44 protein-coding genes, 5 tRNA genes and 1 pseudogene (2 of these 50 cut by a window edge) are annotated in these 57,671 nt (G+C 66.8%); 23 read left to right on the top strand and 27 right to left on the bottom strand.

Going from position 1 to position 57,671, the window contains the following annotated elements; translation table 11 throughout:
• The 3 genes in view from guaB to AVT10_RS02445 are tightly spaced (at most 37 nt apart) and all read right to left on the bottom strand, a layout consistent with a single transcriptional unit that may run on beyond the window.
• Positions 1–1,352 carry the 5' portion of an IMP dehydrogenase gene (gene guaB / locus AVT10_RS02455; RefSeq protein WP_066687836.1) on the bottom strand. It extends 106 nt beyond the left edge of the window, so only the first 1,352 of its 1,458 coding nucleotides appear in the window; the start codon lies at positions 1,350–1,352; its stop codon lies off the left edge, out of view.
• Positions 1,353–1,370: 18 nt separating this feature from the next.
• A complete protein-coding gene (locus AVT10_RS02450; RefSeq protein ID WP_066687834.1) occupies positions 1,371–2,792 on the bottom strand; it encodes a M28 family peptidase in 1,422 nt (473 codons plus the stop codon).
• A gap of 37 nt (positions 2,793–2,829) precedes the next feature.
• Positions 2,830–3,630, bottom strand: coding sequence for an HpcH/HpaI aldolase/citrate lyase family protein (locus tag AVT10_RS02445; RefSeq protein ID WP_066687832.1), 801 nt, complete (start codon positions 3,628–3,630; stop codon positions 2,830–2,832).
• A 51-nt stretch (positions 3,631–3,681) separates the two neighbouring features.
• Between AVT10_RS02445 and AVT10_RS02440 the strand changes: the two genes are divergently transcribed.
• Genes AVT10_RS02440 through AVT10_RS02430 form a run of 3 tightly spaced genes read left to right on the top strand, consistent with a single transcriptional unit; the run spans position 3,682 to position 6,989 of the window.
• Positions 3,682–4,665 carry an SPFH domain-containing protein gene (locus tag AVT10_RS02440; protein ID WP_066687831.1) on the top strand — a complete coding sequence of 328 codons (984 nt, stop codon included), beginning with the start codon at positions 3,682–3,684 and terminating at the stop codon, positions 4,663–4,665.
• Complete coding sequence (locus tag AVT10_RS02435; RefSeq protein WP_066687829.1) at positions 4,662–5,096, top strand: NfeD family protein; 435 nt, start codon at positions 4,662–4,664, stop codon at positions 5,094–5,096. The genes AVT10_RS02440 and AVT10_RS02435 overlap by 4 nt, the downstream gene beginning before the upstream one ends.
• 57 nt (positions 5,097–5,153) lie before the next feature.
• On the top strand, positions 5,154–6,989 hold the full coding sequence (locus tag AVT10_RS02430) for a DUF885 domain-containing protein (RefSeq protein ID WP_066687823.1): 1,836 nt from the start codon (positions 5,154–5,156) through the stop codon (positions 6,987–6,989).
• Between the two features lie 101 nt (positions 6,990–7,090).
• Here the strand turns inward: AVT10_RS02430 and AVT10_RS02425 are convergent, their stop codons facing one another.
• Positions 7,091–8,197 (bottom strand): mechanosensitive ion channel family protein, encoded by a 1,107-nt coding sequence (locus tag AVT10_RS02425; RefSeq protein WP_232307838.1) that lies wholly within the window; start codon positions 8,195–8,197, stop codon positions 7,091–7,093.
• Between the two features lie 98 nt (positions 8,198–8,295).
• Between AVT10_RS02425 and gyrA the strand changes: the two genes are divergently transcribed.
• A complete protein-coding gene (gyrA, locus tag AVT10_RS02420; RefSeq protein WP_066687821.1) occupies positions 8,296–11,079 on the top strand; it encodes a DNA gyrase subunit A in 2,784 nt (927 codons plus the stop codon).
• On the top strand, positions 11,076–11,423 hold the full coding sequence (locus tag AVT10_RS02415; protein ID WP_066687819.1) for a DUF952 domain-containing protein: 348 nt from the start codon (positions 11,076–11,078) through the stop codon (positions 11,421–11,423). The genes gyrA and AVT10_RS02415 overlap by 4 nt, the downstream gene beginning before the upstream one ends.
• Positions 11,424–11,563: 140 nt before the next feature.
• Here the strand turns inward: AVT10_RS02415 and AVT10_RS02410 are convergent, their stop codons facing one another.
• Positions 11,564–11,995: a DUF488 domain-containing protein gene (locus tag AVT10_RS02410; RefSeq protein WP_157092663.1), complete on the bottom strand. Its 432-nt coding sequence runs from the start codon at positions 11,993–11,995 to the stop codon at positions 11,564–11,566.
• Between the two features lie 95 nt (positions 11,996–12,090).
• Between AVT10_RS02410 and trmFO the strand changes: the two genes are divergently transcribed.
• On the top strand, positions 12,091–13,410 hold the full coding sequence (gene trmFO / locus AVT10_RS02405; RefSeq protein WP_066687815.1) for a methylenetetrahydrofolate--tRNA-(uracil(54)-C(5))-methyltransferase (FADH(2)-oxidizing) TrmFO: 1,320 nt from the start codon (positions 12,091–12,093) through the stop codon (positions 13,408–13,410).
• On the opposite strand, the gene AVT10_RS02400 is transcribed toward trmFO, so the two are convergent.
• The 4 genes from AVT10_RS02400 to AVT10_RS02385 are packed head-to-tail and all read right to left on the bottom strand — an operon-like array spanning position 13,407 to position 17,759.
• On the bottom strand, positions 13,407–13,658 hold the full coding sequence (locus tag AVT10_RS02400) for a DUF3325 family protein (protein WP_066687812.1): 252 nt from the start codon (positions 13,656–13,658) through the stop codon (positions 13,407–13,409). The two genes, trmFO and AVT10_RS02400, sit on opposite strands and share 4 nt — an antisense overlap.
• Positions 13,655–15,238 carry a PepSY-associated TM helix domain-containing protein gene (locus AVT10_RS02395; RefSeq protein ID WP_066687810.1) on the bottom strand — a complete coding sequence of 528 codons (1,584 nt, stop codon included), beginning with the start codon at positions 15,236–15,238 and terminating at the stop codon, positions 13,655–13,657. Before AVT10_RS02395 ends, AVT10_RS02400 begins: the two co-directional genes overlap by 4 nt.
• Entirely contained in the window at positions 15,235–15,549 is a 315-nt protein-coding gene (locus AVT10_RS02390) for a hypothetical protein (RefSeq protein WP_066687809.1), read from the bottom strand. The genes AVT10_RS02395 and AVT10_RS02390 overlap by 4 nt, the downstream gene beginning before the upstream one ends.
• On the bottom strand, positions 15,546–17,759 hold the full coding sequence (locus AVT10_RS02385) for a TonB-dependent siderophore receptor (RefSeq protein WP_232307837.1): 2,214 nt from the start codon (positions 17,757–17,759) through the stop codon (positions 15,546–15,548). The genes AVT10_RS02390 and AVT10_RS02385 overlap by 4 nt, the downstream gene beginning before the upstream one ends.
• A gap of 125 nt (positions 17,760–17,884) precedes the next feature.
• On the opposite strand from AVT10_RS02385, the gene AVT10_RS02380 reads away from it, so the two are divergent.
• Entirely contained in the window at positions 17,885–18,511 is a 627-nt protein-coding gene (locus AVT10_RS02380) for a DUF4198 domain-containing protein (RefSeq protein ID WP_232307836.1), read from the top strand.
• Between the two features lie 39 nt (positions 18,512–18,550).
• On the opposite strand, the gene AVT10_RS02375 is transcribed toward AVT10_RS02380, so the two are convergent.
• Both AVT10_RS02375 and AVT10_RS02370 read right to left on the bottom strand, forming a co-directional pair.
• The gene (locus AVT10_RS02375; protein ID WP_066687807.1) at positions 18,551–20,509 is read right to left on the bottom strand and encodes a sialate O-acetylesterase; all 1,959 of its coding nucleotides are present in this window, start codon (positions 20,507–20,509) and stop codon (positions 18,551–18,553) included.
• A gap of 87 nt (positions 20,510–20,596) precedes the next feature.
• Entirely contained in the window at positions 20,597–21,346 is a 750-nt protein-coding gene (locus tag AVT10_RS02370) for a FadR/GntR family transcriptional regulator (protein ID WP_066688122.1), read from the bottom strand.
• A 314-nt stretch (positions 21,347–21,660) separates the two neighbouring features.
• On the opposite strand from AVT10_RS02370, the gene AVT10_RS02365 reads away from it, so the two are divergent.
• The 3 genes from AVT10_RS02365 to AVT10_RS02355 are packed head-to-tail and all read left to right on the top strand — an operon-like array spanning position 21,661 to position 26,274.
• Positions 21,661–23,223 carry a glycoside hydrolase family 43 protein gene (locus AVT10_RS02365; protein WP_126012755.1) on the top strand — a complete coding sequence of 521 codons (1,563 nt, stop codon included), beginning with the start codon at positions 21,661–21,663 and terminating at the stop codon, positions 23,221–23,223.
• Positions 23,224–23,258: 35 nt separating this feature from the next.
• Positions 23,259–24,608, top strand: coding sequence for a glycoside hydrolase family 27 protein (locus tag AVT10_RS02360; RefSeq protein ID WP_066688117.1), 1,350 nt, complete (start codon positions 23,259–23,261; stop codon positions 24,606–24,608).
• 25 nt (positions 24,609–24,633) lie between these two features.
• The gene (locus AVT10_RS02355; RefSeq protein WP_066687806.1) at positions 24,634–26,274 is read left to right on the top strand and encodes a glycoside hydrolase family 43 protein; all 1,641 of its coding nucleotides are present in this window, start codon (positions 24,634–24,636) and stop codon (positions 26,272–26,274) included.
• 49 nt (positions 26,275–26,323) lie between these two features.
• Here the strand turns inward: AVT10_RS02355 and AVT10_RS02350 are convergent.
• Positions 26,324–26,400, bottom strand: a tRNA-Arg gene (locus AVT10_RS02350).
• A 136-nt stretch (positions 26,401–26,536) separates the two neighbouring features.
• Positions 26,537–26,613, bottom strand: a tRNA-Arg gene (locus AVT10_RS02345).
• Positions 26,614–26,696: 83 nt separating this feature from the next.
• On the opposite strand from AVT10_RS02345, the gene AVT10_RS02340 reads away from it, so the two are divergent.
• Entirely contained in the window at positions 26,697–27,191 is a 495-nt protein-coding gene (locus AVT10_RS02340) for a hypothetical protein (RefSeq protein ID WP_066687804.1), read from the top strand.
• Here AVT10_RS02340 and AVT10_RS02335 read toward each other — a convergent pair.
• The 3 genes and pseudogenes from AVT10_RS02335 to hemB all read right to left on the bottom strand — a co-directional run bounded on the left by AVT10_RS02335 (position 27,192) and on the right by hemB (position 30,898).
• Positions 27,192–29,340: pseudogene (locus AVT10_RS02335) on the bottom strand (spermidine synthase).
• Between the two features lie 44 nt (positions 29,341–29,384).
• A complete protein-coding gene (locus AVT10_RS02330) occupies positions 29,385–29,915 on the bottom strand; it encodes a GNAT family N-acetyltransferase (RefSeq protein ID WP_066687802.1) in 531 nt (176 codons plus the stop codon).
• Entirely contained in the window at positions 29,912–30,898 is a 987-nt protein-coding gene (gene hemB, locus AVT10_RS02325; protein WP_066687795.1) for a porphobilinogen synthase, read from the bottom strand. Before hemB ends, AVT10_RS02330 begins: the two co-directional genes overlap by 4 nt.
• A gap of 83 nt (positions 30,899–30,981) precedes the next feature.
• Between hemB and AVT10_RS02320 the strand changes: the two genes are divergently transcribed.
• On the top strand, positions 30,982–31,866 hold the full coding sequence (locus tag AVT10_RS02320) for a diacylglycerol/lipid kinase family protein (RefSeq protein WP_066687794.1): 885 nt from the start codon (positions 30,982–30,984) through the stop codon (positions 31,864–31,866).
• Positions 31,867–32,089: 223 nt separating this feature from the next.
• Here AVT10_RS02320 and AVT10_RS02315 read toward each other — a convergent pair whose 3' ends face one another.
• Genes AVT10_RS02315 through AVT10_RS02300 form a run of 4 tightly spaced genes read right to left on the bottom strand, consistent with a single transcriptional unit; the run spans position 32,090 to position 37,650 of the window.
• The gene (locus AVT10_RS02315) at positions 32,090–34,765 is read right to left on the bottom strand and encodes a valine--tRNA ligase (RefSeq protein WP_066687780.1); all 2,676 of its coding nucleotides are present in this window, start codon (positions 34,763–34,765) and stop codon (positions 32,090–32,092) included.
• 60 nt (positions 34,766–34,825) lie between these two features.
• On the bottom strand, positions 34,826–35,368 hold the full coding sequence (locus tag AVT10_RS02310; protein ID WP_084401227.1) for a DUF2497 domain-containing protein: 543 nt from the start codon (positions 35,366–35,368) through the stop codon (positions 34,826–34,828).
• A gap of 31 nt (positions 35,369–35,399) precedes the next feature.
• Positions 35,400–36,971 (bottom strand): TolC family outer membrane protein, encoded by a 1,572-nt coding sequence (locus AVT10_RS02305; RefSeq protein WP_066687777.1) that lies wholly within the window; start codon positions 36,969–36,971, stop codon positions 35,400–35,402.
• Positions 36,972–36,978: 7 nt separating this feature from the next.
• Positions 36,979–37,650, bottom strand: a complete 672-nt coding sequence (locus AVT10_RS02300; protein ID WP_066687774.1) for a protein-L-isoaspartate O-methyltransferase family protein — start codon at positions 37,648–37,650, stop codon at positions 36,979–36,981.
• Positions 37,651–37,819: 169 nt separating this feature from the next.
• Between AVT10_RS02300 and AVT10_RS02295 the strand changes: the two genes are divergently transcribed.
• Positions 37,820–37,893 (top strand) — tRNA-Cys (locus AVT10_RS02295).
• Between the two features lie 85 nt (positions 37,894–37,978).
• Here the strand turns inward: AVT10_RS02295 and AVT10_RS02290 are convergent.
• From AVT10_RS02290 to AVT10_RS02280, 4 genes are all read right to left on the bottom strand, one after another.
• Positions 37,979–39,574, bottom strand: coding sequence for an isocitrate lyase (locus AVT10_RS02290; RefSeq protein ID WP_066687766.1), 1,596 nt, complete (start codon positions 39,572–39,574; stop codon positions 37,979–37,981).
• Positions 39,575–39,685: 111 nt separating this feature from the next.
• The gene (locus AVT10_RS18470; protein WP_164523815.1) at positions 39,686–39,841 is read right to left on the bottom strand and encodes a hypothetical protein; all 156 of its coding nucleotides are present in this window, start codon (positions 39,839–39,841) and stop codon (positions 39,686–39,688) included.
• Positions 39,842–39,999: 158 nt separating this feature from the next.
• Positions 40,000–41,190: a zinc-dependent alcohol dehydrogenase gene (locus tag AVT10_RS02285; protein ID WP_066687763.1), complete on the bottom strand. Its 1,191-nt coding sequence runs from the start codon at positions 41,188–41,190 to the stop codon at positions 40,000–40,002.
• A 10-nt stretch (positions 41,191–41,200) separates the two neighbouring features.
• Positions 41,201–41,773, bottom strand: coding sequence for an SRPBCC family protein (locus AVT10_RS02280; protein WP_066687760.1), 573 nt, complete (start codon positions 41,771–41,773; stop codon positions 41,201–41,203).
• Between the two features lie 190 nt (positions 41,774–41,963).
• On the opposite strand from AVT10_RS02280, the gene cysS reads away from it, so the two are divergent.
• The 3 genes from cysS (at position 41,964) to AVT10_RS02265 (ending at position 45,483) form a co-directional block, all read left to right on the top strand.
• Positions 41,964–43,403 carry a cysteine--tRNA ligase gene (cysS, locus tag AVT10_RS02275; RefSeq protein ID WP_066688113.1) on the top strand — a complete coding sequence of 480 codons (1,440 nt, stop codon included), beginning with the start codon at positions 41,964–41,966 and terminating at the stop codon, positions 43,401–43,403.
• 167 nt (positions 43,404–43,570) lie between these two features.
• A complete protein-coding gene (locus AVT10_RS02270) occupies positions 43,571–44,011 on the top strand; it encodes a TM2 domain-containing protein (RefSeq protein WP_066687759.1) in 441 nt (146 codons plus the stop codon).
• 98 nt (positions 44,012–44,109) lie between these two features.
• On the top strand, positions 44,110–45,483 hold the full coding sequence (locus AVT10_RS02265; RefSeq protein WP_066688108.1) for a class II 3-deoxy-7-phosphoheptulonate synthase: 1,374 nt from the start codon (positions 44,110–44,112) through the stop codon (positions 45,481–45,483).
• A 166-nt stretch (positions 45,484–45,649) separates the two neighbouring features.
• On the opposite strand, the gene AVT10_RS02260 is transcribed toward AVT10_RS02265, so the two are convergent.
• Together AVT10_RS02260 and mutL are read right to left on the bottom strand one after the other, a co-directional pair.
• Entirely contained in the window at positions 45,650–47,827 is a 2,178-nt protein-coding gene (locus tag AVT10_RS02260) for a xanthine dehydrogenase family protein molybdopterin-binding subunit (protein WP_066687757.1), read from the bottom strand.
• Positions 47,828–47,838: 11 nt separating this feature from the next.
• Positions 47,839–49,614 (bottom strand): DNA mismatch repair endonuclease MutL, encoded by a 1,776-nt coding sequence (gene mutL, locus AVT10_RS02255; RefSeq protein WP_066687748.1) that lies wholly within the window; start codon positions 49,612–49,614, stop codon positions 47,839–47,841.
• Between the two features lie 140 nt (positions 49,615–49,754).
• On the opposite strand from mutL, the gene AVT10_RS02250 reads away from it, so the two are divergent.
• The 7 genes from AVT10_RS02250 to AVT10_RS02220 all read left to right on the top strand — a co-directional run bounded on the left by AVT10_RS02250 (position 49,755) and on the right by AVT10_RS02220 (position 55,653).
• Positions 49,755–50,795 (top strand): rod shape-determining protein, encoded by a 1,041-nt coding sequence (locus AVT10_RS02250; RefSeq protein WP_055756338.1) that lies wholly within the window; start codon positions 49,755–49,757, stop codon positions 50,793–50,795.
• Between the two features lie 17 nt (positions 50,796–50,812).
• Positions 50,813–51,712 carry a rod shape-determining protein MreC gene (gene mreC / locus AVT10_RS02245; protein ID WP_066687745.1) on the top strand — a complete coding sequence of 300 codons (900 nt, stop codon included), beginning with the start codon at positions 50,813–50,815 and terminating at the stop codon, positions 51,710–51,712.
• Positions 51,709–52,209: a rod shape-determining protein MreD gene (mreD, locus tag AVT10_RS02240; protein WP_066687742.1), complete on the top strand. Its 501-nt coding sequence runs from the start codon at positions 51,709–51,711 to the stop codon at positions 52,207–52,209. Before mreC ends, mreD begins: the two co-directional genes overlap by 4 nt.
• Entirely contained in the window at positions 52,206–54,242 is a 2,037-nt protein-coding gene (gene mrdA / locus AVT10_RS02235) for a penicillin-binding protein 2 (RefSeq protein ID WP_066687740.1), read from the top strand. Before mreD ends, mrdA begins: the two co-directional genes overlap by 4 nt.
• Positions 54,239–55,375 (top strand): rod shape-determining protein RodA, encoded by a 1,137-nt coding sequence (gene rodA, locus AVT10_RS02230; RefSeq protein WP_066687738.1) that lies wholly within the window; start codon positions 54,239–54,241, stop codon positions 55,373–55,375. The genes mrdA and rodA overlap by 4 nt, the downstream gene beginning before the upstream one ends.
• Before the next feature lie 112 nt (positions 55,376–55,487).
• Positions 55,488–55,563: transfer RNA gene (locus AVT10_RS02225), tRNA-Lys, on the top strand.
• A 14-nt stretch (positions 55,564–55,577) separates the two neighbouring features.
• Positions 55,578–55,653: transfer RNA gene (locus tag AVT10_RS02220), tRNA-Lys, on the top strand.
• A gap of 355 nt (positions 55,654–56,008) precedes the next feature.
• On the opposite strand, the gene AVT10_RS02215 is transcribed toward AVT10_RS02220, so the two are convergent.
• Positions 56,009–57,671, bottom strand: partial view of an autotransporter domain-containing protein gene (locus AVT10_RS02215; RefSeq protein ID WP_084401261.1) — the 3' portion only. 1,682 nt of this gene lie beyond the right edge of the window; 1,663 of the gene's 3,345 nt are visible here — the last part of the coding sequence; its start codon lies off the right edge, out of view; it ends in the stop codon at positions 56,009–56,011.

Raw genomic sequence — 57,671 nt, 5'->3', positions numbered from 1 at the left:
AATTCGGTGATGGTGTGCGATCCGGTATAGCCCATCGCTGCCTTCACGCCGCCGACCAGCTGGTGGATGACGTCCTTGGCCGGGCCCTTGAACGCGACCTGCCCCTCGATCCCTTCGGGCACGAGCTTCAGCTGGTCCTTGATATCCTGCTGGAAATAGCGGTCGGCCGACCCCTTGGCCATGGCACCCACCGAACCCATGCCGCGATAGCTCTTGTAGGCGCGGCCTTGGTACAGGAAGGTTTCGCCGGGCGCTTCCTCGGTGCCGGCCAGCAGCGATCCGATCATCACCGCCGATGCGCCGGCGGCGAGCGCCTTGGCGACATCGCCCGAGGTCCGGATGCCGCCATCGGCGATGACCGGGACGCCGGTGCCGGCTGCCGCCTTGGCCGCGTCCATCACCGCCGTCAGCTGCGGCACGCCGACGCCGGCGACGACGCGGGTGGTGCAGATCGAGCCCGGGCCGATGCCGACCTTGATACCATCAGCCCCGGCATCGATCAGCGCGCGGGTGGCTTCGCCGGTTGCGACGTTGCCGGCGATGACCTGGACGTGCGGGGCGATCGCCTTCACCCGCTTCACCGCTTCCGCGACCTGGCGGTTATGGCCGTGGGCGGTGTCGATGACGATCAGGTCGCATTCGGCCTCGATCAGCGCTTCGGTCCGTTCATAGCCCTTGTCGCCGACCGTGGTGGCGGCGGCGACACACAGGCGCCCCGCGCCGTCCTTGGTCGCGTTGGGATAGGTGACGGCCTTTTCGATATCCTTGACGGTGATCAGGCCGACGCAGTGGTAATTGTCGTCCACCACCAGCAGCTTCTCGATGCGGCGCTGGTGCAGCTGGCGACGCGCCTCCTCCTGCGCAACGCCGATGCGAACGGTGGCAAGATTGTCCTTCGTCATCAGCTCGGCAACGGGCTGGTTCGGGTTCTCGGCGAAACGGACGTCGCGGTTGGTGAGGATGCCGACCAGCTTGCCCGAGGCGTCGACGACCGGAATGCCGCTGATCCGGTGGCGTTCCATCAGCGCGCGGGCGGCCGACAGCGGGGCGTCGGCGGTGATGGTGATCGGGTTGACGACCATGCCGCTTTCGAAACGCTTGACCGCACGGACCGCCGCGCATTGTTCCTCGATGGTCAGGTTGCGGTGGAGCACGCCGATGCCGCCCAACTGTGCCATGACGATCGCCATGTCGGCTTCGGTCACGGTGTCCATCGCCGACGACAGGAACGGGATGTTGAGCGCCAGATTACGGGCGACGCGGGTGCGCGGGTCGGCCTGGCTGGGCAGCACGTCCGATTCCTGCGGAACCAGCAGCACGTCGTCGAAGGTCAGGCCGAGGGTGATATCCATGGGGAGCGTCGTCTCGTATCAGTTGGCGGGGTAGCGGGCGGGATCGGCAAGCGCACGGGCGAGCGCCACGTGCAGGTCGGCATCCTCGGCGGCACCCGACAGGTCGATGTGCGCGAGGTCGTCATTGGGTTTGTGATACGGGCCGTCGAGATAGGCGAACAGCCGCTTCATGTCGCTGACCGAACCGGTGGCCATCACCGCAGGGATGCCGCGCTTACCGAACGCCCAGCCATCCTGGCGCTGCACCATGATGTTCGCTTCGGTATCGGTATCGACCTTGCGGCCGATCGCGCGGGCGGTGGCGTCGACGATGGCGTCGATCTTCGGATGGTTGCCCCGCCCGACCATCGCCACCGGCATGCCGGTCGGCACGATCGCGGCGGTGTCGATATTGAGGTTCGCGACGATCTTCAGCGGGGTTTCGGCGACCGCAGCGGCATAGGCATCGGCACCGATCAGCCCTTTTTCCTCGGCGGTGGTCGCGACGAAGTAGATGCTGCGATTGGACGGCGGCCCCTTGGCGAGGACCTTGGCGACCTCGATCAGGATCGCGGTGCCGCTGGCATTGTCCGCCGCGCCGTTGCAGATGCGGTCGGGTGCGCCTTCGGGACGGCAGATGCCGATATGATCCCAGTGCGCCGATAGCAGCACCGCTTCGTTCGGCGTCGCGGTGCCCGGGATCATGCCGACGATGTTGGCGGTGGTGTAGCGGTTGCGGACGGTGACCGCCGATAGGGCGACGGTGCCGTCCAGCGCAACGGCGTGAAAATCCTTGGCGGCGCCCGCCTTCGTCAGCGTGGCGGCCTGCGGGCCGAGCAGCGCGGCCGACTGCGCTTCCGAAAGATAGGCGACGAGCATCGGTTCGACGCTGCCGTCGCGGACGGTGGCATGGCCGAACGCCTCGCGCAGTTCCGCTTCCTTGAGCGTCGCGGGCGCCACGAAGATCGCGGCGGCGGCACCGGCACGGGCGAGCGCCTCCAGCTTCGCGCTACGCCCCGGCCCCAGCGTCATCACGACGACCTTGTCGCGAACCGGTCCCGCCGCAAGCGCCGCACCGTCCAGCCCACCGGCATAGACCATGCCGACCCCGGCAATGCGCGTGTCGGGCATCTTGCCCGTGGCCACTAGGCCGGGCAGCGGAGTCGTCCGACCGTCGCGCGTGACCGATCCGCTGCTCGATACCGAGCGGACGTTGGTCAGCGACACTTCCTGCCGCCAGCGGCCGTCAGGCGCACCCGGCTTCAGGCCGGCATCGGCAAATGCCTGCAACACATAGGCTTCCGCACGATCGCCACCGGCCGTCCCGGGTTCCCGTCCTTCGTATGTATCGCTGGCAAGGACCGCGACATGGTCGCGCAGCATCTGCGGCGTGATCGACTGGGCAAGGACCGGCGTGCTGCACAGCAGGGCGGCGAGTCCGAGGATCGGGCGGAGCGTCATGCGCCCCACTATCGACCCGAACCGTTACGGGCAAGCGTCAAGGCGCGCGTTGCAGCGTCCGGCGTGCCATTTCGACGTGCATGTCCTCGATCATGCGATCCTGGAACCGCTCCGCCCCGCCCCGCGCGGCAGCGACCAGCGCCGTCGCCTCTTCGATTTCGGCGGCGCTGGGTGAAAAGGCCGTGTTCGCCACCGCGATCTGGTCGGGATGGATCAGCGACTTTCCGTCAAAGCCCATCAGGCGCCCATCGGCACATTCCTGCGCCAGTCCGGCGGCATCCTTCAGTGCGTTGAAGACGCCGTCGATCGCCCAGCCGCCTGCCGCCCGCGCGGCGATGACGACGGTCTGCAATGCATGCGACAACGACCCCCGCCCGGCACCCGGCGGCAGGCGCAGCGATGCGGCGAGGTCGTTGGTGCCGACCATCAGGCCGACCACGCCGGGCGTCGCCGCGATCTGCGGTGCCGCCAGCACCCCGGCGGGCGTCTCGATCATCGCCAGCACCGGATGACCGGCGAGTTGCGCAAGGTCGGCGGGCGATTCCACCTTCGGCACCACCACCAGCGCCACATTGGCCAACCGGATCGCGGCAAGATCCTCTGCGAAATAGGGCGTGCCGGGCGCATTGATCCTGACCCCGGCGCAACGACCATGCAGCAATTCGAGCGAGACCGGCAGCGCCTCGCGCGCGCCTGCCTTGTCCGCGTCGCGTACCGCGTCCTCGAGGTCGAGGACGATCAGGTCGGCGGGCAGGCCCGCCGCCTTGGCGATCATGCTGGGTCGGACCGCGGGCACGAACAAAACGCTCCGCGGTGCTAGGGTTATCGCTGGTTCCATCGGTCGGTCATGCTAGACAGCAAGGGACAAAACACAAGCTGGGGACGACCGATGCTCTTGGGCCTGATCGCCGCTATCGTTCTGATGGTCGTATTGTACCTGTTCGCGAGCGTGAAGATCGTCACGCAAGGGCATCAATATACGATCGAGCATTTCGGCCGCTTCACCGCCGTCGCGAAGCCGGGGTTCAACTTCTACCCCGCCTTTTTCTATCGGGTCGGCCGCAAGGTGAACATGATGGAGCAGGTGATCGATATACCGGGTCAGGAAATCATTACCCGCGACAATGCCATGGTATCGACCGATGGCGTCGTGTTCTTCCAGGTGCTGGACCCGGCCAAGGCAGCCTATGAAGTGTCCGACCTGTACGTCGCGCTCCAGCAGATCACGACGACCAATTTGCGCACCGTGATGGGGTCAATGGACCTCGACGAAACCCTGTCGAAGCGTGACGAGATCAACGCGCGACTGCTGGGCGTGGTCGACCATGCGACGAACCCGTGGGGCGTGAAGATCACCCGAGTCGAGATCAAGGACATCCGCCCGCCGGCCGATATCGTCAATGCGATGGGTCGCCAGATGAAGGCGGAGCGCGAGAAGCGGGCCAATATCCTGGAGGCGGAAGGGGCGCGTGCGTCCGAGATCCTGCGCGCCGAAGGCCAGAAGCAGGCCCGCATCCTCGAAGCCGAAGGGCGGCGCGAATCCGCCTTCCGCGATTCCGAAGCCCGCGAGCGCGCGGCGGAGGCCGAGGCCAAGGCGACGCAGGTGGTCAGCGACGCGATCGAGGCGGGCGGCACGCAGGCGATCAATTATTTCATCGCGCAGAAATATGTCGAGGCGGTCGGCAAGTTCGCCACCAGCCCCAATGCCAAGACCATCCTGTTCCCGGTCGAGGCGACCCAGCTGATCGGTACGCTGGGCGGCATCGGCCAGCTCGCCAAGGAAGCGCTGGGCGATGGCAAGGCCCCTGCCCCCGCGCCTGCCCAGCCGGTGCGCGAGCGGCCCGCCGGACCGTTCGAGCCACCGGTGCGATGATCAACAGCGGCTATGCATGGTTGCTGCTGGCGGTCGCGCTGGGCGTGGCCGAACTGGCGGTGCCGGGCGTCTTCCTGGTTTTCATCGCGATCGCCGCCGGGATCACCGGATTGTTGGCGCTGCTGTTCCCGGCGCTGACGGTGAGTGCGGAGCTGGCGGTGTTCGGGGCGTGGAGCGTCATCACGGTGCTGATCGGGCGGCGCTGGTATGCCGACTATCCGGTCGACAGCGACGATCCGTTGCTGAACGATCGAGGCGCACGGCTGATCGGCCAGTCGGTGACGGTGGTCGAGGCGATTGTCGGCGGCAGCGGGCGGGTGCGCGTCGGCGACAGCGAGTGGATCGCACGCGGCCCCGACCTGCCGGCCGGGGCGCGCGTCCGGATCGTCGGCGTCAGCGGCGCGGTGGTTCAGGTCGTGGCGGCCGATTGACGCCGCGCGTTCGCGCGACAAGTATCGCCGCGAACGATCTTGCCCGAAGGAACTGCCATGGACCTCACCCGCCGCGACTGGATCGCCGGTGCTGCCGCATCGACGCTCGCCGCCGCCCTGCCTGCCCGTGCGCAGCAGACTGTGACCAAGGCCATTGCGAGCCCCGCCGACCGCGCGGCCGAAGCCACGCTGTCGCAGATCGCCGAAAGCTGGCTGCAGGATTCACCCGAAAGCGCGACCGGGCTGGGCATCGATACCGGCCCGCGCGCCGCGCTGAAATCCCGGCTGGGCGACCGGTCGGCGGCGGGGCAGCGGCGCCTGGCGGAGCATCTGCAAGCGCATGTCGCAACGCTCAAGGCCATCGATACCGACGCGCTGTCGCCCACGACCCGTACCGATGTCGATGTCGTGCGAACCGCGTTCGAAACCGCGCTGGACGGCTTTGCCCTCCCTTACGGCGATGTCGCCGTCGGCGGGTGGCGCAACACGCCCTATGTCGTCATCCAGAATGTCGGGGCCTATCTGGACGTGCCGCGCTTCCTCGACAGCGACCACGGCATCGCGAACAAGGCCGATGCCGATGCCTATCTGGCGCGGCTGGACAGCTATGCCGCGCAGTTGGATGGCGAAACCGACCGGATGCGCGCGGCATCGGCACGCGGGGTGGTCGCGCCGGACTTCCTGCTCGACAAGACGCTGACGCAGCTGGGCAAGGCGCGTGGCGGTGACCCAGCGACATGGGACATCGTCACCTCGCTTGCCCGGCGGACGAAGGACATTCCCGGCGACTGGACCGCACGCGCCACCGCCATTGCGCGCGACAAGGTCGGCCCGGCGCTCGACCGGCAGATCGCGGCCGTCCGCGCCGACCGTGCGAAGGCGACAGCCGATGCGGGCATGTGGGCGCGACCCGATGGCGATCGCTGGTATGCCTGGGCGTTGCGCGCGTCGACCACCACGCCGATGACGCCCGATCAGGTGCATGCGCAGGGCCGCGACGAACTGGCGCGGCTGCAGGGGCAGATGGACCCGATCCTGCGCAAGCTGGGCTATACCGCCGGATCGGTCGGCGAGCGGATGACGGCGCTGGGCAAGGATCCGCGCTTCGTCTTTCCAGAAGGCGATCCGGGCCGGGCGCAGATCATGGCCCTCGTCCAGAACCGCCTGAACGATATCCGCGCGCGGATGCCGCGAGCGTTCAATACGTTGGCGCCGGGCAATGTCGAGGTGAAGCGCATTCCGCCGGTCGAGGAAGCGGGCGCGCCCGGCGCCTATGGCGGGGCGGGATCGATCGACGGCAAGACGCCGGGCCGCATGTGGATCAACCTGCGGACCACCGGCATCTGGACGCGCTATTCGCTGCCGACTTTGGTGTATCACGAAGCGATACCGGGCCATGTGTGGCAGGGCGAATATACGTTCCGCCTGCCGCTCATCCGCTCGTTGATGGCGTTCAATGCCTTTTCAGAGGGTTGGGCGCTCTATGCCGAGCAGCTGGGCGATGAACTGGGCGCCTATGACGGCGATCCCGTCGGGCGGCTGGGCTATCTGCAGTCGCTGGCGTTCCGCGCGTGCCGGATGGTGGTGGACACCGGGCTGCATGCCAAGCGCTGGACCCGGCAGCAGGCGATCGACTGGTTCGCCACGACCAACGGATCGAGCGTCGACGAAGTGTCGGGCGAGGTCGACCGCTATTGTTCCTGGCCGGGTCAGGCATGCGGCTACAAGGTCGGTCATTCGGAGATCGTGCGGCTGCGCGCGAAGGCGCAGGCGGCGCTCGGACCGCGCTATGACTTCAAGGCGTTCAACGATCTGGTCGTGCAGGGCGGTGGCGTGCCGATGACGGTGCTGGGCCGCAACGTGGACGCGTTCATCGCTGCCAATAGGGCCTAACGTCATTCCGGCGAAGGCCGGAATCGACGGATGGGGTGAGGTCGCGGTTCCAGCCGAGGCCGTCCGTGTCCATGGATTCCGGCCTCCGCCGGAATGACGGATTAGTGGGGCGGCGCTTCCTGCTCCTCCACCAACAGCCGCCGCTTCGGCAGGGCTTCGGGCATTTCGTCGCGGATATAGGCCAGCATCCCCTCGCGCAGCGAACAGCGCAGGTCGAACGCGCGGGCGGCGTCGGACGCGGTGGCGAGGATGCGGACCTCGATCGCGTCGGGTTTGGTATCGGTCACCTGCAACACATGCCCGCGCCCGTCCCACAGCGGATCGGCCTTGACCAGTTCCTCGAACTTTTCGCGCAGGCGCGGGATGTTGGTCGTCGGGTCCAGCCAGAAGAAGGCCGATCCCAACAGGCCGCTGGTCGTCCGCGTCCAGTTCTGGAAACTCGATTCGAGGAATTTCGACACCGGCACGACGAGGCGCCGTTCGTCCCACAACCGGACGACGACATAGGTCAGGCGGATCTCCTCGATCCGGCCCCATTCATTCTCGATGATGACAACGTCGTCGATGCGGATCGGTTCGGTGAACGCCATCTGCACGCCGGCGATGATGTTCTTGAGCGCCGGCTGGGCCGCGGCACCGACCGCAAGGCCGGCAAGGCCCGCCGATGCCATCAGCGTGACGCCGACCGAGCGGATGCTGGGGATGGAGAGCAGCATCAGGCAGACGGTGATGAAGCCGATGGCGATGATCGCGATCCGGCCGAGGATCGCGCTGCGCGTCCGCCGCCGCCGCGCGCGCAGATTGTCGGCGACGGTGATGTCGGTTGCGACCTCCACCGCCTTTACCGACGCGCGGATCATCGCGATGGCGAACCAGCCCATCAGCAGCGGCACGACCAGTCCCGCCATCTGCGTCCACAAATCGTCCCAGCGGTCGGGCAGGCGCAGCGGCTTGCGGACGCTGGCAAGCGCCATCGCGACGAGAATCCAGCGCATCGGTCGCCACGCATGGTCGACATAAACGTCATCAACCGACCCCGGCGTTCGCTCGGCAAAACGGCGAAGTACCCGGAAGGTGGCGGCGTGCAGCAGCAGCGCCGCGAGGATCAACAGGACGATGGTGCCCAGATCGGCGGCGGCCGGCGGCAGGGCGTTAAAGGCTTGCTGAAGATCGCGCATCGTCAGGGGCAACACGCTGCGCCGCACCATGTTCCGAACCGCCCTGATCCCGGTCGCGAGACTTGGCTTTCCGCCCCCGACCGGCTAATCTGCCATGCAACCGAAACATTCCCCGAAAGCATCGAACTTTGACAGACGCGACGCTGATCGCCGACCCATCCGATATCGCCCCCATCTCGATCGTGGACGAGATGCGGTCGAGCTATCTCGACTATGCCATGAGCGTCATCGTCTCGCGCGCGCTCCCCGACGTGCGCGACGGGTTGAAGCCGGTGCATCGGCGCATTCTCTATTCGGCGCAGGAAAGCGGCTTCGTGCCGGGCAAGGCGTATCGCAAGTCGGCGCGCATCGTCGGCGACGTGATGGGTAAATATCACCCGCATGGCGATACCGCGATCTACGACGCGTTGGCGCGCATGGCGCAGCCCTGGTCGATGCGGCTGCCGCTGATCGACGGTCAAGGGAACTTCGGGTCGATGGACCCCGATCCGCCCGCCGCGATGCGATACACCGAGGCGCGCCTCGCCAAGTCGGCGATGGCGCTGCTCGACGATCTCGACAAGGATACGGTCGATTTCGTGCCGAACTATGACGGGTCGGAACGGGAGCCGGCGGTCCTGCCGGCGCGCTTCCCGAACCTGCTGGTCAACGGTGCAGGCGGTATCGCGGTCGGCATGGCGACCAACGTGCCGCCGCACAATCTGGGCGAAGTGGTCGATGCCTGTCTCGCGACGATCGACCGCCGGGTCGAGGGTGGCGAGCCGCTGACCCATGAGGAACTGTGCGAGATCGTGCCCGGACCGGACTTCCCGACCGGCGCGCTGATGCTCGGTCGCGCCGGCGCGCGCGCTGCCTATGCCGGCGGTCGCGGGTCGATCATCCTGCGGTCGCGCCACATCGTCGAGGCGCGCGGCGAGCGGCGCTCGATCGTGCTCACCGAAATTCCCTTCCAGGTCGGCAAGTCGGGGCTGGTCGAAAAGATCGCCGAGGCCGCCAAGGACAAGCGCATCGAAGGCGTCAGCGACATTCGCGACGAATCGAACCGCGAAGGCGTGCGGATCGTCATCGACTTGAAGCGCGATGCGACGCCCGACGTGGTGCTGAACCAGCTGTGGCGGCACACGCCGGCGCAGTCGAGCTTCGCGGCGAACATGCTGGCGATCCGCGGCGGTCGTCCCGAACTGCTCAACCTCAGCCAAATCATCGACGCGTTCGTCGGCTTCCGCGAAGAGGTCATTACGCGCCGGTCGAAGTATGAACTGGCGAAGGCGCGCGAGCGGGCGCACCTGTTGCTGGGTCTGGTGATCGCGGTCACCAACCTCGACGAGGTGGTGCGGATCATCCGCGGGTCGGAAAGCCCCGCCGCCGCCCGCGCCGCGCTGCTGGCGCGCGAATGGCCGGTGGCGGAGATCGCGCCCTATCTGAAGCTGGTCGAGGCGGTCGAATCCGACACGACCGGCGACGTCTACCGCCTGTCGGACCTCCAGGTCCGCGCGATCCTCGACCTGCGGCTCCACCGCCTGACCGCGCTCGGCCGCGACGAGATCGGCGAGGAGCTGAAGGAACTGGCCGGGTCCATCGGGAACCTGCTCGAGATTCTCGGGAACCGTGCCAAGCTCTATGCCGTCATGCGGCAGGAACTGGTCGACGTCCGCGCCGAATTCGCGACGCCGCGCCGGACCGAGATCGCCGGTGCCGCCGACGGCATCGATGACGAGGACCTGATCGAGCGCGAGGACATGGTCGTCACGGTCACGGTGCAGGGCTATATCAAGCGCACCCCGCTCGATGCCTTCCGTGCGCAGAAGCGCGGCGGCAAGGGACGCGCGGGCATGGCGACGAAGGATGAGGATGCGATCACGAACCTTTTCGTGACCAGCACCCACACCCCGGTGCTGTTCTTCTCGACCGCGGGCAAGGTGTACCGCATGAAGGTGTGGCGCCTGCCCGAGGGCGGTCCGGCGACGCGCGGACGGCCGATGGTCAACCTGCTGCCGCTGGCGGCGGGCGAGACGATCTCGACCGTGCTGCCGCTGCCCGAGGACGAGGAGCGGTGGAGCGACCTGCACGTCATGTTCGCGACCGCGAACGGCACGGTGCGGCGCAACTCGATGGACGCGTTCGCGAACATTCCGACCGCCGGCAAGATCGCGATGCGCTTCGACGACGACAGCGACGATCGCCTGATCGGCGTGGCGCTGCTGACGGAAACCGACGACGTGCTCCTGGCGACCAAGGCGGGCAAGGCGATCCGCTTCGCCGCGACCGATGTGCGCGAGTTCCAGAGCCGGACGTCGACCGGCGTGCGCGGTATCTCGCTGGGCAAGGACGACGACGTCATCTCGCTGTCGATCCTGGGCGGGTTCGAGGCGAGCGCCGAGGAGCGCGAGCAGTACCTCAAGGCCGCGCCTTGGAAGGAAGGCGACCGCGAAATCACGCTGCCTGCCGAACGCATGGCCGAGTTCGAGGCGGCGGAGGAATTCATCCTGACCGTCACCGCCAACGGCTTCGGCAAGCGCACCTCGGCCTATGAATATCGCCGTACCGGGCGCGGCGGTCAGGGGATCACCAACATCGTCACGTCCGATCGCAACGGGCCGGTCGTTGCCAGCTTCCCGGCGCATAATGGCGAACAGCTGATGCTGGTGACCGATCAGGCCAAGCTGATCCGCACCACCGTGGGCGACATCCGTGTCGCGGGTCGCAATACGCAGGGGATTACCATCTTCCGCGTGGGCTTTGGCGAGCAGGTCGTGTCGGCGGCGAAGATCGACGAGGACGAGACGCCGGAGAACGAGGCCGAAGCGATCGTTGCCGAGGAACGCGCGGCGATGCCGGCGGCCGAGGGCGATATCGTGCTCGACGACGGCACCGGTCCCGACACGATCAGCGAAGGGGATGTCGAGGAATGACGCCAGCCACCGCGTTCAAGGTGCTGACCGCCGAGCAGATGGCGGCGCTGGAGGCCGATGGCAGCTTTGCCGGCGCGCCGGTCGATCTGGCAGACGGCTATGTCCATCTATCGACCTTCGAGCAGTTAACTGAAACGGTCGACAAGCATTTCGCCGGGCAGGACGACCTGCATGTGGCGGAAGTCGATCTGGCGGCGTTGGGTGATGCGGTGAAGTGGGAGGAGTCGCGTGGCGGTCAGTTGTTCCCGCACCTCTATGCTCCACTGCCGCTCAACGCGGTGGTGGCGTATGGGCCGCTGCACCGGGATGAGGACGGCAAGGTGAAGCGGCCAATCACGGGCTGAAGGTCTTTCCCCGCCTGCGGGGAGGGGGACCGTCGCCGAGGCGATGGTGCAGGGGAATGCCCGCGAACGCTACCGTTCCGTATGGGGATACCCGCCTCCACCATGCTGCGAATGGTCCCCCTCCCCGTGCCGGGGAGGGTCTAGGCGTACAGCTCGATCACCTCCGCCCCCTGCCCGACCGCTTCGAGCAGCAACGTCCGGTGGCAATGCGCCGGCTCCCGCTCGAAGCATAGCAGCGCCGACGGCATCTCCGCCGCCAGGTCCAGCATGATCGCGGCCTGTGCCTGAGCCTCGGGCAGTTCGAGCTGCTCGTCATAGACCGCGCGCAACGTAGCGACGTCGCCCTTCTTCGCCGCGTCGCGCCCACGTTTCGGCGTGCCGAGCGCCTTCAGATGGACATAATCGATGTCGTGCGTCGCGAGTTCGGCGGCGAGCGACGACTTCGAAAAGCCGGGTCGGCGCGACAGTGGTAGCGCACGCACATCGATGACCCGGCGAACCCCGGCAGTCTGCAACGCCGCGACGAATTCCGCCATGGTCACCGCTTCATAGCCGATCGTGTAGATTTTCATGCGTTCATCCCGTCGTGCCGGCACCCTGTCCATAAAACGATGGTCCGCGGCGTACGTTCATTGCCCGTTATCGTTGATCGGCCTAGACGCCTGCCATGCAATATGACGTTCACATCATCGGCGGTGGCCTCGCCGGTTCCGAAGCCGCATGGCAGTTGGCGGAGGCCGGCGCCAAGGTCCGCCTGTCGGAAATGCGTGGCGGCGGCGACAACACGCCTGCGCATCAGGGCAACGACCTGGCCGAACTGGTCTGTTCCAACAGCTTCCGCTCCGACGATGCCGAATCGAATGCGGTCGGGCTGCTGCATGCCGAGATGCGCGCGCTGGGATCGCTCATCATGGCGAAGGGCGACGAGCACAAGGTCCCGGCGGGGTCGGCGCTGGCCGTGGATCGCGACGGCTTCTCGGCGGGAGTGACTGCCGCGCTGGAAGCGCATCCCAACATCACCATCGTCCGCGAACGGGTCGATACCCTACCCGATGCCGGCATGACGATCGTCGCCACCGGCCCACTGACTGCCCCCGCGTTGGCCGGTGATATCGGCGGCGCGACCGGAGCCGAGGCGCTCGCCTTCTTCGACGCCATCGCCCCGATCGTCCATTTCGATTCGATCGACATGGAACAGGCATGGTTCCAGAGCCGCTGGAACAAGGGCGACGGCAAGGACTACATCAACTGCGCGATGAACCGCGAACAGTATGAAGCCTTCCACGCCGGCCTGCTAGCGGGCGAGAAGGCCGAGTTCCGCGAATGGGAGAATGTGCCCTATTTCGAAGGCTGCATGCCGATCGAAGTCATGGCGGAACGCGGCCTCGACACGCTGCGCTTCGGCCCGATGAAGCCGGTCGGGTTGGATGATCCGCGTACCGGGCGTTGGCCGCATGCTGTTGTTCAACTTCGGCAGGACAATGCCACCGGTACGTTGTGGAACATCGTCGGGTTTCAGACCAAGCTGAAGCATGGCGAGCAGGTGCGGTTGTTCCGGACGATCCCGGGCCTGGAGAATGCCGAGTTCGCGCGACTGGGCGGGCTGCACCGCAATACCTTTATCCGCTCGCCCGAGCTGCTCGACCCGACGCTCCGGCTGAAGACCCGCCCGCATTTGCGTTTTGCGGGGCAGATGACGGGATGCGAAGGCTATGTCGAAAGCGCGGCGGTCGGGCTGATGGCGGGCCGTTTCGCCGCGGCCGAACTGGCCGGCAAGGAACTGGCCCCGCCGCCGGTCGAGACGGCGATGGGCGCGTTGCTGCACCACATCACCGGGGCGGCGGTCGCGGAAACCTATCAGCCGATGAACGTCAATTTCGGGCTGATGCCGCCGATCCCCGGCCGGACCAAGAAAGCCGATCGCAAGAAGATGTATACCGCCCGCGCCCGCGATGCGTTCGGGGAATGGGCGGCGGCGGCGCTCTAACGCTGGGTCAGGTTGAGGGCGAGGAAACTCGCCCCCGCCCCCAGCATCAGCAGCCCGATCCCGCCGATCGCGCCATAGACCGGCCCCCAGGCGGCGAAGGCCGTGACGAAGGTCAGCGCCACCAGCACCCATCCGCCGCGCCGCCGCCAGACGATGCCGATGCCGTCCCAGCGATGCTGGTGCCGGTCACTGGCGAGCGCGAGCAGAGCGAACGCGCCGAGCGCGATGACGAGTGCGAGAGCGATCATTCGGCTGGCGCCAGATTGGAGGGAAGGATAGCGGCATTGCGGGCGGTCCGCCGGGCCTTCGGACGATAGCGATGCACCCGCCACGCGGCGAAGCCGAACCCGGCACCAAGGGCGAGGAAGGTCAGGTCGGCGCCGGCCAATGCCCAGTCGCCCGATCCGATCGTCGCGAACAGCCCGGTGCGCAAGGCGACGATGTTGTATAGCGGCAACGCGATCAGCAGCGCCGCCTGCAACGCCAGCAACTCGACCCATGCGCGTGCGGGCCGGCGTGCCAGCGAGTAGAGGAAGATTGCCGCCCATCCGGCAAACATCGCGTTGATCTCCGCATCGGCACGTGCGGCGAGGCTGGTCGGCAACAGGCGATTGGCCCAGAGATAGATCGTCATCGCCAGCGGAAATCCAGCGACGAAGCCGATATTCAGCCGCTCGACCACGCGGAAGCCGAAAGGCGGTCGGGCCGGGTTCGGCAGGCGCTCCCGCCGCTTGACCGTCCACAACACCAACCCGCTGGCGACCATCAGCGAGCCGGCGATGCCGCACAGGAAATACAGCCAGCGCATCGGGTAATCGCCGAACCGGCCGGCGTGCAGCCCGACCATCACGCCCTGCGTCTCCACCGCGCCGCCCGGTGGCGGGGCCTGCCACAACATGCGGCCGGTCACACCGTCATAGGCGATGCTGGGGCTGCGCGCCGACAGCATCGACGTGCCCGAACGGGTCAGCGAAATGCGCGCAGCGGCGTCGCCGGGGTTGAGGACGGTGACATAGCCCGCCGTTCCGCCCATGCGACGTTCGGCATCGCGGATCACGCTGACCAGATCGGTCAGCGGCGCGGGGCGCCCCGTCCGCTCGACCGCCGGTGCTTCGGGGAAGACCGCAGCGTACAGCTTTGATTCGTCGCTGTAATTGGCGACGATCGCCCAGGGCATCAGCATCGCGATCAGCGTGACGAGGCCGGTATAGGTGATCATCAGGTGGAACGGCAGCGCGAGGACGGCGGTTGCATTATGCCCGTCCAGCCAGGATCGCTGCCCCTTGCCGCGTCGCAGAGTGAAGAAGTCGCGGAATATCTTCTTGTGGGTCACGATGCCGGTGAAGATCGCGACCAGCATGAACATCGCGGCGATGCCGACGATCCAGCGGGCCCAGAAGACCGGCATATAATGCAGGTCGAAATGGAAGCGGTAGAAGAAGTCGCCGCCGCGCGTCTCGCGCGCCGTCCCCTCCTGCCCGTCGCTGCCGATAAAGGCGCGGGTGTCACGCCGCCCGCGTCGACGACCTTCCTCGCCGGGCTTGGCCTGCGGCACCCAGAACAGATCGGCGCCGGCGCTTTGCGTCGTCGGCACGGTGATGAACCAGCTCTGTGCGTCGGGCGCCTTGCGTGACAGGAACGCGACGGCCCCCTCCACGACCCGATCGCGATCATCGATCCGGCTGAGTTCCGGCCGCGCCCAGCGGTTCAGCGCTTCGCGCCAATAGGCCGACGTGCCGGCGACGAACACCGCAAACAGCAGCCAGCCGAGCAGCAGCCCCGACCAGGTATGCAGCGTCGATTGCGACTGACGAAATCCCTTGCTCATATCCGTCCCCAGACCGCGATCGATCCCCAGCAGATTCCGCCGGCCACTGCCCCCGCGACGACCAAGGTCCACAGCGCGCGCCAGCCGCTGCGCGCGGCATAGGCCCACATCGCCGCCAGCGCGCACAGGACCAGCGCGATCAACGCAGCGGCGATCGTCGCCTGTACCGGATCACCGGGCAGGATGCGGGCGAGCGCCATCGACCATAGGCTCGCCACCGCATAGCCGACCGGCAGCGCAGCGATCAGCCGCAACGCATTGTCGCCGACCCGCCGCCACAGGACATGGCGCACCTGCCCGGCGGCACTCATGGCAAGGTTGCCCGGATGCTGGCAAATACGGTCCGCGGTGCGCCGTAATAATTGCCTCGTCCGGTCGACGAGATGCGGGCGTAATAGCTGCGGTCGAACAGGTTGTTGACGTTGATGGCGAGCGAGAGATTATCGTTGATACGATAGCCGGCCCGGACATCGGCAACGGCATAGGCCCCCTGCCGGACGATGCTGGAGCGCGTGCGCAGCGTGCCGTTGGCATTGTAGAATGCCGGATTTCCGGCCCAGGTCGAATCGAACCACGTCACCCCCGCGCCGATGCTGGCGCCGGCAAGCGGTCCGTCGACCGGTTCGTAGTTGGTGAAGAGCTTCACCATATTCTCCGGAATCACCGGCAGCAGGCTAAGGCCCTCCAGCACGGGGTTGGCGTCCTCCAGATATTCGGTCCTGGTATAGCTGTAACCGCCATTGATCCGCCAGCCGGGCAGGATTTCGCCACTCGCCTCCGCCTCCACGCCGCGCGCGCGGACCTTGCCGATCTGATAGACGATCGTGTCGAGGTTGGGATCGTTGAAGACGCGGTTCTTCTGCGTGATCTGGTACACCGCCGCCGACAGCAGCAGGCGCTTGTCCATCAGCGAGAGCTTGCTGCCCGCCTCATACTGTTCGCCGATCAGCGGTTCGAGCGCGCGACCGTCCGGACGGATACGCCCGCCGACCGGCGCCTGCGGCGTGAAGCTGTCGGCATAGCTGGCATAGAGGTTGAGGTCGCGGGTGACGTCCCACACCACCCCGGCATAGGGGGTGAAGCGTTCGTCGAAGCTGTAGGTAGAGGGCAGCCCCCGGACCAGTTGCCCCGAGATCAGCGTGATCGTGGTGTCCCACCACGTCATGCGGCCGCCGCCGACCAGCGTCAGCCCGGCCAGCGGGCTTAGTCGCAGCTGTCCGTACAGGCCATATTGCTCGACATCAGTCACGCTGCCGTTGACCGCCTTGCCGGTCGCCAGCGTATAGGGATCGAGATCGGGCTCGGTCGGCGATACCGGATCGTACACGTTGATCGTCGCATAGTTCGAACGACGCGCACTGGCCGACGTCGACGTGCTCGCCTGATAGTCCGCGCCGAGGATCAGCGTCTGTTCGCGCCCGAAGGCAGGAAAGCTCCCTACCCCGTTGAAATCGAACGAGCGCGTCTGCATCGTGCTGTCGCCGCGATAGGCGATATGGCTGGTGACGCCGTTGGTTGGCGTGACCGGCTGGTTGCCGATATAGCTGTACACGTCGATGCGATCGACGTCGCTCAACAGCCCCGTCGCACGCAGTGTCCAGCGGTCGCTGACGCGGTGGGCCAGTTCGACGAAGCCCGACCAGCTTTCCGAGCGGAAGCGGTTCCAGTCCGCGCCGAGATAGGTCGACCGCGCCACGTCGAGCAGCCGCCCTTCGCTGCCATCCGCGCCGCCGATGATGCCGGGCAGGCCCGACTGGATCGCGGGCTTGAACAGGTCGTAATTGCCGCCGACGGTCAGCGTCGTGTTGTCGCCGATCCGGGTGTCGGCGACACCGAACGCCGCGAAGCGGTAACGGTGCGCCACGTCGAAGAACTGATCCTGATCCTGGACCATCGCGCCCAGACGAATGCCCGACACCGGATCGAGCGGCGTCGAGACATCGACCTCCCCCCGGAAATTCCGGAAGCTGCCATAGCCCGCCAGCGCACTAACGCGACGTTCGTCGAGCGGACGCTTGCGCACCAGGTTGATGCTGCCGGCCGGATTGCCGGCGCCGCTGAACAGCCCCGCCGGGCCGCGCAGCACCTCTACCCGGTCGTAGAGGAAAAGGTCGGGCACCACCGCCGGAAAGCCGAAGGCAAAGGTCGGTACGCCGTCGACCAGATAGTTGTTGATGGTGAAACCGCGAGACAGATAGGACGGGTCCTCGCTGCTGATCCCGGTGATGGTGACGCCGTTGGTGGCGGTCAGCGCGTCTTCCAGCGTGAACAGGTTGCGTTGCTGGATCAGTTCCTGATCGATCACGGTGATGGTGTTCGGCACATCCTTCAGCGGGGTGACCGTCTTGCCAACGGCCTGCCCATAGCTTTTGCCAACGACGATGATCTCCTCACCGCGCTGATCCTCCGCATCGTCCTCTGCCGCCCGTTCGCTCGACACCGGTTCCGCCCATGCCGGCAGCGCGGGAAGACACAGCGCGGCAAGCCCCATCAGCGCGCGCGATCGTACCGAATGCTTCACCCCAACCCCTTTTGCGACTCGCTTTCAATATCGCCATTCTCTATCGGCCCATTTTGGACAATGCAACGCTATTGCGACCTAATCGCATTATTACTATGCAGATCGGGCAGAACAGGAGAGAATTGATGCGACGTTTGGCCCTGATGATCGCGCTGGTAGCGCCGGCAACGGCGAACGCGCATGAGGTGTGGGTGGAGCGCGACGGCAACGGCCCGGCGCGCATCTATCTGGGTGAACCGGCCGAAGCGATGCCCGCCGGCGGCGATCCGGAGTTCAAGAACCTGACTGCGCCCAAGATCGTGGGTCAGGCCAATGTGCCGCTGGTACGTCGCGCAGGGTATATCGAAGCGGCGGTCGCGCCTGGCGACGTGCGCGTCACCGACGATTCGGTTTTCCAGCCTTGGGGCGAGGCCGGAGCGAAGGAAGGCGTAGTCTATTACGCCCGCGCCGGTCGCAGCGAGACGGGCACGCGCATGACCTATGAGATCGCGCCGTTGTCCGCCGGTGCGAACCGCTTCGCCCTGCTCCACAACGGCAAGCCGGTGGCCAGCGCCAAGATGACGCTGATTGCGCCCGACCGGAAGAGCGTGGAGCTGACCGCCGGTGCCGATGGCGCGGTGGACGTCCCCGTTGCCGGCAAGGGCCGCTATCTGCTGAACAGCGCACAGGTCGAAACCGGCCGCCTGCGGGTCGCGGGCGGCCCGGTCGACAAGCTGCATCACATTGCCACGACCACATTCGTCGTACCGTGATGCGGATGGCGGCGGGGCGCCTGCCCCGCCGCCTACCCGTCAGCGGACCGGCAGCGTGAACGGCGCGGCTGGCAGGTCGGCGCCATCGAACAGGTTGACGAACGGCGCGTCGGACCAGGCATAGCGGATCGTCGTCACCTCCGGCCGGTTGGCACCGGGCAGCACGATCGCGTCGCCCTGTACCATCCCGTCGACGAAGCTGCACATGGTCCCGGCGCACCGTTCGAACCCGATCGCCGAAGCGCCGCCATAGCGTTGCAGCCCGCCGGTCACATTGCGGAAGCGGACGACGATATCGCCGGCTTGCCGCACCGCCTCCACCGCCTCCGGTCCGCTGCGAAAGCCCGGCTGACGATAGGCGACGACACGGGCGAGTCGGGCGAGGCGTTCGCCCACGACCTTCTTCTGCGCCGGGTGGATGTCGAACCGGTCGCCGACGTCCAGCGTCACGCCCAGGCCGGCATGGGCGTCGGCCGCGACCGCCTCCGCCTGTGCCTGGCGCAGCGCCGCCCAGTCCGAATCGACCGGTACGGTCTGCGGCTTGCCAAAGGCGGTCAGCTGCACGACGAAGAAGGGCAGGTCCGGCTGGGCGAAGGTTCGCCGCCAATCCGCCATCAGCGTCGTCAGCAGCCCGCGATAGGCCCTCGCCTCGCCGGCGTTCGATTCCCCCTGATACCATGCGGCGAGCTTCAGCCCGTAGCCGGCGAGCGGAGCGATCATCCCGTTGTAGAGCGTCGTCAGGCTGTTCGGGACTTCCCAAGGCGCGGGCGGCACCTGCACATTCCCGATCCGGCTGCCGATCCGGTAGCGCCACGGACCGTTGAGCGGCACCGTGCCGCCATCGCCAAGGCCGATGGCGCGGTTGCCGGCGTTGGTGATCGCCATCCGCCCGTTCGCGCCGACCACGCGGACCGCGACGACGTTGCGCCCGGCCTTCAGCGTGCCGGACGGAAATTCGTAATTGCGCCAGACCCAGTCGACGCTGCCGCCGCCGACATAGCGGCCGTTGATATAGGTTTCGTCGAACTTGCCGATCGGTCCCAGCTGGATCCGCCGGGCCGCCGCGGCCTGTTCGGGCGTCAGGTCGATGGTCGTGCGCAACCACACGACGCCTTCAAGGCCGGCGCGGTCGGCCGCGGGCAGTTGCCCGTCATCCGCGGGAAGCGTCGCCCAGCCGCTATCGTCGAACGTTGCAGCGCGGAACGCCCGCTCCTTCTTTGCCGCCGGATCGAACCCATCCCAGATCGCCTCCCGCCGGGCGCCCTCCCGCGCGACCGCCGCCGCCGGATCGGAGCCGAAGGTCGCCACGCTCGCCAGCCGGTCGGCAAAGCCCGGCAGCTTGCCGAGCGACGGCGCGCTGATCCAGCTTTCGATCCGCGTGCCGCCCCATTCGGAGGCGATGAAGCCCATCGGCACCTGTTCGGTCGTACGCAGCGATCGGGCCATGAAATAGCAGACTGCCGACGCATCGCTGACGGTTTCCGGCGACACCGCCTTCCACTGCGCCCGCGCAGGCAGTTCGGCGGCGGGTGCCGGCACGCTGACGTCCGGAATGGTGGTGAAGCGCAACTGGGCGTCGTTCGCCGACGGAATGACCTCCAGCCCAGTCGCATGACTAACCTGGAATTCCATGTTCGACTGGCCACCGCACAGGAAGACGTCGCCGACCAGCACGTCGGACAGCTGCTGCGCCGGTGCACCCGCCGTCCCGCCGACGCTCAGCGTATAAGGACCGCCCGCGTGCATCGCCGGCAAGGTCGCACGCCACTTGCCGTCCTTGGCGGCGACGGCAGTGACGCTGCGATCGGCCAGTCGGACGGTCACTTTTTCGCCCGGCGTGGCATCGCCCCAGACCGTGATCGGCCGATCACGCTGCAGGACGGCATGATCGCCGAAGATATTCGCCAAGCTGGGCGCGGTTGCCTGCGCCCATGCCGGCGCGCTTCCCGCCAGCAACGCGGCCGTCAGACCCGCCGCCCATCCCATGACCGAACGCATAGCCTCTCCCCGATTCGCGTGTGAGCGCTACCATGGCAAAGGCCGCGAAGCTGCGCCAGCCACCGCGCGTACGGATCGGGTCGGCGATCAGCCCATCGCCGAGCGGGTATCCTCCAGCGCCAGCGTCACCAGAGCGTTCATCGCGTCTTCCGCCGCCCGTGCGTCGCCCGCCACGATGGCGTCGAACACCCGCGCGTGATCGGGGACCGGGTCGCGCGGCAGCGCGCGCTGCCGCTGTTTGAACTGCGTCGTCCAGTTCACTGCCGCGCCGATACTGGCGCTCAGCGCCACGAACGTCTCGTTATGGGTGGCGAAGATCAGCGCATCGTGGAAATCGCGGTCCGCCGCCCGACCGGCTTCGGTCGCGAGGGTATGGCGACGCATGCCGGCCAGCGCAGTCTTCAGCGCCTTGATGTCGTCCTTGTCACGCCGTTCGGCCGCCAGTCGCGCCACCGCCGGCTCGACGACCGAGCGCAGTTCGAACAGCCCGCGGACAAAGGCGATGTTCGGTTCCCCCTCGAACGCCCACGCCAAGACCATCGGGTCGAGGAAGTTCCAGCGGCGGCGCGGCAGGACGCGGGTGCCGATCTTCGGACGGCTTTCGACTAGCCCCTTGGCGGTCAGCACCTGCACCGCCTCGCGATAGGCGCTGCGCGACACGTCGAGCGCCTCGGCATTGGCAACTTCGCCGGTCAGCAATTCCCCCGGCGCGATCCGGCCGGACACGATTGCCGTGCCGAGATAATGCGCGACTGCCCCGCGGAGGCGTCGCCCCGATCCCTTGCGCGACGATCCGGCGTGATCGCCCAACGCACCGGTCGTCTCGGCGGCGACGATGTCTTCTTCCTCCAATGCGCTGTCCGTGTTCACGTCGTTTCCTTCGTCCTCGGCTTCGATCCGCATCGAGCACCCGATGTCGCCATCGTATTGTATAACCAATATTGAGCGGGCATTTGCGCGCGCCAGTGAAGCGATACGCTAGGCACGGCGGGAGCCGTCGTCAAACCGTGCTTCGATGCTCCACCGGGACGAACTTGCCCGATGGCCGGGGCAGACGACCAAGCGCTGTGGATAATAGCCGTTGACCGCAATTTCTTCCATCAATACCCAGACTAATAGCGGGCAAACAGACACCGTCGTCAGGAGAGAAGATGCGGGGCGGGACGATGACGGGCGTGGCCGTGCTGGCCATGGCATTGGCGGCGGGCGGCCCCGCTTCGGCGCAGGTCTGGCGATCGGACCAGGGCGATGGCACCTATCGCAACCCGTTGCTGTTCGCCGATTATCCGGATCCCGACATCATCCGGGTCGGCAGCGATTATTACTTCGTCACGACGACCTTTGCCAACGCGCCGGGGCTGACGCTGCTGCATTCGAAGGACCTCGTAAACTGGCGGCTGTTCAGCCATGTCGTGCCCCGGCTGGACGATCGTCCCGATTATCGGCTGGACAATGGCAAAGACGCCTATCGGCGGGGACTGTTCGCCGCCAGCCTGCGGTATCACGATGGGACGTTCTATGTGGCCGTGACGCCGGTCGGGCAGAACACGCGCATCTATCGTTCGCGCGATCCACGCGGCCCATGGGTGATGAACGAACTGGACCGGGAGGCATTCGACCCCGGCCTTTTCATCGAACCCGATGGCACCGCCTATATCGCGACCGCGATCGGTTCGGACGGCACCATCCGCCTGCTGAAGCTCGACCCCGGCCTGCGTCGCGTCGTCGACGACCGCAAGGTTCATTACAACGCCGGGGCCGAGGGGTCGAAGATCATCCGGCGCGGGCAATATTATTATCTGTTCAACGCGATCCCCCGGCGGCTGGGGCTGACCGTGTCGCGCGCCCACAGCCTGTACGGCCCATGGGAAACCCGGCCGCAGGTCGACGATCGCAGCGGCGGGCATCAGGGGGCGCTGGTCGATACCGCCGACGGCAAATGGGTCGGGTTCGTCATGCTCGACGCCGGGTCGATCGGACGGACGACGAACCTCAGTCCCGTCTTCTGGCAGGACGACTGGCCGGTCTGGGGCACGCCCGACGCACCGGGCCGCGTGCCGGAGCGGGCGGCCAAGCCGATTGCGGGGTTCCCCTTTGCCGAACCGGCGACGTCCGACGACTTTTCCTCGGCGAAACTGGGGCAGCAATGGCAATGGAACCATAATCCTGACGACACACGCTGGTCGCTGACCCAGCGGCCCGGCTTCCTTCGGCTGCGCCCGACCCGGGCGGACGGCCTCTGGCGGGCGCGCAACACGCTGACGCAGAAGGCGCAGGGTCCGCGCAGCCGGGCGGAGGTGAAGCTGGACATTAGCGGTATCGCGGCCGGCGACCGCTGCGGCTTCGGGACGTTCGGCCAATATAGCGCGACACTCGCCGTCAGCCGCGACGATCGCGGTGCCGCCCGGCTGGCGATGGACGTGATCGAAAGTACCGAGACGGGGCCGGTGGTCAAGGATCGGGCACCGCCGATAGCCTTTGCCGGGTCGACCCTGTGGATCGGTCTCGACCTCGATTTCACTACCGACCAAGGCCGTCTGTCGTACAGTCGCGACGGGAAGCGTTGGGTGGCGGCGGGCGGGGCGTTCCCCCTCGCCTTCGCGTGGCGGACCGGCACCTTCCAGGGGCAGCAGATGGTACTGTCCTGCTACAACGCCAAGCCGGGTAACGGCTATCTCGACATCGACCGCTTCACGCTGCGCGCGGCGCGGTGAGCGACTTCCTTCCACGACTGACCGGAGCAACCGACGTGGCATCAGACATTACCCGCCGCAGCCTTCTCGTCGGCGCCGCCACCGTTCCGGTTCTCGCCGGGTCCGTCGGCGCGACGGCAGCGCCCCGGGAGAAGCCGAAGCTGGCGCAGACACCGCCGATGGGCTGGAACAGCTGGAACAGCTTCGCGACGACCATCACCGAAGCGCAGGCGATGGAAACCGCCACGATCATGCGCGACCGGTTGTTGCCGGCGGGCTATTCGATCTTCACCATCGACATCCAGTGGTACGAACCGGGTGCGACCGGCTATGCCTATCGCGCGGATGCAGTGCCGGTGCTGGATGCGTATGGCCGGCTGCAACCCGATCCCAAGCGCTTCCCGTCCGCAGCCGATGGCCGGGGCTTTCGATCGATCGCCGACCGGGTGCACGCGATGGGGCTGCAATTCGGCATCCATTTGATGCGCGGCATCCCGCGCGAAGCGGTACGGCGCAACCTCCCGATCCTGGGCACCCGGTATCGCGCGCAGGACATTGCCGACCAAACCAGTATCTGTTCGTGGAACAGCGACATGTACGGCGTCGACATGCGCCATCCCGCTGCGCAGGCCTATTACGACAGCGTGTTCGCGCAATATGCCGACTGGGGCGTCGATCTGGTCAAAATGGACGATATGAGCCGTCCCTATGACTCGCACGCGCCGGAGATCGAGGGGGCGGCAAAGGCGATCGGCCGTTCCGGCCGCCCGATCCTGCTGAGCCTGTCGCCGGGCGAAACCCCGCTCGCCAGTGCCGACCATGTCTGGGCGCATGCGCAGATGTGGCGGATCAGCGACGATTTCTGGGACGAATGGCCACTGCTCGACGCGCAGTTCGTCCGCCTGGAGAATTGGCAGCGTTTCGCGGGGCCCGGGGGCTGGCCCGATGCCGACATGCTGCCGCTCGGCCGACTGGCACTAGGGCAGCGCGACACCAAGTTCACGCCGGCCGAACAGCGTACGCTGATGACGCTGTGGTCGATTGCCCGGTCGCCGCTCATCATGGGCGGCGACCTGCGCCATCTCGACGCGGCCACGCTCGACCTGCTGACCAATCCGGAGGTCATCGCCGTCAACCAGAGCAGTTCGGCCAACCGCCCCCTGCATGTCCAGGACGGCATGCGCGCCTGGACCGCACGCAGTCCAACCGGGTCGACCTATCTCGCGCTGTTCAATCCGGGCGACAAGCCGTCGCGGCCGGGCGTCGACCTGCGCTGGCTCGACCTGCGCGAGTCGGTGCGGGTGCGCGACCTGTGGGCCCGGCGGGACATCGGGACGGTTGCCGACCGGGTCGAGGCCGACGTGCCGCCGCATGGCGCCGCGCTGTTCCGCCTTGACCGCGCCTGAACTCCTGCCAACGAAAGAGCGATCGATGTTCCGCACCCTGATGACCGGCCTGCTGCTGACCGCTAGCATCGGCACCGCCATGGCCGAGCCAGCCCGGTTCAGCCGCTTCACCTATGACGGCCGCAGCGTCGAGCGCGCCACGCCGGGTCCGAACCAGTATCGCAACCCGATCCTGTCGGGCTATTATCCCGATCCGTCGGTGATCCGGGTGGGCGACGACTATTATCTCGCTTTGTCGTCCTTCGCCCATTATCCAGGCCTGCCGATCTTCCATTCGCGCGACCTGGTGAACTGGACGCAGATCGCCAACGCGATCGACCGGCCCGAACAGCTGGATTTCAGCGGGCGGCGGGTGTCCGAAGCGGTCTTCGCACCGGACATCAGCTACCACGATGGCACCTTTTACATCGTCAACACCTGCGTCCAGTGTCGCGGCAACTTCGTCATCACCGCCAAGGACCCTAAGGGCCCGTGGTCGAACCCGATTTGGCTGCCGTTCGAGGGCATCGACCCATCGATCTATTGGGAGAACGACCGAGCCTATATCGTCAACAACCGCGCACCGAACGAACCGCCGCGCTATGACGGCCACCGTGCGATCTGGATCCAGGAATATGACTGGCGCGCGGGCAAGATGGTGGGTGAATCGACCCAACTCATCAATGGCGGCGTCGACCTGTCGAAGAAGCCGGTGTGGATCGAAGGACCGCATATCTTCCGGAAGGACGGCTGGTATTATCTGACCGCGGCCGAAGGCGGGACGAGCGTCAATCATTCGCAGGTCGTGTTCCGGTCGAAGGAACTGCGTGGGCCGTTCGTGCCGTGGAGCGGCAATCCGATCCTGACGCAGCGCGACCTGCCGAACGATCGCGCCGACCCGATCTCGGCAGCGGGCCATGCGGAGCTGGTGCAGACGCAGAATGGCGACTGGTGGGCGACCTTCCTCGCGGTGCGACCGTATGGCGACGACTATTATAATATCGGGCGCGAGACGTTCCTGCTGCCGGTAACGTGGAAGGATGGCTGGCCGACGATCCTGCCTGCCGGACAGCGCGTACCGTTCGTCGCCGATCGCCCCAAACTGCCGAGCCAGCCTGCGCCGAAGCTGCCGACCAGCGGCGATTTCGGCTATGTCGACGAGTTCGATGGTTCGAAGCTCGCGATGCAGTGGATCGGCGTCCGCACGCCCAAGGCCCCCGTCTATCGCCTTGCCGGCGGCGACCTGCTGATCGATGGCGGTGCGGCGATCGGCGACCAGAATGGCGTGCCCGGCTTTGTCGGACGGCGTCAGCAGCATCATATCGCGACGATGGCGACGACCGTCCGCTTCTCGCCGCGTCGGGACGGCGACCGCGCCGGGCTGGTCGCGATGCAGAGCGACGAAAGCTATCTGTTCTTCGGCATTACCCGCCTCGCCGGCAAGCCGGTGATCGCGCTCTACACCCGCGCCAAGGGCACCGAGCAGCTGGTGGCGAGCGCACCGCTTACCGGCACGGGTCCCGTCACGCTGACGCTGCGCGCGGATCGCGGGACGATGGCGGTCGATTATGCAATCGGTGGCAAGCGCACTACGCTGGTCAAGGATGTCGATATCCGCTTCCTCAGCACGCGCATGGCGGGAGGGTTCACGGGTACGGTCGTCGGCCCCTACGCCTACCAACGATAAGCCGACAAAGAAAACCCCGCCAAGTCGCATGACCTGGCGGGGTTTTCCATGGCGCACCCGGAACGATTCGAACGTCCGACCCTCAGATTCGTAGTCTGATGCTCTATCCAGCTGAGCTACGGGTGCCCGGTGGAGGCCGCCTGTTAGAGAGGCTTTTCCGGTCTGGCAAGTCGGTTCGGCAGGGAAATTTCATGCCGCCGAACGTCATGCCGTCCGGACAAAGAAAACCCCGCCAAGTCGCATGACATGGCGGGGTTTTCCATGGCGCACCCGGAACGATTCGAACGTCCGACCCTCAGATTCGTAGTCTGATGCTCTATCCAGCTGAGCTACGGGTGCCCGGTGGAGGTCGCCTGCTACAGGCCACCTCCCCGGCTGGCAACCCCGTTGTGTCAATTTTTTTGCATGGGTATCGGTGGGCCATGACCCGCTCCGCGATCCCGCTCGTCCTGCCCGCCGCCCTGTTGTCGGCCTGCGCCGCGCCGGCGGGGGATTATCCCTCGCTGCTGCCGCGCCCGATCGAAAAGATCAGCCTGGCCGAACCGGTTCGCCCGGTCCCGGTGGCGACGCCCGACGCCGCGCTCGACGCCAAGATCGCGACGCTGACCCGCGAGGTCACCGGCGCGAAAAGCGCCTTCGATGCGGCGGCGGCCCGGGTAGGGAAGACCGTCAATGCCGCCGCGGGCACCGCGGAGGGCAGCGAGCGCTGGCTGGGCGCGCAGGTGGCGCTCGCCGAACTGGACGTCGCACGGACGGCGATCGACGTGCCGCTGGCCGAACTCGAACGCCTAGCGATCGATCGGGCGGCGGCCGGCGCCCCGCCCTACCCGGCGCTTGATGCCGCACTGGCCAAGGCGAACGCCGCCTCGACCGAACAGCGCGCCACCATTGCGTCGCTCAACGCACGCCTCAAATAACTATTGCAGCGCGCGCAGGACCGGCAGGATCGACGCATAGTCGTCGGTCCATGGCGCGGTGTCGGTCACTGGCAACGGTTCCCAATCCCCACCCGACGTCAGCAGCGTGCCCAGCACTTCCGGATCGCGGGTCAGCGCGATCCACAGCGAACCGGTTTCGGCCGGGTCGGATGATTTGGGCTGATAGGGCAGCTGCGCCGCCATCCATCCACCCGCCGTCCGCGCGACGACCGGGCCCAGGTCGAGATAGCGGTTCGACACATGGACCAGCAGCAGCCCGCGCCGCCCGAGCACCCGGCCGTAAGTCTCGAACGCCTCGCGCGTCATCAGGTGCATCGGCACGGCGTCGGACGAAAAGGCGTCGAGCGCCAGCAGGTCGAGGTTGCCTGCCGGCTCCTGCGATAGGCTCAACCGCGCGTCGCCGACTACGATCTGCGCACTGGGTGCACAACGCCGCAGGAAGGTGAAGGCACCGGAGTCGCGCGCAATCCGCACTACGACCGGATCGATCTCATAGAAGCGCCAATGCTGTCCCGGCTGCGCATAGCAGGCGAGCGTCCCGGTCCCGAGGCCGACAATGCCGATCCGCGCCGCCGGGCCGTAGAGCGACGGGGCCGCGCGCAACGCCTCACCCACGCCCGAGCCCCGCACATAATAGGTCGTCGGCGTCCGTTCCCGCTCCGGCGACCCGGTCAGCTGGATACCGTGCAGCGTCGTGCCGTGCTGGAGTTCGTTGACGCCTTGCCCCCGCATGATCGTGTAGACGCCGAAATAGCTCCGCGTTCGCGCACCCGGCTCCAGCGACAACGCGATCGCGCGATAGCCGCCGAACAGGAACAGCGCGGCGGCAAGCGCGAAGACGAACGGCGCGCGCGCACCGATTGCGAACAGTCCGACCGCGACGATCCCGAAAAACGCGACCGCATCGGGCTTGGCGCCGAGCATCCCGCCGGGATTGGTCATACCCATGGCGACCAGCACGCCGATGATCAGGATCACCGCGACGCGCAGCTTCACCCCGCCCGTTTCCCACAGACGCTGGGTCGCCGGCAGCAGAAACGGCAGCGGCGCGAGCATGCCCGCGGCCAGGATCAGCAGCGGATATTCATAGGTCCAGTCGAACAGGACCGGCGCGATCAGCCCGGCGAATACCCCGCCCAACGCCCCGCCGACCGACATGGCGAGATAGAAGCCAGTCAACCGACCCGGCGCCGGCCGCAACGCATACATGTGCGCATGGAGCGTGACCGAGACCGCAAACAGCAGCATCAGCGCGGCCAGTGCACTGAGCAGCGGAAAGTCGTGATGCCCGCCGATCATCATCCCGCCGAACACGAGGATCGTGATCGGTGCGTAGCGAGCGATTGCATCGGCCAGCCCCCGCCGCGCGGCGAACGCCACGGTGAAGCTGAGCAGATACAGCCCCAGCGGCAATACCCACAGCAACGGCACTGCCACGATGTCGGTCGTCAGGAAGGTCGAGGTCGCGAGCATCAGTCCCGACGGCACCAGCGCCAGCACGATCCAGTGCAGCACGCGCCGCGTGCCCGGTGCTTCGCCCTTGTCCAGCGGGACCGCCTGTTCACGGCGATGCGGCAACAGCCATCCGCAGCCGATCACCAGCACGAACAGCAGCACATAGCCGATGCTCCAGCCCCAGCTCTGCGCCCGAACCGGCAGCAGAGGTTCGACCAGCAGCGGATTAGGCCAGCAGCCCGGCAAAGCTGCCGACATTCGACGCGGCATAGAGCGCATAGGGGTCGCGGCCGGGACAGACAAAGGCGAACCAGCGTTGCAGCAGCGGCGCCTGTGCCGACACGGCGAAGAACAGCGGGCCGATCGAGGCGGTCAGCAGCCACGGCGTCCACAGCGCCGGTTCTACCCCGGTCGGCGTCGGAGTCGAATTGACTCCGATCGGCAACCACACCGCCGCGCAGAGCAGGACGAGAATATGCACCGCCGCCTGCGCCTTGGGCATCAGCTTGCCGAGCAGATGGGCATAGGCATAGCCGCCGAGCAGCAGCGCCTGGTACACCAGCATCGCCGAATTCCACACCGCCGGCGCGCCGCCCAGCTGCGGCAACGCCATGCGCGCGACCATCGGCTGCACGAGGAACAGCAGGAACGATCCGGCGAGGATCGTGGTCATGAAGATCCAGCGGATTGGCCAGCCGGCGGTCCGGTCGGGTATCGTCACGGACGCGTCTTCCAATAGGTGATGTGGCGTTTCAACGGGCTGTCATCGGCGACGACCGGATGATCGAAATCCTCCTGCGGCGAACGGGTCATGCCGATCCGCTCCATCAACCCCCAGCTACGCGTGTTGGCAAGGACGGTGATCGCGCCGATCCGTTCGACCGGCAGATTGGCGAACCCCCAGGCAAGCGACGCTTCCGCCGCCTCACGCGCATAGCCCCGCCCCCAATGTTCCTTGCCGAACCGCCAGCCGATCTCGACCGAACCCTCCAGCGGCGTCCCCTCGGCACCCGGCTTCAACCCGCAAAAGCCCAGCATCCGACCGCTCGAACGGTCTTCGGCGACCCAGAAGCAGAAGCCGTGGCTCGCCATGTAGCCGTCCTGCCGCGCAATGGCGGCATCCACTTCCTCGCGGCTGAGCAGCGCCGGAAAATAGCGCATGACGTCCGGATCGGCGCAATGGGCGTAGAAGGTTTCGCGGTCACGGTCCTGCCACCGCCGCAGGACCAGTCGCCCGGTGTCGATCATGCGCCCAGCAGCCGGGCGGCATGGGCGGCATGATAGGTCAGCACCCCCGAACAGCCGGCACGCTTAAACGCCAGCAGTGTCTCCAGCACCATCGCATCGCGATCCGCCACGCCTGCCGCCACGCCGGCCTCGATCAGCGCATATTCGCCCGATACCTGATATGCGAACACTGGGACTTCGAACGCCGCCTTCACGCGGGTGATGATGTCGAGATAGGGTGACCCCGGTTTCACCATCACGCTGTCGGCGCCCTCGGCCAGGTCGAGCGCGACCTCGCGCAACGCTTCCTCGCTATTGGCCGGGTCCATCTGATAGGTCTTCTTGTCGCCCTTCAGCAGGCCATGGGTCCCGACCGCATCGCGGAACGGGCCGTAGAAGGCGCTGGCGTACTTGGCGGCGTAAGCCATTATCTGCACATTGGGATGGCCACCGCTTTCCAGCGCGTCGCGGATCGCGGCGACGCGGCCGTCCATCATGTCGGACGGCGCGACGATATCGCTGCCCGCCTCCGCCTGCACCAGCGCCTGCCGGACCAGCGCCTCCGACGTCACGTCGTTCAACACATATCCCGATGCATCGACGATGCCGTCATGCCCATGCGAGGTGTAGGGGTCGAGCGCGACGTCGGTCAGCACGCCGACCTCCGGCACCGCATCCTTGATCGCCCGGATCGCGCGGCACATCAGATTGTCGGGATTGAACGCCTCCGCCCCATCGTCGCTACGAAGTTCGCGCGGCGTGTTCGGGAACAGCGCGACGACCGGAATGCCCAGATCGCGAGCTTCACGGGCACGATCGACAATGCCCGACAGGTTCCAGCGCGATACGCCGGGCAGCGCCTTGACCGGCTCCCCCTCACCCTCGGTCACGAACAGTGGCCAGATCAGGTCGGCGGGCGTCAGCAGGGTTTCGGCGTGGAGGCGGCGGCTCCATGCGGTGGCGCGGGTGCGGCGCAGGCGGAGCGCGGGATAAGCAGCGGACATGGCGCGACTTGTGGGCCATGGCGTCCGGGCGATCAACCCAAAGTCGCGTGGGTCCATTTTCGTTACGGAACGTTACCGACGCCATGAACCGCATCCGCACCGCCGCCATGATCGTCAACGCCCGGTCACGCAGCGGGCAGGACCAGTTCGCCCAGGCGTGCCACGCCTTGCAGGGCGCCGCGTTCGAGGTCGACGCCCATGCCGTCGAAGACCCCGATCAGCTCGTCCCGACGCTGAAGCGCGCGCTGGAGCGCAAGCCGGACATGGTGATCCTGGGCGGGGGTGACGGGACGATCAGCAGCCTGGTCGACTATCTGCTGGGGCACGACGTCGTTCTTGGCGTGCTGCCGCTCGGCACCGCCAACAGCTTCTGCCGGACGCTCGGTATCCCGCTCGACATTCCGGGTGCAGTGGAGGTGCTGAAGACAGGCCGGCCGCGCCGCATCGACCTCGGCATGATCGACGGCGATTACTTCGCCAATTGCGCCGCAATCGGCCTGTCGCCGCAGATCGCCAAGACCGTACCGCATGGCGTCAAGAAGCTGTTCGGGCGGGTCGGCTATCTCGCCTGGGCCTCGCTGCAATTCGCGAAGTTCCATCCGTTTGAGCTGATCGTCGGCCAGGGTGCTAGCGCCAAGCGGATGATGGCGACCGAGGTTCGCATCTCGAACGGGCGCTTTCATGGCGGCACCGAACTGGTCGAGGAAGCGCGGTTGGACAGCGGAGAGATCATCGTTCAGGTCGTGTGCGGCAAGGGCAAGCGCAGCTTGGCCCGCAACTGGGCGGCCGGCTTCTTCCGGCTCGACTCCCGCCGGGTGGATACCGTGACGTTCCACGGCCAGTCGCTCCGGATCGAGACCAACCCGCCGCTGCCGATCTCAATCGATGGCGAGGTGCTGGCGAAGACGCCGGTCATGGCGAAGATCGCGGCGGGGATCATCGAGGTGATGGCGCCGGTCGAAGAGTGACGTCGTCCCCGCGCAGGCGGGGACCCATAAGCGCTGACGCCAGCGATGGAACCGAACCGTCGCGTTTATGGATTCCCGCATTCGCGGGAATGACGAGCGGGTCGCCAACAAAAACCCCGTCATTCCGGCGAAGGCCGGAATCCATTGTGTCGGGCGCTCACGGCAGAAACGCCGCCGTCACCCCATCCATGGATTCCGGCCTCCGCCGGAATGACGAAGCACCTTAGCCCAGCCGCCCCAGCGCCGCGTGCAACCGTGCCGCCTCGGTCATCTTGTCGGCATGGTCCGCCCGCGCCTTTTCGACCGCTTCGGGCTTGGCGCGCTCCACGAAGCTCGCATTGCCCAGCCGCCCGGCGAGCGCATCGCGCTCCTTCTCCGCCGCCGCGATCGCCTTGGTCAGGCGGGCGCGTTCCGCATCGAGATCGATAACGTCGCCCAGCGGCAGGACGAAGGTCGCTTCGTCAACTACGATCTGCAACGCGCCACCGGCCGGCGCATCGCCCGCAACCGCATCGACCCGCGCTAGCCGCGCCAGCACCGCACCCTGTCGCGCCAACCGCTCGGCCGTCTCGCCCGAAGCATCGCGAACATGCAGCGACAGGCGCGCGCCCGGCGGCACGTTCAGCTCGGTCCGCGCCGCGCGGATTTCGCTCACCAGCCGGACCAGCCAGTCGATCTCCTCGCGTGCCGCCGGATCGATCGCCCGCGCATCCGCCATGGGCCAGCGGGCGACGAGCAGGTCGTTCGACCGTGCCCCAAGCGCGTGCCACAATTCTTCGGTGATGAACGGCATGAACGGGTGGAGCATGACCAATATCTGGTCGAGCACCCAACCGGCGACCGCGCGCGTTTCCTCGCCGCTCTCGGCCCCACCCTGCAACACCGGCTTGATCAGTTCGAGATACCAGTCGCAGAACCGGCTCCACGTGAACTGGTAGATCGTGTTCGCCGCACCGTCGAAGCGCAGATCGGCGAGCGCGAGGTCCAGCGCCTGCACCGTCTCGATCGTCTCGGCGATGATCCAGCGATTGACCGCCAGCTCGGCCCGGGGCGGCTCGATCGTCGTTGATGCGCCGATGCCGTTGGCCTGCGCAAAACGGGTCGCGTTCCACAGCTTCGTCGCGAAGTTGCGATAGCCCTCGACCCGCTTCTCATCCATCTTGATGTCGCGGCCCTGGCTCTCCATCGCCGCCATGAAGAAGCGCAGCGCGTCGGCGCCATAGCGATCGATCAGCCCGAGCGGATCGACGGTGTTGCCCTTCGACTTCGACATCTTGGCGCCATCGGCGGCACGGACGAGCCCGTGGAGGTACAGCGTCTTGAACGGCACCTCCTTCATGAAGTGGATGCCCTGCATCAACATCCGCGCGTCCCAGAAGAACAGGATGTCGAAGCCCGAAATCAGCACGTCGTTGCTGTAGCGCCCGCCAAGCGTCGGGTCGGTGTTCTCCGGCCAGCCTAGGGTCGCGAAGGGCCACAGCGCAGACGAGAACCAGGTGTCGAGGACGTCCTCGTCCTGCTTGAGCGCAACGCCTTCGCCCGCCTCGGCCTGCGCCGCTTCATAGGTCTCGGCGACGAACACCCGACCGTCATCGGCGAACCACGCGGGTATGCGATGCCCCCACCACAGCTGGCGCGACACGCACCAAGGCTGGATATTCTCCATCCAGTTGAAATAGGTCTTTTCCCACGATTTCGGCACGATCTTGACCGCGCCCGACCGCACCGCCTCGATCGCCGGCTGGGCCAACGTCTTGGCATCGACATACCATTGGTCGGTCAGCCACGGCTCGATCACCACGCCCGAACGGTCGCCGAACGGAGTCTGGATCGTGCGTGGCTCGGCGTCGTGTTCGGCGCCGTCCTTGTCGACATGCGGGATCAGGACGCCTTCGTCCTTCAGCCGCGCGACGACCGCCTTGCGCGCGTCGGCGGTCGACAGGCCGAGGAACGCGTCGGGGATCAGGCCGTCCGCGGTCTGGACGATGCGCGCCTTGGCATCGAGCATGTTGAGCATGTCGCGGGCCTCGAAGCCCGCGCGGCGGCCGACCTCGAAATCGTTGAAGTCATGGCCCGGCGTAATCTTCACCGCGCCCGACCCGAGCTCGGGGTCGGCATGTTCGTCGGCGAGGATCGGGATCAGGCGACCGGTGATCGGCAGGCGCACCTGCTTGCCGATCAGTGCGGTATACCGCGCGTCGTCGGGATGCACCGCGACCGCCATGTCGGCCAGCATCGTTTCGGGCCGCGTCGTCGCGACCTCAATGAAGCCTGATCCGTCGGCGAGCGGATAGCGCAGGCGCCAGAAGCTCCCTCTGACCTCGCGCGTCTCCACCTCGAGATCGCTGATCGCGGTGCCGAGGCCCGGGTCCCAGTTGACCAGCCGCTTGTCGCGATAAAGCAGGCCCTGCCGATGCAGCTCGACGAAGACCTTGAGCACGGCCTTCGAAAAGCCCTCGTCCATGGTGAAGCGTTCGTTGGCCCAATCCATCGAACAGCCCAGGCGCCGCAACTGCCCCGTGATCTGCCCGCCGCTTTCGGCCTTCCAGTCCCAGACCTTTTCGATGAAGGCGTCACGCGTGAAGTCGGTGCGCTTCTGCCCGGCCGCGTTCATCTGGCGTTCGACGACCATCTGCGTCGCGATGCCGGCATGGTCGGTGCCGACGACCCAGCGCGCGTCCTTGCCCTGCAACCGGGCATGACGGACCAGAATATCCTGCAGCGTATTGTCGAGCGCGTGGCCGATATGCAGGCTGCCCGTCACGTTGGGCGGCGGATTGACGATGGTCCACGGCGTCGCGTTCGGACGCTCGGGGCGGAACAGGCCGCATTGTTCCCAATGGGCATACCAGCGCGCTTCGATGGCGGCGGGGTCGAAAGTCTTGGGCAGTTCGCTCATGCACCGCCGCATGGCGCGGATGCGGCGGCGTTGCAAGAGAGTGGGGGCAAGAGAGCGGCGTTACTCGCGCCCGCTGATCCGGGCGATCTCGCGCGCGACCATCGATTCGACGATGCCGGGCAGCTGCGCATCGAGCCATTCGCGCAGCATCGGTCTGAGCATCTCGCGCACCAGCCCTTCGAGCGAATCGGAACCTGGCGTTTCCGGCTTCACGACCAGCCGCGACAGCTGGTCGAGCGCACCGCGGCTCGCCTCGGCGGCACGTTCCGACACGATCGACGGATCGACCTTCGGCGCGGGCGCGGCGGCGACGGGTTCGGGCTCCGGTTCGGGTGCACGGGCACGCTCGACACGCGGCGGTTCGGCGCGCATCGCCTCTGCCCGCATCGCGTCGACCCGCGACGGCGGAGGCGGCGGCGCGGCGACGCTCTGGTTCAGTTCCAGCACCTCGTCGCGGTCGTCGATGTCGCGGACCTGCTGCGCAGTCCGAATCGATTTGCGCCCGCGCAACGCCTGGGCCGATCCTTCGCCCTCTTCGGCGATGATCCGCTTGATCGAGGACAGGATGTCCTCCATCGACGTTTCGTTGCTGATATCGCCCATCGCAACCCTCATCTCTATCGCCTCTGAACGCTTAGCTGTCGGGGTTGGCGCGCGGCGTGTCAACGCCCTGCGTGGCGCGCGGGGCGCCGCCCTGCCGATTGGGGGCATCGATGCCCTGGGTCGGGGTGTACGGATTGGGGCTGCGCTGCAGCGACGGATCGAGTTCGCGGGTGACGACCGGGGTCTGCGCCGGGCTGTTCACCGTGCTGGGCGCGATCGGCACCGGCGCGGGATCGCCGCTCCAGTCCCAGATATTGTTGCGCACCCGGCTGTAATTGACCGTCGGATCGTAGAGCGCGCCACCGTCGAGGCCCAGATCGCGTGCCTCGGCCTTGCCCATCGCCGCCAGCAGCGCGAAGCCCGCGACATAGGCGTCGCGCCGGGCCGACACCAGCTGGACCTGCGAATTGAGCAGTTCCTGTTCGGCGTTCAGGATGTCAAGGATCGTGCGCGTGCCCACGCTGTTCTCGGCGCGAACGCCCTCCAGCGACAGGCGGTTCGCCGCGACCTGCACTTCCGACGACTGGATCACGCGCAGCGCCGACTGCCACGCGGCGAAGGCCGAGCGGGCGTCGGAAACGACGGTACGTTCGACCTGCGTCACCTGTTCGATCGCGGCGCCTTCCAGCGCCTGCGCCCGGCGAATCTGGGCGCTCGGACGGCCGCTCTGCCACAGCGGCAGGCTCATCTGCACGCCGACCTGCGCCTGACCGCCGTCCTGCTGCAACACGATGCCGTTCACCGACTCAGCCGATCCGAGGAAGCTGGTATAGCCGCCGCCACCGACCGCGCTGATCGTCGGCAGCCGGCTGGCGCGCGCCACGCTGACGTCGAACCCGGCGGCATCGCTGGTACGACGCGCGGCGATCAGCGCGGGATTGTTCGCAACCGCCACCCCGACCGCCGCATTGGGATCGACCGGCAGGTTGGGGAGCACCGGCGGCGTGTCGAGCGTCGCGGCCGGCGAACCGGTGGTCGCGACATAGTTTTCGCGGCTGCGGATCAGCGACGCTTCGGCATTGCGCAACTGCGCCTGCGCCGATGCCAGCCGTGCCTCCGACTGCGCAACGTCGGTGCGGGTCAGGTCGCCGACCTGGAACCGGTCCTTCGATGCCTGGAGGTTCACTTCCAGCACGCGGACATTCTGCTGGTTCAGCCGGACGATCGCTTCGTCGCGGATGACGTCATTATAGGCGGCGACGACCAGCGTGAAGACATTCGCCTCGGTGCTGCGCAGGTTGGCACGGCCGGCATCGACCCGCGCATCGGCGGCGCGGACATTGTTGCGCACCGACCCGCCGGCGAACAGCGACTGCGATACCTGCACCTGCACGGTGCCCTGGCGTGGGGCCTGGGTGAAGCCGCGGCTTGCCGGGGTGATGACGTTCTCGATCACCGAGCTCTGGGTCGTGACCTGCGGCAGGCCCTGCGAGCGCGCCAGCGGTACGCCCTCGTCGGTCGCGCGCAGGTTCGCCCGCGCGCCGGTCAGCTGCGGGTTGGTGGCATAGGCCCGCGCCAATGCCTCGCGCAGCGTTTCCGCATTCGCCGGCCCGGCCAGCAGCGCCAGCGCCGCGACTCCGGTAATGAACTTCCCCCCCCGCATATGTCCCTTACCTTGCGAACTGAAATGTCTTGGGCTTGGCGAAACCGGGCAGCTCGACGCAGCCGAGATCGGCAAAATCGACCAGCCCGAACCCGCCCTCGGTGCGACGGCCCAGTGCCAGCCGGGTCACGCCGCGATCGACGATGCCGGTGGTCAGCCGCCCGCCGGGGGCCAGCTGCGTGACGATCGCGTCGGGAACCGACTCCACGGCGCCGTCGATGACGATGACGTCATAGGGTGCACCCTGCGCCCAACCGGCATTGAGCGGTCCTTCGACCACCTCCACCGTCGCGTCCGCGATCGCGTCACGCGCGGCGGCGGCCAGCGCGGCATCCTCCTCCAGCGCCACGACCGAACCGGCCAGCCGGGCGAGCACGGCGGCGGCATAGCCCATGGCGGCCCCGACCAGCAGCACGCGGTCGGTCGGCTGCACTTCGGCGGCGGTCAGCAGGCGACCGGTAATCAGCGGCGGGTTGATCGCGCGGTCGCCACTGAGCGGCAGCGGTGCGTCGCGATAGGCGACCTCCGCCTGCGCGGGCGGCACGAAGACTTCGCGTGGCACCTCGCCCATCGCACTGACGACGCGCACGTCGCTGACGGCGCTGGTACGCAACTGGCTGACGACCATCGCATGGCGCATCGCATCGAAATCGGGACGGGTCGGGATCGAATCGGTCATGGTGCAATCCTGTCGCACAACTGTTTTAGCCGCGCAACACACATCGCGCGATCGCCGCTGTCTATCGCGACCGACGCCCGCCGCCAAGGATGCCTGCGGGGATAATTTGCATTCCGGCAGTTGACACCGGCGCGCGCGCCCCGCAAATGCCCGCCTCCCACCGTATCGAGGCGCGATGGCGGAGTGGTGACGCAGAGGACTGCAAATCCTTGCACCCGGGTTCGATTCCCGGTCGCGCCTCCAACGGTAGTAACCTCCTTACATTGCCGGAAATTGCAACGGGGCCACCGCATCGCCGCAGCCCCGCGCAATCTTGTTCGCGTCCCGCTCAGGCGGCGAACTGATTCATCGTATTGTGCGCGCCGCCCGCCTTCAGCGCCGCCTCTCCGGCGAAATATTCCTTATGGTCGTCGCCGATATCCGACCCGCTCATATTCTGATGCTTCACGCAGGCGATACCCCGTCGGATTTCCTGGCGCTGCACCCCCTTCACATAACCAAGCATCGCCGCATCGCCGAAATAGTCGCGCGCCAGATTATCGGTGCTGAGCGCCGCCGTGTGGTAGGTCGGCAGGGTGATGAGGTGGTGGAAGATGCCGGCGCGCGCGCTCGCATCCCGCTGGAAGGTACGGATCTTCTCGTCGGCCTCCTGCGCCAGTTCCGACGCGTCATAGTCGACACTCATCAGCTTCGCCCGGTCATAGCCCGACACGTCGCGCCCTTCCTCGACCCAACGGTCGTACACCTGCTGGCGGAAATTCAGCGTCCAGTTGAAGCTGGGCGAATTATTGTAGACCAGCTTGGCGTTCGGCACGACCGCACGGATGCGGTCGACCATCGATGCGATCTGTTCGATATGCGGCTTCTCGGTCTCGATCCACAGCAGGTCGGCGCCATTCTGGAGCGAAGTGATGCAGTCCAGCACGCAGCGATCCGCACCGGTCCCCTCGCGGAACTGGAACAGGTTCGACGCCAGTCGCTTCGGCCGCACCAATTGCCCGTCGCGCTCGATCACCACATCGCCGCGCAGCGCGGAAACGTCATCGACCGGCTCGCAATCGAGGAAGGCATTATACTGGTCGCCCAGATCGCCCTTCGCGGTCGAATAGGCGATCTGCTTGGTCAGCCCAGCGCCCAGCGAATCGGTCCGGGTAACAATGATGCCGTCCTCGACGCCCAGTTCGAGGAAGGCGTAGCGGCAGGCGCGGACCTTCGCGAGAAAATCCTCGTGCGGAACGGTGACCTTGCCGTCCTGATGGCCGCACTGTTTTTCGTCGCTGACCTGGTTCTCGATCTGCAACGCGCAGGCTCCGGCCTCGATCATCTTCCTGGCGAGCAGGTAGGTCGCCTCGGCATTGCCGAAGCCCGCATCGATATCGGCGATGATCGGCACGACATGGGTTTCATACTGATCGATCGCGTTGCTCAGCCGCTGCGCCTCGACGGCATTGCCCTCGGCCCGCGCCCCGTCGAGGTCGCGGAACAGCATCCCCAACTCGCGCGCATCGGCCTGTTTCAGGAAGGTGTAGAGTTCGGCGATCAGCGCGGGCACGCTCGTCTTCTCATGCATCGACTGGTCGGGCAGCGGACCGAACTCGCTGCGCAGGGCCGCGACCATCCAGCCCGACAGATAGAGGTAGCGCCCCTTGGTCGTGCCAAAATGCTTCTTGATCGAGATGATCTTCTGTTGCGCGATGAAGCCGTGCCAGCACCCCAGCGACTGGGTGTAGGCCGCCGGATCGGCATCATAGGCCGCCATGTCGCGCCGCATGATGCCGGCGGTGTAGCGGGCGATGTCGAGGCCGGTGAGGAAGCGGTTCTGCAACCGCATCCGCGCGACGGCGTCTGCATCGATGCCGTCCCAGGTGCCGCGATGCTGCTGGATCAGCGATGCGGCACGGGCCGCCTGTTCTTGATAGGTCATGGTCGGTCCTTCTGTACGGACGGCACGGGGCGACCACCGGCGACGAAGCGGTCGCGCCGGCGGGGCGTGGTCGGGATGGTGGACGATGCGCGGTGCCAGCCCGCGCGGTGCTCAGCTTAGTCGGCCGAGGCGATGGTAGAGGTTGGAGAATTTCGACGACCGCGGCTCTTCCGCAATCTGCCGGACATAGGCGCCGACGGCTTCCTTCAGCAGGCCGAAATCCTCGGTCGAGAAAACCGCGCGGCTGCGTTGCGGCTCGTTGGTCATGCGTCACACCCTTTCGCGGGTGGCGAACCATTCGCCACCGATGTCAGGTAAGGAACATGACAGGATGGCCCACGTAAACGCACCGAATGCCCGGAACAGTGTCGCGACGTCGTCGCGAACCGCTCCGGGCATTGTTAGTTTGTAACGATTTTACAAATTCAGGACGCTGCCCGCTCCCAATCGGGTTTCAGGACGACCTTGGTGCAGCTGTTCTGCTCGTCATGGAATTTCCGATACCCCTCCGGCGCATTCTCCAGCGCCATCCGGTCGGAGATCATGAAGGTCGTGTCGATCTTGTCCTCCATGATCGCGCTGAGCAACCCGGGCAGGTAGCGCTGGACATGGGTCTGCCCGGTCTTCAGCGTCAGCCCCTTCTCCATGATCGATCCGAACGGGAATTTGTCGATCAGCCCGCCATAGACACCGGGCACCGAGACGCGCCCGCCCTTGCGACAAGCGACGATCGCCTGCCTGAGCGCATGCGGTCGGTCGGTGCCGAGAAAGGTCGATGCCTTGATCTGATCGACGATATTGTCGACGAACATGCCGTGACTTTCGAGGCCGACGCTGTCGATTACTGCGTCCGGTCCGATCCCGCCGGTCATCGTCATCAGCGCGTCGTAGATATCAGTTTCCTCGAAGTTGAGGACTTCCGCCCCCAGCCCCTTGGCCAGCGCCAGCCGGTGCGGGAAGTGATCGATCGCGATCACCCGGTGCGCGCCCATCAGCAGCGCCGACTGGATCGCGAACAGCCCGACCGGGCCACAGCCCCACACCGCGACGATGTCGCCGTCCTCGATATCGGCATTTTCCGCCGCCATCCATCCGGTCGGCAGGATGTCGGACAGGAACAGTACCTTCTCGTCCTCGATGCCATCGGGGATCACGATCGGCCCGACATCGCTAAACGGCACGCGGACATATTCCGCCTGCCCCCCCGGATAGCCGCCGGTCATGTGGCTGTAGCCGAACAGCGCCGATCCGACCTGCCCCCACAATTCCTGAGCAATGTCCTGATTGTCGGCCGGATTGCCGTTGTCGCAGCCCGAATATTGCTGCTTCGAACAATGATAACAGCTGCCGCACGCGATGACGAAGGGCACAACGACGCGCTGCCCCTTCTTCAACGTCGATTTGGGGCCGGTCTCGACCACCTCGCCCATGAATTCATGGCCGAGGATATCGCCCGCCTTCATCGTCGGGATATAGCCGTCGTACAGGTGAAGGTCCGACCCGCAGATCGCGGTCGAGGTGATCTTGATGATCGCATCGCGCGGGTTGATGATCTCGGGATCGGGAACAGTATCGACGCGGACGTCGTGCTTGCCGTGCCAGGTAAGTGCGCGCATCGCCGGCTCCTTATGATTTGGGTTCGCGGTTGGGGGGCGTGGTCGTCGCGATCTCGCCGGTTTCCATCAGCTGCTTGAACCGGCGCAGGTCGCGCCGCGCCTGAATCGCCGGTTCCTGCTGCGTCACCTTGGCGACCAGCTTGCCGACGATGCCCGCGGGCGGGGAATAGGCGATCATCGCCGTAACCACCGTCCCTCGCGAAGGGCCGGCGTCCGCGAAGGAAACCCAGCCGCTGTTCGGCACGTCGGCCTCTTCGGCACGCCAGCCGATGCGCTGGTCCGGCACATCCTCGGTCACGACGGCGTCCCATTCGTAGGTGCCGTTGGGACCGGCCACGCGCCAATGCGATCGCTCGCGGTCGATGACATCGATGCCCTCGACATTCAGCATGAAGCTGGCAAGGTTCCCGAAGTCCCGCCAATAGGCGTAGAGTTCGGATGCGGGCCGTTTAATCGTGACCGCGACGCCGGAAACCGACGATTCGCCCTCCGGCGCCGCGTGACCGCGTTCCTCCCGGTCTTTCGATGTGAAGGCGGGTCCGTCGTCCCGCTCGATGTCGCCGGGCAGTTCGGCTTGGGCCATGGCGATGCTCTCCCGTCCGCCGGGCCAGTGGCCCGACTGGTTGATCCATGATAAGCTATTGATCGAACATTATTTTATGTTCGAAGTAGCCCCAACCTACGGGTTCACCCGCTGTTCCATGGCCGACCGCGCTTTTCGCCGCGAACAGCCCGGATTTGCAGACGGGCCGCATCGCGCTACACGCCGCGCCATGCACGGTGCCCCGCTCACGCTCCACAATTCGCTGACGCGCAGTACGCAGCGTTTCGAACCGCTCGACCCGGCAAAGGGCGTCCGCGTCTATTCGTGCGGCCCGACGGTCTACAACTATGCCCATATCGGCAATCTGCGCGCCTATGTGTTCACCGACACGCTCAGCCGCGTGCTGCGATGGAAGGGCTATCCGCTCACCCATGTCATCAACATCACCGATGTCGGCCATCTGACGTCCGACTCCGATGCCGGCGATGACAAGATGGAAGCGGCGGCCAAGGCCCGCGCCCAGTCGATCTGGGACATCGCCGCCCATTATACGCAGGCATTCAAGCGCAATCTGCGCGACCTCAACATCGACGATCCCACCCGCTGGTCGGTCGCGACCGACCATATCGCGGAGATGATCGCCTTCGCCGAACGGATCGCGCCGGAGCATTGCTACGAGATCGACAGCGGGCTCTATTTCGACAGCACCACCGTTCCCCATTACGGCGCACTCGCCGGCGGGCAGGACGATGCCGGCGAAGGCCGCATCGATCCCGTCGCCGGCAAGCGCCATCCACAGGATTTCGCGATCTGGCGCAAGACTCCGGCGAGCGAGAGCCGCCAGATGGAATGGAATTCGCCGTGGGGGAAGGGTGCGCCCGGCTGGCACCTCGAATGCTCGGTCATGAGCATCAGATATCTCGGCGCGCCGTTCGACATCCACACCGGCGGCATCGACCACCGCGAGATCCACCATCCGAACGAGATCGCCCAGAACCAGGCCTATTGCGGCTGCGCCGACAGTGGTGCGGCGTTCTGGATGCACAACAACTTCCTCGTCGAACGATCGGGCAAGATGTCGAAGTCGAAGGGCGACTTCACCACGCTCCAGACGCTGATCGACGGCGGCGTGCATCCGCTCGCCTACCGGCTGATGTGCCTGTCGGCGCAGTATCGCTCGGAACTGGAATTTTCGCCTGACAATCTGCTGGCGGCGCTGACCCGGCTGAAGCGACTGGTGATGACCGTCGCAGCGCTGCGCAGCCGTGCGAGCGGCGACGGCGATGCGGCCAAGGCGGCGGCCTATCGCGAGCGGCTCGATGCGGCTGTGTCCGACGACCTCAACACGCCGCGCGCCCTGCCGGTGCTTGACGAACTGCTCGCCGACAAGAAGCTGACGCCCGCCGACCGCCTCGCCGCGCTCGCCGACTTCGACGCGGTGCTCGGGCTCAGCCTCGCCACCCTCGACCGCGCCGACCTGCGCGTCCGCCCGGCCGATGCTACGATCGACGCTGCGACGATCGAGTCGCGGCTGGCCGACCGCAAGGAAGCCCGTGCTGCCAAGGATTTCGCCGCGAGCGACGCGATCCGCGACGAACTGATGGCGGCGGGGGTCGAGGTCATGGACGGCGACCCGCTCGGCTGGGATTGGCGCCCGACGCTGACCTAGCCGCCCCTCACCCCGGCCTTGAGCCGGGGTAACGCTTCTTCCTCGACGGGCGGTAGGACGCGCGCCCGGATCATATATCGGCCGGAGGTTCACCAACCTGCCCTAACCCCTTGCTCCCGGCCCCGCTTCGCCTTCATACCCCTGCCCGCGAATCATCGGGGGTCGATATGCGGGGACAGGTGCTGGGCGTTGATCGGAACGGACGCGAAGGGCGTATCGCCGGCGACGATGGACAGCGTTACTGGTTCGAACCCGACGACTGGTCCGACCGGATCGGCCCGGCAGTCGGCGCGCAGGTGGATTTCGAGGTCTCGAACGGTCGCGCGCTGCGCATCTACCATGTGCCGGGCACCGTCGCGCCGCGCCCCGCCCCCGATCCGGCCCGCCGGCGTCCGCGCAAGGACAAGGTCGCGGCCGTGCTGTTCGCCTTCTTCCTCGGCACGCTCGGCGTCCACCGCTTCTATCTCGGTCGCACGGGGTCGGGCATCGTCATGCTGCTGCTCAGCTGCACGCTGGTCGGGCTTTTCGTCACCGGGCCGTGGGCGCTGATCGACGCGATCCGCTACCTCGTCATGGACCATGAGGAATTCCAGCATCGCTATGGCTGATCGAAGCGGTCGATCGGGGCGATGAACCTTTCCTTCATTGCGCGAACGGTCCGTTTCGCGCATGGGAATTGCCCGAACCGACTTGGATGGAATGTGACATGGCCGCAATCTGGGCCCCCGACAGCTGGAAATCCGCCGAAGCGCGCCAGCTCCCGACCTATCCCGACGCACAGGCGCTCGATGCCGCGACCGCGCAGCTCGCCAGCTATCCGCCGCTCGTCTTTGCCGGCGAAGCGCGCAACCTGACCGCCGAACTGGCGCAGGTGGCGGAGGGGAAGGCGTTCCTGCTGCAGGGTGGCGATTGCGCCGAGAGCTTTGCCGAATTCCATCCGAATTACATCCGCGACACCTTCCGCGTCATCCTCCAGATGGCGGTGGTGCTGACCTTCGCGTCGAAGCTGCCGACGGTGAAGGTCGGGCGCATGGCTGGACAGTTCGCCAAGCCGCGCTCGGCCGATACCGAAACGGTCGATGGCGTCGAACTGCCCAGCTATCGCGGCGACAATATCAACGACATCGCCTTCACCGCCGAAGGCCGCGTGCCCGATCCGCAACGGATGATCCGCGCCTATTCGCAGGCGGCGGCGACGCTCAACCTGCTGCGCGCCTTCGCGACCGGCGGCTATGCGAACCTGCATCAGGTGCATCGCTGGACCCATGACTTCATGGGCCGGTCGCCTTGGGCCAAGAAATATGCCGATGTCGCCGACCGTATCGGCGAGGCGCTCGACTTCATGGCGGCATGCGGCATCGATGCCGACAGCGTGCCGCAGCTGAAGGCGACCAGCTTCTACACCAGCCACGAAGCGCTGCTGCTGCCCTACGAGCAGGCGCTGACCCGGCAGGATTCACTGACCGGCGACTGGTACGACACCTCGGCGCATTTCCTGTGGATCGGCGACCGCACCCGCTTCGACGGATCGGCGCATGTCGAATTCCTGCGCGGCATCGGCAATCCGATCGGCATCAAGTGCGGCCCGACGCTCGAGCCGGACGCGCTGCTGCGCATGCTCGACACGCTCAACCCGAACCGCATCGCCGGACGGATGACGTTGATTACGCGCTATGGTCACGACAAGATCGAAGCCGGACTGCCCAAGCTGGTCCGCGCGGTGCAGCGCGAAGGGCACAAGGTCGTGTGGTCGTGCGACCCGATGCACGGCAACACGGTGAAGGCGACGACCGGCTACAAGACGCGGCCGTTCGACCGCATCCTTGCCGAAGTGCGCGGCTTCTTTGCCGTGCACCGTGCGGAAGGCAGCCATGCCGGCGGCATCCATGCCGAAATGACCGGGCAGAACGTCACCGAATGCACCGGCGGCGCGATCGCGGTCACCGAACAGGCGCTGGCCGATCGCTATCACACCCACTGCGACCCGCGCCTCAACGCCGGGCAGAGCCTCGAACTGGCATTTCTGCTGGCCGAGATGCTCAACGACGAGATGGCGGAGCGCCGCAAGGTAGCGGCGTAACCCCACCGTCATCCCGGCCTGTTTCAGGCTGACGAGAGCGACCGGTTTCGGCCTCTCCTTCGTCATTCCCGCGAAGGCGGGAATCCATTGCCGCTACCGTTTCGGCTTAGAACGAACTGCTGGCGCGTATGGATTCCCGCCTTCGCGGGAATGACGGACAATAGATTTACTCCAACCCCACCAACACCTTGTCGACGGTAATCGGATACTCCCGAACCCTCACCCCACAGGCATTGTACACCGCGTTCGCGACCGCCGCGCCGACGCCGCAAATGCCCAGCTCGCCCGCGCCCTTCGCCTTCATCGGCGACGAATAAGGGTCTGTCTCGTCAAGGAACACGACTTCCTGATGCGGAATATCGGCATGGGTCGGGACATGATATTCGGCGAGGTCGTGATTGATGAACCCGCCCAGCCGCGGATCGACGACCAGTTCCTCGGTCAACGCCGCGCCCACGCCCATCGTCATCGCGCCCAATATCTGGCTGCGTGCTGCCTTCGGGTTCAGTATGCGTCCGGCGGCAAAAACGCCCAGCATCCGGCGGACGCGAACCTCCGCGGTATCGGCGTCGACGCCGACCTCGACGAAATGCGCGCCGAAGGTCGCCTGCACGAACTTCTTCGTCAGGTCGCCGAACTCGATCCGGTCCTCAACCTCGATTCCCGCACCGCCCGCCGCCTCGCCCAGCGCGACCGACTGGTTGCCCGACCACACCCGGCCCTCGGCGAAGCGCGCCGTCGCGGGGTGGAACCCGACCGCCTCGGCGATCCGGTCGCGTAGCCCCACGCAGGCGGCGTAGACCCCCGCCGTCGAGCTGTTCGCACCAAACTGCCCCCCCGACCCCGCGGACACCGGGAAGCTCGATTCGCCCAGCCGGACCGTCACCTGATCCAGCTCGACGCCCAGCATCTCGGCGGCGGTCTGCGCCAGGATCGTATAGCTGCCGGTGCCGATATCGGTCATGTCGGTCGTGACCGTCACCCGGCCATCGCCGGCAATCCCGACCCGCGCCGCCGACTTCAACACCATGTTGCCGCGATACGCCGCCGCCATGCCCACGCCCACCAGCCAGCGCCCCTCACGTCGCCGGCCCGGAACCGGATTACGCTCGCGCCATCCGAAACGCTCTGCCCCCTCGCGCAGGCACCCGATCAGATCGCGGTGCGAAAAGCGGCGCTCGGGCTTTTCCGGGTCGACCTGCGTATCGTTCAGCACGCGCAGTTCGACCGGGTCGATCGCCAGCTTTTCGGCAAGCTCGTCCATCGCCGCTTCGATCGCCATCATCCCGACAGCCTCGCCCGGCGCCCGCATCGCGCTGGATTCGGGCAGGTTCAGCTCGGCGAGCCATTCGACCACCCGACGATTCGGCGCGGCATAGAGCTGCCGCGTCTGCGCGCCGGCACCCTCCGGACTGCCGCCGGGCAGATCGCCCGACCAGCTTTCATGCGCGATCGCCTGCAACCGCCCGTCTGCCGCCGCGCCCAGCCATAGTCGCTGGATCGTCGACGACCGGTGCGTGGTGTTGTTGAACATTTGTGGCCGGGACAGCACAACCTTGACCGGCCGCCCAACCTGCCGCGCGGCGACGGCAGCCAACACCGCATCGGCACGGACCCACAGCTTACCGCCGAAGCCGCCACCGACATGATGCGCGACGATCCGCACCTTGTCCTTCGGCATCTTCAATATTTTCGCCATGTCGCGTGCCGCCCAGTCGACCATCTGGTTCGCGGTCCACAGCGTCAGCGCGTCACCCTCCCACGCCGCGATCGACGCGTAAGGCTCCATCATCGCGTGGGCATGATCGGGCGTGGTGTAGGTCGCATCGACCTGCACCGGCGCATCGGCAAAGGCACGGTCGAAATCGCCATGTCCGTTCGACCGGAACGGCTTGTCCGCCCCGCGCGCGGCCGCGTCCGCCAGATCGAAGGCACCGTCCGCCGCCGAATAGTCGACCTGTACCAGCTTCGAAGCCGCGCGTGCCGCCTCGAAACTTTCGGCCACTACCAAAGCCACCGCCTGGCCGAGTTGATCGACCTGCGGCCCGGCAAGCATCGGCACCTTGTGATCCTCGCCGATACCCAGCGGCCCGGCATTCTCGTGTGTCACCACCGCCAGCACGCCCGGCGCTGCCAAGGCGTCCGCCGCGTCGATCGACACGATTCGCCCGGTCGCGATCGTCGTGCCGACGACCACGCCATAGACCTGCCCCGCCACCGCGAACTCGGCGGCATAGGTTGCCCGTCCGCTGACCTTCAACGGCCCTTCGATCCGATCGGTCGGCCGTCCCAGCACCCGCATCGCATCGGTCGGGTTGGCGCCGGCGGCTTCGGTGAACTTCATGGCGCTACTTCCTATTTCCGTCCGAACAGCTTCTCGATATCGCCATGCGCCAGTTTGATCCACGTCGGTCGACCATGGTTGCACTGGCCCGAATGCGGCGTGACCTCCATCTCGCGCAGCAGGGCGTTCATCTCGACCACCGACAACACCCGCCCGGCGCGAACCGATCCATGACACGCCATGGTCGCCGCGACATGGTCGATCCGCTCTTTCAGCGACAGCGCGGCATCATGCGCGCGGATTTCGTCGGCAAGGTCGGTGACGAGGCCGATGACGTCGCCCTGCCCCAGCATCGCCGGCACGGCACGCACCAGCATCGCGCGCGGGCCGAACCGTTCCACCTCCAGTCCGAATTCGGCGAGTTCCTCCGCCTTGTCCTCCAGCGCGTCGCACGCGATCTCGTCCAGCTCGACCACTTCGGGGATCAGCAGCGCCTGCCGTGCCACGCCGCCCGTCGCCATTGCCGCCCGCATCCGCTCCAGCACCAGCCGTTCGTGCGCGGCATGCTGGTCGACCAGCACCAGCCCGTCCTCGGCCTCCGCCACGATATAGCTTCGCGCGACCTGCCCGCGCGCCGCGCCCAGCGGAAATTCCGTCGAGGCCGGCGGAGGCTCGACGGCCACCTCAGCGCGCGCCTGGGGCGGCGGCGCGAAGAACGTCGGACGCTTGTCGTGAAAGGCGAAGCCCGGGGACACGCTCGTCTCGGCAAGCGGCGGCAACGGCATTGCCGGGGCCGTCACCGGCGCCACCGGCTCGGTCGTCCATGCCGCCATCGCATCGGCGGCGGGACGCTGCACCGCGCGAAACCCCGCCTCGTCGAGTGCGCGCCGCAAGCCACCGACGATCAGCCCGCGCGCCGCCGCCGGATCGCGAAAGCGCACCTCGGTCTTGGCCGGATGGACGTTGACGTCGATAAGGTCGGGATCGACATCGAGGAACAGCGCGACCACCGCATGCCGGTCCCGCGCCAGCATTTCGGCATAGGCACCGCGCACCGCGCCCGACAGCAGGCGGTCCTTCACCGGCCTGCCATTGACGAACAGATATTGATGGTCCGCGACGCCCCGGTGGAAGGTCGGCAGCCCGGCGACGCCGCCCAGCCGCATCCCTTCGCGTTCCCAGTCGAGCCCGACCGAGTTCATCGCCAGCGCGCGATCGGTCAGCGCCGCGACGCGTTCCGGCCGCGATTCGCCCGCCTGCACGCCCAATATCCGGCGCCCGTCATGTTCGAGGGTGAAAGCGATATCGGGTCGCGCCATCGCCAGTCGCCGCACCTGATCGACACAGGCCGCGAATTCCGACCGGGGCGAGCGCAGGAACTTGCGCCGCGCCGGCACGCGGGCGAACAGCCCCTCGACCCGAATGCGCGTGCCCGGCGGGACCGCGGCGGGGCGATCCTCGACCACCTCACCATTGTCGACGGTGCGCAGCCACCCCTCCGCCCCGGCCGGGCGGCTCTCGATCGACAGGCACGCGACACTGGCAATCGACGGCAACGCTTCGCCGCGAAAACCCAACGTCGTGACCGCTTCGATCCGGTCGTCGGGCAGCTTGGAGGTCGCATGCCGTTCCAACGCGAGCGCCATGTCGGCCGGCCCCATGCCGCAGCCATCGTCGCTAACCTCGATCAAATCGATGCCCCCGCCCGCCAGGCGGACGAGGATGCGGCCGGCGCCGGCGTCGATCGCGTTCTCGACCAGTTCTTTCAGCGCGGAAGCGGGGCGTTCCACCACTTCTCCCGCAGCGATGCGGTTGACTAGATGCTCGGGCAGACGGCGTATTGACATGGGGGTCGCTCTAGCCCAAGCGGCGCCATCCCGCGACCCGCTTCCGCCATCTGGCAACCGACTGGAACCCCGGTCGGACGGGTCGAGGTACAAGCTGCGAACCGCCGCGTCGGGACACGCGGATAAGGACGGAAGTATCGATGGCCTTCTCGCGTTTCTTCAAGTTCATGTCGCATGATATGGCGATCGACCTCGGCACCGCCAATACGGTGGTGTACCTGCGGGGTCGCGGTGTCGTGCTGAACGAACCGTCGGTAGTGGCGGTCGAGACGCTGAACGGGGTCAAGCGGGTGAAGGCGGTCGGCGACGACGCCAAGCTGATGATGGGCAAGACCCCCGGCTCGATTGAGGCGATCCGCCCGATGCGCGACGGCGTCATCGCCGACCTCGACGTCGCCGAACAGATGATCAAGCACTTCATCCAGAAGGTGCATGGCCAGCGCCGCTTCATCCGCTGGCCGCAGATCGTGATCTGCGTGCCCTCGGGCTCGACCAGCGTCGAACGCCGCGCGATCCGTGACGCAGCCTCGAACGCCGGCGCATCGCAGGTCTGGCTGATCGAGGAACCGATGGCGGCCGCGATCGGTGCCGACATGCCGGTGACCGAACCGATCGGGTCGATGGTCGTCGACATCGGCGGCGGCACGACCGAAGTCGCCGTCCTGTCGCTGCGCGGCCTCGCCTATTCGACCTCGGTCCGGGTCGGCGGCGACAAGATGGACGAAGCGATCGTCAGCTATGTCCGCCGCAACCACAACCTGCTGATCGGCGAAGCCACGGCCGAGCGCATCAAGCAGGAAGTCGGCACGGCAAAGCCGCCGGCCGACGGCATCGGCACGCTGATCTACGTCAAGGGTCGCGACCTCGTGAACGGGGTGCCGAAGGAAATCCAGATCAACCAGGGCCAGATCGCCGAGGCGCTGTCCGAACCGGTCGCCGCGATCGTCGAGGGCGTCCGCATCGCGCTGGAAAACACCGCCCCCGAACTGGCCGCAGACATCGTCGACCAGGGTATCGTGCTGACCGGCGGCGGCGCGCTGCTGCAGGGTATCGACGAAGTGCTCCGCGACGAAACCGGCCTGCCGGTGACGGTCGCCGAAGACCCGCTGACCTGCGTCGCGCTCGGCACCGGTCGCGCGCTGGAGGATCCGATCTACAAGGGCGTCCTGCTCGCCGTCTGACATAGGGATTGGGGGGCATGGCGCCGCCACGCAACCACCGTCCGGGCTTTTCGCGGCGGGCGCAATATACGGTGTTCGCCGGGTACGTGCTGGCGGCAAGCGGCGCGCTCGTCGGGGCGATCCTGCTGCTGATCTCGATCATCGATCCCCGCGCCTTCTCCGCGCTGCGCGGGGCGATGCGGGAGGCGACGACCCCGATTTCCTCAGGCGCCGACTGGGTGTGGGACGGAGTGGCATCGGTGCCCGCAGGGATCGGCGACTATTTCGGCGCGGTGTCGGAGAACCGCCGTCTGCGCGCGCGGGAGGAGGCGACCCGCCGCTACCTGATGCAGGCGCGGCTGCTGAACCGCGAAAACGCCCGGCTGCGCACGCTCCTCGCCTTGCGCGACCGGTCGGCCGCTCCGGTGATTACCGCCCGTCTGGTCAACAGTTCGGCCAGCAGCACCCGCCGCTTCGCGACGCTTAACGCGGGGTCGCGACAGGGCGTGATGCGCGGACAGCCGGTGCGCGGACCCAACGGCCTGATCGGGCGCATCGTCGAAACCAGCCCCAACACCGCCAGCGTGCTGCTGATCATCGATCCCGAAAGCATCGTGCCGGTGCGTCGCACGCGCGACGGACTGTCGGCGATCGTCGCCGGCGTCGGCAACGGCATGGTCGAGGTCCGCACCGCCGGCGTCGTCAACGCGCCGCTGCTGGCCGGCGATGTCTTCGTCACCTCGGGCACCGGCGGCATCTATCCGCCGGGCGTGCCGGTCGCCCGCGTCTCGCGCAGCCAGCGCGATGTGGCACCCGCCCGTGTGTTCGCCGAACCCGACGGGCTGGATTTCGCACTGGTCGAGCGCGCGTTCCTGCCCGCACCGGTTCCCCGCCCGACCCCTAGCGCCACGCCGACCCCGACGCCCGCCGCCGAATGAAGCTGCTCGGCCCCGACGACGGTCGCGCCGAACGCGTGCTCACGCGCAAGGCGGTCGCGAGCATCCTCGCCGGTTCGCTCGTCACGCTGTTGCCGGTCGTCGCCACCGTGCCGTTCCTGCCGCCCTTCGGCCTGTTGATGTTCCTCGGCTGGCGGCTGCTTCGACCGGGCGCGCTGCCCGTCTGGGCGGCAGCACCGCTCGGCCTGTTCGACGACCTGGTGAGCGGCCAGCCGCTGGGCAGTGCGGTGCTGTTGTGGCAGCTTTGCTCGTTGATGCTCGATCTGGTCGATACCCGTCTCGTTACCCGCGATTTCTGGCAGGACTGGCTGCTCGCCGGCGGGTCGATCGCCCTCTGCCTCGTCGCCGGCCGAGCTTTTGCCACCCGGCTGTCGGCGCAGGTCGATACCGTGCTTTTGTTTCAGATCGTCGTATCGATAGCGTTGTTCCCGGCCGCCACAAGGCTATGTACCGCACTTGGTGGTAGCGAGGATGAATGAGCAGGATCGTCACCGAGGCCGCACAGGCTTTCAGCTTTTCCAGGCGCGCGATGGTGCTGGGCGGGGCGCAGGTGGCGGTGGGCGTCGTGCTGGCGGGGCGGATGGCATGGCTGTCGGTCGCCGAGAACGAGCGCTATAACCTCCTCGCCGAAAGCAACCGCGTCAACCTGACCATGATCCCGCCCCGCCGTGGGTGGATCATCGATCGCCACGGCGCGCCGATCGCCAACAATCGCACCGATTTCCGGGTCGACCTGATCCCCGACCGGCTGGAGGATCGCGACCGGGTGCTCGGCGAACTGCGGCAGTTGCTGGCACTGACGCCGGAGGACATGGCCCGCATCCAGACCGACCTGAAGCGCGCCGGCAACTTCACCCCGGTCCAGGTCGCCGAGAATCTCGACTGGGAACGCTTCGCGGCGGTCAGCGTCCGCCTGCCCGAACTCCCCGGCGTCCAGCCTACCCGCGGTTTTTCGCGCAGCTATCCACCGGGCGCCGCGGTCGCGCATATCACCGGCTATGTCGGCGCTGCGACCGCCGAACAGTTCAAGGAAACCCGCGACCCGTTGATGGTCACACCGGGTTTCAAACTCGGCAAGGATGGCCTTGAAAAGACGCTGGAATCGCAGCTTCGCGGGACGGCGGGCGCCAAGCGCGTCGAGGTGACGGCGCGCGGCCAGATCGTGCGCGAACTCGACACGCGGCCCGACAAGCAGGGTAAGAATGTCCGCCTGACCATCGATCTCGGGCTACAGGAATATGCCGCCCGCCGGCTGGGGCCGAACTCCGGCTCGGCGGTGGTGATGGACGCGGTTACCGGCGACGTGCTGGCGATGGTGTCGATGCCCGCCTACGACCCCAACAGTTTTTCGGACGGGATCGGCCGGCTCGAATGGAAGATGCTGTCGGGCGACGACCATATCCCGCTGATGAACAAGACGCTGCAGGGGCTGTATCCGCCCGGATCGACGGTCAAGCCGATGCACGGCCTTGCCATCATGAAGGCCGGCGTCGATCCTCACCGCCGCGTCACCTGTTCGGGCGTGTTGCAGGTCGGCACCGGCCGCTTCCACTGCCACAAGCGTGGTGGCCATGGCCCGCTCGACCTGATCGGGGCGGTAGCACAGAGTTGCGATATCTATTTCTACACCATGGCCCGCGAACTGGGCTACGACGCGTTCGCGACCACCGTGCGACAGATGGGACTGGGGCAGAAATTCGAGCTTCCGTTCCAGTCGCAACGTTATGGCACCGTGCCAGACAGCGCGTGGAAGCTGCGGAAATATAAGCAGAAATGGACCGTCGCCGACTCGGTCAACGCGTCGATCGGGCAAGGCTATGTCCTGAGCAACCCGCTGCAGCTGGCGGTGATGGCTGCGCGACTGGCGCAGGGGCGCGAGGTCGTGCCGCGCCTGCTGCTCGATACCGCCCATAAGCCGGCGCCCTCGATGGGGATCGATCCGGAAATGCTGGCGACGGTGCACCGAGCGACCTGGGCGGTGGTCAATGGCGGCGGCACCGCCGGCCGATCGCGCTTTCAGGGGCTGCCGGAGGGCATCCAGCTGGCCGGCAAGACCGGCACCGCGCAGGTGCGTCGCATTACCATGGCGGAGCGTCGCACCGGTGTGCTGGGTGATAGCGCGATCCCGTTCCGGATGCGCGACCACTCGCTGTTCATCGGCTACGCCCCCGCCGCCGCGCCGCGCTACGCCGTATCGGTCGTGCTGGAGCATTCCGGCCATATCTATACCGCCGCGCCGATCGCCAGCGACATTCTCTCATGGCTGTTCGACCGTGACAAGGCGATGGCCCGGCTCGAACCGCTGGAGCGCGAATGGGGCGGCGACGTCCAGACCCGGATGGCGGCACAGTGGAAGGCGTTCGAGGCCGAACAGACCGCACCGGTCACCACCGTTCCCGCGACACCGGCCGATGTCGAGGGCGCGACGACCAACGTCGTCGACACCGCCGCCAACCAGAGCGCCCCCGACACCGCGGTGGCCCAATCCAACGTGACTGAACGGACCGAATGAAGCGCATCAACCAGACGACCTCGCACGGGCTGGGCTTCGTTCCGGCACCATTGGCGAAGCTGCCGTGGCGCGTCCTGTTCCTGTTGCTGGCGATCGGCGGGTTCGGGCTGGTCGTCCTCTTCTCGGCGGCTGGCGGCAGCGTACAGCCCTGGGCGTCGCGACAGGGGCTGGCCTTCGCCATCTTCCTGTTGGCGGCCATCGGCATTTCCCGCATCCGCATGAGCTTCTGGCAGGGGATCGCCCTGCCCGCCTATGCCGTCATCACCGTGATGCTGGTGCTGGTCGAACTGGTCGGCGCGGTGAAGGGCGGGTCGCAGCGCTGGCTCGACCTCGGCTTCATCCGGGTACAGCCATCGGAATTCATGAAGCCCGCCATCGTGCTGGCTCTGGCACGCTTCTACGACCTGTTGCCGGCGGGTGAGATACGTCGCTTCGGTGCGGTGTGGCCGGCGGCGGCGATGCTGGGAATCCCGGTCGTGCTGGTCATGCTTCAGCCCGACCTCGGCACCGCGCTGATGATTACCGCAGGCGGCCTGACGGTGATGTTCCTCGCCGGCCTGCCGCTTCGACTGTTCGTCGGCGGTGCGCTGGGCGTCGCCATCGCCGCGCCGCTCGCCTTCAACTTCCTGCTGCACGAATATCAGAAGAACCGCGTGCTGATCTTCCTCAACCCCGAAAGCGACCCGCTCGGCACCGGCTATCATATCAGCCAGTCGAAGATCGCGATCGGGTCGGGCGGCATCTTTGGCAAGGGGTTCCTGAACGGCACGCAGAGCCATCTCGACTATCTGCCCGAGGGGCATACCGACTTCGTGTTCGCGACCATGGCGGAGGAATGGGGGCTGGTCGGCGGCGTGCTGCTCATCACCGCCTTCATCCTGCTGGTGCGCTGGGGCGTCGGCGTCGGCGTCCGCGCGGAGGGGCGTTTCTCGAAGCTGGTCGCGGGCGGGCTCGCTACGACGATCTTCTTCTATGTCGCGATCAATCTCGGCATGGTCATGGGGCTGGCTCCGGTCGTCGGCATCCCCCTGCCGCTGGTCAGCTATGGCGGATCGGCCCAGATGACGGTGCTCGGCTGCATCGGCATCCTGATGGCGATCGACCGGGAGAATCGTGATCGCGTCCGGTTCTGACGCTATTTTTCGGAAATCTGAAAAATAGGGTTTGCGTGGGGCCAAAGGTTCGCTAAAGGCGCCGCTCCAACGGCGGATCGGCCAGCCCGGCCCGCCCCATCGCCCAGGCGACGGACGCATAGCTCAGTTGGTAGAGCAGCTGACTCTTAATCAGCGGGTCCTTGGTTCGAGCCCAAGTGCGTCCACCACCTGTCCAGCGAATGGACGCATAGCTCAGTTGGTAGAGCAGCTGACTCTTAATCAGCGGGTCCTTGGTTCGAGCCCAAGTGCGTCCACCATTCTCCCCAGACCGGCCGGAAGGGTCCTCCCCATCGTAGCAGAACGCCTGGCGCGTTTCGGCCGATCCTGCGCTCGACGCAGTGGCATTCACCCGTTGCGGCGCTGTTCCTGATCGAAGACGCCATATCGTCGTCACCCTGGGCTTGACCCGGGGTCCCGCTTCCTCGCCGATCGCCACAAGTCGGGACCGCCGATCACCTCCGCGGTGGTGAAGCGATCTGGTGGCCCGCTCCCGATCCCGTTCGCCCAGCACCCTACCGCGCGCAAACAAGAAGGCGGCAGACCACCTGGACCGCCGCCTTCTCTCCGTTCACGCAAACGACCGGCGCGCTCACACGCGCCGGCTGCTACCCATCAGAAGCGCACCTTCACCGTACCGCGATACGACTGGTTGCGGATGTCGCGTTCGATCGTCGTGTCGGCCGCGACCGAGAATTCGACCTTGTCGCTGCCGAACGCGAAGCCGCCGCCGATCTCACCCCATTCATCGTCGCGGCTGGGCAGCGCGAACGCCACGCTCGGCCCGATGCCGTTCGCGAAGTTCGCGGTGAAGAACGCCGCGCGATCCTCGAACTCCCGGACATAATAGGCCGAGGCGAACGGACGGAAGCCGCCGAACGCTCCGTCGAGCACCGCACCGGCGCGGCCTTGGAGGCTGGTGTAGTTGTCTGCATCGTAGCGCAGCGCCGGACCGCCGCCGGTTTCGACCGTCGGGGTGAAGCCCAGCTGGCTGGCACGAACCGCAACGCGCGGGCCGATGTGCAGCTGGTCGGTGCCGAACAGATAGCCCGCGCCGACTTCCGCCGACAGCGCCAGCGCATTGTCGCGGGCGCGCAGCGTGAAGGGCGTGGTGCCCAGCGTCACGTTACGGCTGGTGCGCGCCTGATAGACGCCCGCACCGAACTGCGCATCGACGGTGACGCCCATCGGCGCCTGCACCTTGCCGTACAGCGTCCCCTGGATCAGCTCGCCGCGCGCCTGCTGGCCAAAGCGCTGCTGCCCGTCGACATCGCTGTACGACAGGCCGAAGCCGAGCACGGCGGTATCCGACAGCGCCTTTTCGACGCCGCCCGCGATGTAGAAGCCGTCGAACTCGTCGCGACCCGATGCCGGGTTCGTGCCCGGCATCCCCGGCGAACTGCCGCGGATATAGCCGCCCGCGAGGAACGCACTGGCATCGTCGGGCAGCACGCCCTCGCGGATCGAGGTGACCGACGCATCGGTCTGTGCCGCGACGCCCATGGTCGGGGCCATCACTGCCCCCACCACCACATCGCTCGGCCGCCCCATCACCGCCAGCGTGCCACCCAGCGGCTGCGCCGGATCGATCGCCGCCAGCCGTTCGCGATAGAAGCGGGCGACATTGTCCATCGCCACCGTGCCGATCGCGCGCTTGGTCGTCTCGCTACGCGGGGCAAGACCCTCCAGCGACGCCTGGATCCCGGCCTGGCTCTGCAGGTCGAGAATGCCGTAAGCGCCCGCCACCGCCGCATAGTTGCTGCGGTTCTGGTCGAGCAGTTGGGCATAGGCGGTCTGGATCGGCGTCTGCGCGACGACGCTCGCATAGCTGCCGGCATCGATCCGCGCGGTCACGCTGTTGGCGGTGTAGCTCAGCACCGGCCGCAGGATCGCGCTAAGCGCCCCCGGCTGGGCAAAGCGGCCACGGATTTCGCCGGCGGCGGTCAGGATCGTGTAGCTGTCGTTATAGCGGATCGTGCTGCCCGCCACCGGATTGAACAGCACCGATCCGCCGATGCTAGCCAGCCCGTCGGTGGTGCCGTTGCGGACCAGTGCGATCCTGTCCGACGCGCCATTGTTGCCGATGTCGATCGCCAGCTGCGTGCCCGACGCCAGGATCAGGTTGCCGCCGATGGTCAGCGTGCCGATCGTCCCGATCGTGCCCGGCGCGATCGTGCCGCTGACACTCGTTAGGAAGCGCGAATCGACCCGGCCCGAACCGCTGAGCAACCCGCCCAGCAGGAAATAATCCCCGCCGGTCGCCACGCGGCCGTCGACG

Origin of the sequence: Sphingomonas hankookensis (assembly GCF_001619955.1) — a bacterium.
In the GTDB taxonomy this organism is placed as follows: Bacteria; Pseudomonadota; Alphaproteobacteria; order Sphingomonadales; family Sphingomonadaceae; genus Sphingomonas; species Sphingomonas hankookensis_A.
This window is presented reverse-complemented; position numbering and strand designations above follow the sequence as displayed.

Excerpts from the sequence above, each read along its gene's own strand:
- AVT10_RS02445 (WP_066687832.1), bottom strand. The coding sequence starts at position 3,630 with ATGGAACCAGCGATAACCCTAGCACCGCGGAGCGTTTTGTTCGTGCCC.
- AVT10_RS02310 (WP_084401227.1), bottom strand. The coding sequence starts at position 35,368 with ATGGGCGATATCAGCAACGAAACGTCGATGGAGGACATCCTGTCCTCG.
- AVT10_RS02380 (WP_232307836.1), top strand. The coding sequence starts at position 17,885 with ATGCGACGTTTGGCCCTGATGATCGCGCTGGTAGCGCCGGCAACGGCG.
- trmFO (WP_066687815.1), top strand. The coding sequence starts at position 12,091 with ATGCAATATGACGTTCACATCATCGGCGGTGGCCTCGCCGGTTCCGAA.
- AVT10_RS02440 (WP_066687831.1), top strand. The coding sequence starts at position 3,682 with ATGCTCTTGGGCCTGATCGCCGCTATCGTTCTGATGGTCGTATTGTAC.
- AVT10_RS02435 (WP_066687829.1), top strand. The coding sequence starts at position 4,662 with ATGATCAACAGCGGCTATGCATGGTTGCTGCTGGCGGTCGCGCTGGGC.
- AVT10_RS02285 (WP_066687763.1), bottom strand. The coding sequence starts at position 41,190 with ATGCGCGCACTTACCTGGCACGGCAAGCACGACGTCCGCGTCGATACT.
- AVT10_RS02250 (WP_055756338.1), top strand. The coding sequence starts at position 49,755 with ATGGCCTTCTCGCGTTTCTTCAAGTTCATGTCGCATGATATGGCGATC.
- AVT10_RS02355 (WP_066687806.1), top strand. The coding sequence starts at position 24,634 with ATGTTCCGCACCCTGATGACCGGCCTGCTGCTGACCGCTAGCATCGGC.
- AVT10_RS02260 (WP_066687757.1), bottom strand. The coding sequence starts at position 47,827 with ATGAAGTTCACCGAAGCCGCCGGCGCCAACCCGACCGATGCGATGCGG.
- AVT10_RS02300 (WP_066687774.1), bottom strand. The coding sequence starts at position 37,650 with ATGACCGATTCGATCCCGACCCGTCCCGATTTCGATGCGATGCGCCAT.
- AVT10_RS02265 (WP_066688108.1), top strand. The coding sequence starts at position 44,110 with ATGGCCGCAATCTGGGCCCCCGACAGCTGGAAATCCGCCGAAGCGCGC.
- AVT10_RS02450 (WP_066687834.1), bottom strand. The coding sequence starts at position 2,792 with ATGACGCTCCGCCCGATCCTCGGACTCGCCGCCCTGCTGTGCAGCACG.
- AVT10_RS02305 (WP_066687777.1), bottom strand. The coding sequence starts at position 36,971 with ATGCGGGGGGGGAAGTTCATTACCGGAGTCGCGGCGCTGGCGCTGCTG.
- hemB (WP_066687795.1), bottom strand. The coding sequence starts at position 30,898 with ATGTCCGCTGCTTATCCCGCGCTCCGCCTGCGCCGCACCCGCGCCACC.
- AVT10_RS02395 (WP_066687810.1), bottom strand. The coding sequence starts at position 15,238 with ATGAGCAAGGGATTTCGTCAGTCGCAATCGACGCTGCATACCTGGTCG.
- cysS (WP_066688113.1), top strand. The coding sequence starts at position 41,964 with ATGCACGGTGCCCCGCTCACGCTCCACAATTCGCTGACGCGCAGTACG.
- rodA (WP_066687738.1), top strand. The coding sequence starts at position 54,239 with ATGAAGCGCATCAACCAGACGACCTCGCACGGGCTGGGCTTCGTTCCG.
- AVT10_RS02340 (WP_066687804.1), top strand. The coding sequence starts at position 26,697 with ATGACCCGCTCCGCGATCCCGCTCGTCCTGCCCGCCGCCCTGTTGTCG.
- AVT10_RS02270 (WP_066687759.1), top strand. The coding sequence starts at position 43,571 with ATGCGGGGACAGGTGCTGGGCGTTGATCGGAACGGACGCGAAGGGCGT.
- AVT10_RS02375 (WP_066687807.1), bottom strand. The coding sequence starts at position 20,509 with ATGCGTTCGGTCATGGGATGGGCGGCGGGTCTGACGGCCGCGTTGCTG.
- mutL (WP_066687748.1), bottom strand. The coding sequence starts at position 49,614 with ATGTCAATACGCCGTCTGCCCGAGCATCTAGTCAACCGCATCGCTGCG.
- mrdA (WP_066687740.1), top strand. The coding sequence starts at position 52,206 with ATGAGCAGGATCGTCACCGAGGCCGCACAGGCTTTCAGCTTTTCCAGG.
- AVT10_RS02425 (WP_232307838.1), bottom strand. The coding sequence starts at position 8,197 with ATGGTGCGGCGCAGCGTGTTGCCCCTGACGATGCGCGATCTTCAGCAA.
- AVT10_RS02315 (WP_066687780.1), bottom strand. The coding sequence starts at position 34,765 with ATGAGCGAACTGCCCAAGACTTTCGACCCCGCCGCCATCGAAGCGCGC.
- AVT10_RS02400 (WP_066687812.1), bottom strand. The coding sequence starts at position 13,658 with ATGATCGCTCTCGCACTCGTCATCGCGCTCGGCGCGTTCGCTCTGCTC.
- mreD (WP_066687742.1), top strand. The coding sequence starts at position 51,709 with ATGAAGCTGCTCGGCCCCGACGACGGTCGCGCCGAACGCGTGCTCACG.
- AVT10_RS02330 (WP_066687802.1), bottom strand. The coding sequence starts at position 29,915 with ATGATCGACACCGGGCGACTGGTCCTGCGGCGGTGGCAGGACCGTGAC.
- mreC (WP_066687745.1), top strand. The coding sequence starts at position 50,813 with ATGGCGCCGCCACGCAACCACCGTCCGGGCTTTTCGCGGCGGGCGCAA.
- AVT10_RS02365 (WP_126012755.1), top strand. The coding sequence starts at position 21,661 with ATGCGGGGCGGGACGATGACGGGCGTGGCCGTGCTGGCCATGGCATTG.
- AVT10_RS02280 (WP_066687760.1), bottom strand. The coding sequence starts at position 41,773 with ATGGCCCAAGCCGAACTGCCCGGCGACATCGAGCGGGACGACGGACCC.
- AVT10_RS02430 (WP_066687823.1), top strand. The coding sequence starts at position 5,154 with ATGGACCTCACCCGCCGCGACTGGATCGCCGGTGCTGCCGCATCGACG.
- AVT10_RS02415 (WP_066687819.1), top strand. The coding sequence starts at position 11,076 with ATGACGCCAGCCACCGCGTTCAAGGTGCTGACCGCCGAGCAGATGGCG.
- AVT10_RS02390 (WP_066687809.1), bottom strand. The coding sequence starts at position 15,549 with ATGAGTGCCGCCGGGCAGGTGCGCCATGTCCTGTGGCGGCGGGTCGGC.
- AVT10_RS02320 (WP_066687794.1), top strand. The coding sequence starts at position 30,982 with ATGAACCGCATCCGCACCGCCGCCATGATCGTCAACGCCCGGTCACGC.
- AVT10_RS18470 (WP_164523815.1), bottom strand. The coding sequence starts at position 39,841 with ATGACCAACGAGCCGCAACGCAGCCGCGCGGTTTTCTCGACCGAGGAT.
- AVT10_RS02410 (WP_157092663.1), bottom strand. The coding sequence starts at position 11,995 with ATGAAAATCTACACGATCGGCTATGAAGCGGTGACCATGGCGGAATTC.
- AVT10_RS02290 (WP_066687766.1), bottom strand. The coding sequence starts at position 39,574 with ATGACCTATCAAGAACAGGCGGCCCGTGCCGCATCGCTGATCCAGCAG.